The following is a 48,703-nucleotide window of genomic DNA, read 5'->3' on the forward strand; positions in this document are numbered from 1 at the left end:
GTGGTCACCACCCGCCGTCGGGACCCCTGCTACACCTCTTCTACGGAGCTGGGCTCTGCACGAGACAGATCGATGCCCAGTTCTTCCGCAGCCGTGAAGACTGCGTCATCAGAGTCACGCATTTCAATCGTGGTTCCGTCGGTGGAAAGCACTTCCACGTTCAGGCACAGCGACTGCATTTCCTTGATCAACACCTTGAAGGATTCGGGAACACCCGGCTCAGGGATGTTCTCGCCCTTGACGATCGCCTCGTAGACCTTCACACGGCCGTGAATGTCATCGGACTTGATCGTGAGCAGTTCCTGGAGCGTGTAGGCGGCGCCGTAGGCTTCGAGCGCCCACACTTCCATTTCACCGAAGCGCTGGCCACCGAACTGCGCCTTACCACCCAGCGGCTGCTGCGTGATCATGGAGTACGGGCCGGTGGAGCGGGCGTGGATCTTGTCGTCCACCAGGTGGTGGAGCTTCAGGATGTACATGTAGCCGACCGAGATCGGATCCGGGAACGGCTCGCCGGAGCGGCCGTCGAACAGGCGCGTCTTGCCCGAGGAGTTGATCAGGCGTTCGCCGTCACGGGTCGGGTTGGTGGAGTCCAGCAGCCCGGTGATTTCCTCTTCGCGGGCGCCGTCGAAGACCGGCGTTGCAACAGTGGTCTGGCCACTCTCGCGCGGCAGGTTCGGCAGCTGCTTGGCCCACTCCGGCTCGCCTTCGATCTTCCAGCCCGTCTTGGCAACCCAGCCGAGGTGCGTTTCCAGCACCTGGCCGACGTTCATACGGCCCGGAACACCCAGCGGGTTCAGGACGATGTCAACGGGGGTACCGTCGGCAAGGAAGGGCATGTCCTCGATCGGGAGGATCTTGGAGATAACACCCTTGTTGCCGTGGCGGCCGGCGAGCTTGTCGCCGTCGGTGATCTTGCGCTTGGCAGCCACGTAGACGCGGACCAGCTGGTTGACGCCCGGGGGCAGCTCGTCGTCGTTGTCGCGGTCGAAGACGCGCACGCCGATGACGGTGCCGGACTCGCCGTGCGGCACCTTCAGGGAGGTGTCGCGGACTTCGCGGGACTTCTCGCCGAAGATGGCGCGCAGCAGGCGCTCTTCCGGAGTCAGTTCGGTTTCACCCTTCGGGGTGACCTTTCCGACCAGGATATCGCCGGCTTCGACCTCGGCACCGATGTGGATGATGCCGCGCTCGTCCAGGCCTGCGAGGACTTCCTCGGACACGTTGGGGATGTCACGGGTGATTTCCTCGGCACCAAGCTTGGTGTCGCGGGCATCGATCTCGTGCTCCTCGATGTGGATGGAGGAAAGGACGTCCTCTGCCACGATGCGCTGGGACAGGATGATGGCATCCTCGAAGTTGTGGCCTTCCCATGACATGAATGCCACGAGCAGGTTCTTACCGAGGGCGAGCTCGCCCTGGTCCGTTGCCGGGCCGTCGGCGATGATGCCGCCAACTTCCAGGCGCTGGCCTTCGTTCACCAGAACGCGGTTGTTGTAGCAGTTGCCCTGGTTGGAGCGGGCGAACTTGTTGATGCGGTAGTTGGTTTCCGTACCGTCATCGTTGAGCATGATGACGAGCTCAGCGGAAACCTCGGTGACCACACCGGCCTTCTTGGCGATGGTGACGTCGCCGGCGTCGACGGCGGCAGCACGTTCCATGCCGGTGCCCACGAACGGGGCCTCGGAACGGACCAGCGGCACAGCCTGGCGCTGCATGTTGGCACCCATGAGTGCGCGGTTGGCGTCGTCGTGCTCGAGGAACGGGATCAGGGCGGTTGCCACGGACACCATCTGGCGCGGGGAAACGTCCATGAACTGAACCTCAGCGGCGGGAACGAGCACGGGCTCGCCTCCACCACCGCGGGCACGGACCAGGACGGTCTCTTCGGCGAAGCTCTTGTTCTCGTCGAGCGGAGCGTTGGCCTGTGCGATCAGGACCTCGGCCTCGTCGTCGGCCGTCAGGTACTGGACGTCGTCGGAGACGACGCCGTCCTTGACCAGACGGTACGGCGTCTCGATGAAACCGAACGGGTTGATGCGGCCGTAGGACGCCAGCGAACCGATCAGACCAATGTTCGGGCCTTCAGGGGTTTCGATGGGGCACATACGTCCGTAGTGGGACGGGTGGACGTCTCGGACTTCCATGCCTGCACGGTCACGGGACAGACCGCCCGGGCCCAGCGCGGAGAGACGGCGCTTGTGGGTTAGACCCGAGAGCGGGTTGTTCTGGTCCATGAACTGCGACAGCTGGGAGGTTCCGAAGAACTCCTTGATGGCTGCCACCACGGGACGGATGTTGATCAGGGTCTGCGGCGTGATGGCCTCGACGTCCTGCGTGGTCATGCGTTCGCGGACGACGCGCTCCATGCGGGACAGGCCGGTGCGGACCTGGTTCTCGATGAGCTCGCCGACGGCGCGGATGCGGCGGTTGCCGAAGTGGTCGATGTCGTCGATCTCGACGCGCAGCTCGTGGTCTTCGCCGTCGCGCTTGCCCATGAGGGTCTTCTCACCGGCGTGCAGCGCGACGAGGAACTTGATCATGGCCACGATGTCTTCAACGTGCAGGACCGAGGCTTCCTTGTCGCCAAGGGAGCGGTCGATGCCAAGCTTGCGGTTGATCTTGTAGCGGCCAACCTTGGCCAGATCGTAGCGCTTGGAGTTGAAGTACAGGTTGTCCAGCAGGGACTGGGCAGCCTCGACTGTGGGCGGCTCGCCCGGACGCAGCTTGCGGTAGATGTCCAGCAGGGCGTCTTCGCGGGTTTCGGTGGCGTCCTTCTCCAGCGTTGCACGCATGGAGTCGTACTGGCCGAACTCCTCGAGGATCTGGCCTTCGGTCCAGCCGAGGGCCTTCAGCAGCACCGTGACCGACTGCTTGCGCTTGCGGTCGAGGCGCACGCCGACCTGGTCGCGCTTGTCGATCTCGAGCTCGAACCAGGCGCCGCGGGACGGGATGATCTTTGCGGTAAAGATGTCCTTGTCGCTGGTCTTGTCAGCGGCGCGCTCAAAGTAGGCGCCCGGGGAACGGACCAGCTGGGAAACGACGACACGCTCGGTGCCGTTGACGACGAAGGTGCCCTTCTCGGTCATCAGCGGGAAGTCACCCATGAACACGGTCTGCTGCTTGATTTCGCCCGTGTTGTTGTTCATGAATTCGGCCTTGACGTACAGCGGTGCCGAGTACGTAGCGTCCCGGTCCTTGCATTCAGCCATGGTGTACTTCGGGTCAGCGAACTCCGGATCGGAGAAGCTCAGGGACATGGTGCCCTGGAAGTCCTCAATCGGGGAGATCTCTTCGAAGATGTCGGAAAGACCGGAGGTGGTGGCGACGCTCAGGTCGCCTTCTTCGACGGCCTTCGCAACGCGGGCCTGCCAGCGTTCATTTCCGACCAGCCAGTCGAAGCTGTCCGTCTGCAGGGCAAGCAGATTCGGAACGTCAAGAGGTTCGTGAATCTTTGCGAATGAGAGCCGGCGAGTCGCACCATCGGTGCTTGCCGTGTTAGCGGTTTCGTTATTAGAGGTGCTCGAGGCGACCAAGAGGGATCCTTCCACAGACCTTCAGGCGTTTTCAGATCTCCCCCGCTTTTCACCCTGCGGAGTGACTCCGCAGTGCTACCATCCGGTTCCGCTATATGACCCGGGACCTGGTTCTGCCCATGCTGGTGACGTTGTTCACGGCACATTGATGGAACAGCTAACAGGCTAAGCCCACCGCTATATGAAGGCTGAAGGTAAACAGGGAAGACGCAAATATCTATGATACGGCAAAACCCCACGCGTGTCTACCCCACTTGCCAGCAGAATGCAAGCACCGTTGCCGCGGGCACCTAACCGGAATGCACCCCGCCTTCCCAGCGTTTGAATGGATAGGTGACCGGGCTCACGATACCCTTAGGCCAATCATCGACCAAAAGATCGGAAGCGAACATCCATGAGCAATTCCGCGGACAACAGCGACGTTGTCATCCTGTCCGGCGCGCGTACCCCGCAGGGCCGGCTGAACGGGCAACTGGCGAGCTTCACTGCCGTCGAGCTCGGGGCGCACGCCATCAAGGCGGCCATCGCGGCGAGCGGACTGGAAGCCGACCGGGTGGACGCCGTCATCATGGGCCAGGTCCTGCAGGCCGGGGCCGGCCAGAACCCGGCCCGCCAAAGCGCCATCGGCGCGGGCATTGGCTGGAACGTCCCCACGGTGACCATTAATAAGGTCTGCCTGTCCGGGCTCACCGCCGTGATCGACGCGGCGCGGATGATCCGTGCCGGCGACGCCACCGTCGTCGTCGCCGGCGGCCAGGAGTCGATGACCCGGGCGCCGCACGTTCTCCCCGGTTCCCGCCAGGGCTGGAACTACGGCACCGTACAGGCGCTGGATGTCGCGGCGCACGACGGCCTGACCGATGCGTTCGACGGCCAGTCGATGGGCCTGTCCACCGAATCCAAGAACCTGACGCTGGGCATTGACCGGACCGCGCAGGACAACGTCGCCGCCAACTCGCACCAGCGCGCCGCCATCGCGTCGAAGAACGGCGTTTTCGACGACGAGATCTCGCCGATCAGCGTCAAGCAGCGCAGGGGCGAACCCGTGGTGGTTTCCACTGACGAGGGCGTCCGGCCGGACACCACGGTGGAGTCCCTGGCCGGCCTGCGTGCAGCCTTCGTCACCGACGGCACCATCACTGCAGGCAACTCCTCTCCCCTGTCCGACGGCGCCTCCGCCCTGGTCCTGACCTCCCGCAGGTTCGCGGAGGACAACGGGCTGGAGTACCTGGCTGTTGTGGGCAAGCCGGGCCAGGTGGCCGGGCCGGACAACTCCCTGCACTCGCAGCCCTCCAACGCCATCCGGCACGCGCTGGACCGGGCCGGCTGGAGCACCGCGGACCTGGACTTCATCGAGATCAACGAGGCGTTCGGTTCTGTGGCCGTGCAGTCCCTCAAGGATCTGGACTACCCGCTGGAGCAGTGCAACATCCACGGCGGCGCCATCGCGCTGGGCCACCCGATCGGCGCCTCCGGAGCACGGCTGGCACTCCACGCGGCGCATGAGCTGAAGCGGCGCGGCCAGGGCAAGGCGGCAGTTTCACTCTGCGGAGGCGGCGGCCAGGGCGAGGCCCTCCTGCTGTTCCGCGACTGATGAGCGGCGGGAACTGATGAGCGACGGGGACGGATGAGCGGCGTTCCGGCGTCGGGCACTGACGGGACCGGCGGCAACGGCAGGGAGCGTTTCCTCGCCGACGCGGCTGCGCGCGGCCTGGACGTCCAGATCGTCGAGCGGCTGGCGGCCCACAGCCTCGAGGAGGCAGCTGAGATCCTCGGCATCAGCGCGGCGGACATCGTGAAGTCCCTCGTGGTGAAGCACAAGGACGGCAGTTTCCTCTTTGCCCTTATCCCGGGCGACCGGCAGATCTCGTGGCCGAAGCTGCGCAGCCTGGTGGGCGTCAACAAGCTCTCGCTCCCTGCGGCCCACGTGGCGCTGGAGGCAACAGGCTACGAGCGCGGCACCATCACGCCGCTCGGCAGCACCACGGCCTGGCCCGTCTATGCGGACCGGACCATCGCCGGCAAGCGGATTTCCATGGGGGCTGGCCAGCACGGCTACAGCGCCTTCGTGGATGCCGACGCCCTGGTCTCCGCCCTCGGCGCGGTGCTCGCGGACATCAGCGAACCCAACTAGGTCGCACTTGAGGGCGTTCCCAGCGCTGGGAACGCCCTCAGCTGCGACCTACTTGGGTTAAACGCAGGAATCCCCGACCACCGGAGTGGACGGGGATTCCTGGACAAGCAGTGTTACTTGAGGGTAACGGTGGCGCCAGCTTCTTCGAGCTGAGCCTTAGCCTTCTCGGCAGCTTCCTTGGTGGCGCCTTCGAGAACAGCCTTGGGAGCGCTGTCAACCAGGTCCTTGGCTTCCTTGAGGCCGAGGGAGGTGATGGCGCGAACTTCCTTGATCACTGCGATCTTCTTGTCGCCAGCAGCTTCGAGGATGACGTCGAAGTCAGTCTTCTCTTCAGCTTCTTCAGCGGCAGCGCCACCGGCGGGGCCGGCAACAGCAACAGCAGCTGCGGTAACTTCGAAGGTCTCTTCGAAGAGCTTGACGAACTCGGAGAGCTCGATGATGGTCAGTTCCTTGAAAGCTTCAATGAGCTCTTCGTTGCTGAGCTTCGCCATGGTTGGCGTCCTTCCTATAAAGGTGGCCGGGGGCTGAATGCCTACCGTTCCACCGGAGTCTTTTTGGGAGAGAGTTAGTTCTCTTCGGCAGCGGCTTCGGCCGGAGCCTCAGCTGCGTCAGCTTCTGCGGGAGCTTCGGCTTCAGCCGGAGCACCGTTCTCTTCTTCAAGCTTGAGGCGCAGTGCGTCGATGATGCGTGCAGCAGCGGCAGCAGGGGCCTTGAGGATGCCTGCAACCTTGGCGAGCTGCAGCTCGCGGGACTCGAGTGCTGCCAGGGCAGCAACTTCGCTGGCGTTCAGTGCCTTGCCCTCGAAGTAACCGGTCTTGATGACCAGCTGCTTGTTGGCCTTGGCAAAATCCGTCAGGCTCTTGGCAGCTGCAACAGCGTCACCCTTGATGAACGCGATTGCAGTGGGGCCGGCGAGCTGGCCGTCGAATGCTTCGACACCAGCTTCCTTGGCTGCAATGGCGGTCAGGGTGTTCTTGACGACCGCGAACTTGGTGTCCTGGCCGAGAGAAACACGCAGCTGCTTGAGCTGTGCAACGGTGAGCCCACGGTATTCGGTCAGGACAGCGGCGTTCGATTCCTTGAAATCGTTAGTGATCTCAGCTACTGCTGAAACCTTGGTAGGCGTTGCCATAACCCTCCTTCCGGGGATAGTGCCGGTATTCCGGGTCCCCGCTCAGGTGAGCTAAAACTAAAAACGCCCCGCGCAGATGCACGGGGCTTGGCTCAACGCTGTTCAAACAGCGGAACTTTGCTTCGTTCACCTGCGCCGGCCGCCCTATGTTCAGGGTCCTTCGTCCGGAAACCCACTGGTTCTTCCGCACACAACTGCAGAGTTGAGCTGAGCTCGAAAGAGTGGGATTCCAACAACCGACGGTCTTTGGTAGTCCAAGCTTACGGGACGCCCCGCCCGAGCTCCAAATCGGGGCGGCTAGCTCCGGCTGGGCCCCAGGTCCGGCAGTTCCTTCTGCCAGATCCCCGTGACTCCCGCCGTCGTAAACCCGAGCTGGAGGTTGACCGTGAGGAGATACCGGTTTTCGGGTGCGTTCCAGGTGTAGATCACCCGTGCGGCGGGGAACTGCTCGGTGAGGCGCTCCATGTTGGCCACCTTGATGAGCAGCCCGAGCTTGTTGCCGCGGTGAGCCTGCAGCACCACGGTATCGTCCTGGAAGACGACGTCCTGCCGCTGCGCCAGGACACTGATGGTGGTCAGCCCGACGAGCGTCTCCGTGGCGATATGCTCGACGGCGGTCACCACCGTCCGCCGCCCCTGCGAGATAGTGACTTCCTCCGCTTCCCGCAGGATCCGCGCGTCGAACACGATGTCATCGGTCCCCTCAACCGGTCCGGCGTCACCGCCGGCCTGGTTTTCGAGGGCGGCCACGGACTCCAGCCAGCGCTCCGGGCAACGGTCGGTCCAGTGGTGCAGGCGGTAGCGGCCGTTGTTGGCTTCCTGGGCCTCCGCCTCGAGCTCGGCCACAAGCTTGCTGTCCAGCGGCAGCGCGCACGAGCTGAACTGCTCAATGTGCTGGAGCGTGTAGCCGGTGCGCTGGGCGAATTCCACCTCGCGGCTGCCCAGCGGCACGTAGCCCTGCCCCGATCCGGGCACCAGCTGCTCGGGCGCGAACTCGTGCAATGAGGCCCCGGGATGGTTGGTGTCCACCAGGATCATGGTGCGGCCCTCGTCCCGGGCGAAGTGCTCGGCGGCCTCCAGCAGCTGCCTGCCCACGCCCTGGCGCTGGTACTCGGGGAGGATGTCCAGGGTGAATTCGGCAAGGTCCAGGTTGTCGGCGAGGGGAAGGGCGATGTCCACCGTGCCCACGATGTCGTCGTCGACCTTTGCCACGAGGATCACCTGGCGCTCGTACGGGTCGTCCAGCTCGAGGAGCTTTTCCAGCGGAGTGTAGGCGAGGTCGTCGCTGCCCCAGGTATCCATCCGGACCTTGCGCCCCACCTCCACCGCGGCGAGGAAGTCCGCCGCATCGGCAGCATCCACGGAGTCCGGAATCCACAGCCGCTCGATCCGCACCTCTATTGCCATTATCCCCAGCCGTTTCCGCCGCTTGCCAAGTAGGCTGCGGGCTTGAGTCCACGCGGTGTATCCGTCGCCAGCATATGCCGGTTAGCGCCGGCGCTGCCACTCTCCGTCGTACCCTGCCGGGCGGAATCCCAGGGCCACGTTGATGGCCAGCATGTGGTCATTCTCGGCGGCATTGAATGTCAGGACCCGTTCCACTTCGGGATGGTCCTGCTGCAGGCGCCGCAGGTTGAGCACCTTCACCAGCATCCCCAGCCGGTGCCCGCGGTGCGCCGTGGCCACGAGGGTGTCGTCCTGTTCAGCCAGCCACGGTTTCTCGTCCGAGTGCTGCAGCACCGAGTAGGCGGCCAGCTCGCCGCTCGCCTTATGCCGGGCCACGGCCACCAGCGATTCCAGGCCCGTCCGCTTCCATTCGTCCTCGACGTGCCGGACACGCCGGGCGTCCCACACCTCGGCGTCATAGTGCAGCGCGCCTGCCGGAGTATCGGTGCTCATCCGTGACATGAGCACGGCTATCTGGTCGACGTACTCATCCGGGCAGCGGTCCGTCCAGCCGAGGATCGAGTACTTGTCGCCGGCGATGCCGGCTGCCTGCCCTTCCAGTGCGTCCAGGACACCGTCCGACGGCGGCAGGTCCAATGCGCTGAATCGCGTCACCTGCTCGAGGGTATAGCCGGCCGCCACGGCGAACCGTACGCCGCGTGCCGCGGCCGGGACGCCGCCCGTGCCCGTTCCGGGCTTCAGGATCCCCGCACCATCCGGGTCGAACCCGGGTGCGTGCTCGGTGAAGCTCTGCAGGGTGCTGCGGCCGTCCTCCGCCGCCAGCGCCTCGGCATGCCGCAGGAGAGCCTGGCCAATGCCGCGGCCGCTGAACCCCTTAAGGACGTCAACCCTGAGGAACGCGTCCTCGAGGTTTTCCTTTTGCGTAAACCTGACCCAGGACCTCGCCACCATGCGGCCGTCCTGCCGCACGAAGAAGAGCCGCAGCTTCGCGTAGTCGTCGTCGCGCCACGCCTCAAGCCTGGCCTTGCGAGGCGCGGCCCGGTCCAGGTTGCCCCAGGTCTCCAGCACCACGGCATTGCTGAGGTCGCTGAACTCGAGGAAGTCTGCGGCGTCCGGCGCGTCAAGCGACGAAGGAAGGAACAGCGGTTCGATCCGGTACGAGGGCGTCGTCACCGGATCAGCCTAGCCGCAACACCCTGGGTCCGACAGAGCCCCCTTCCAGAGCGAGCCGATGCGCTTACCGGAGTCCCGCCGTCGTACTTCCGGGCACCGAGAAGGGCCACGTCAATGCAAAAGGACCGCCCGGCAAAATGCCGGACGGTCCTTTGATGCTGGCCGGGGATCCGGCCGCAGGTTCGCGAGGGTTACGCCTCGATGAGAACCTTGGTGACGTTGGGGTCAACGGAGATGCCGGGACCGAACGTGGTGGCAACCGTTGCCTTCTGGATGTAGCGGCCCTTGGAAGCGGACGGCTTCAGGCGGAGCACCTCTTCGAGGGCAGCGGCGTAGTTCTCGGCCAGCTTGACGGCGTCAAACGAAACCTTGCCGATGATGAAGTGCAGGTTGGAGTGCTTGTCGACGCGGAAGTCGATCTTGCCGCCCTTGATGTCGTTGACAGCCTTGGTGACATCGGGGGTGACGGTGCCGGTCTTCGGGTTCGGCATCAGGTTACGCGGACCCAGGACCTTACCGAGGCGGCCAACCTTGCCCATGAGGTCAGGGGTGGCAACGGCTGCGTCGAAGTCGGTCCAGCCGCCGGCGATCTTTTCGATCAGGTCGTCGGAACCAACGAAGTCGGCGCCGGCAGCGATTGCTGCTTCGGCCTTCTCGCCCGTGGCGAACACGAGGACGCGGGCGGTCTTACCGGTGCCGTGGGGCAGGTTGACAGTGCCGCGGACCATCTGGTCGGCCTTGCGGGGGTCAACGCCCAGACGGAACGCGACCTCGACGGTGGCGTCGAACTTGGACGGGTTGGTGTCCTTGGCGAGCGTCACTGCCTCGAACGGCGCGTAGAACTTCTCCGCGTCGATCTTGGCGGCGGCTGCCTCATATGCTTTGCTGCGCTTTGCCATGCTGCTTATTCTCCTTGTGCAGTTGTGGTCTGCGGACCGCGCTGGGCCCTGCCACAGTTGGCTGATCCGTCTGTTTTATCCGGACCAGATTTCCAACATTTCAATGTTTCAGTGGTGCCGGTTTCCCGGCGGTGCTGCCCGGCGTCGTCGTCGGTTTCCCGAACCCGGCGCCGCGTCAGCGGTAAGGGAATTAACCCTCGACGGTGATGCCCATGGAGCGGGCGGTGCCGGCGATGATCTTCGCTGCGCCTTCGAGGCTGGTGGCGTTGAGGTCTTCCATCTTGGTGGTGGCGATCTCGTTAACCTGGGCCTGGGTCAGCTTGGCAACCTTGACGGTGTGCGGGGTAGCCGAACCCTTGGCGACGCCTGCAGCCTTCTTGATGAGCTCTGCAGCCGGCGGGGTCTTGGTGATGAACGTGAACGAACGGTCTTCGTAGACCGTGATTTCAACAGGAATAACGTTGCCGCGCTGGGCTTCCGTCGCAGCGTTGTACGCCTTGCAGAATTCCATGATGTTGACACCGTGCTGGCCAAGCGCAGGACCGATCGGCGGGGCCGGGTTAGCGGCACCTGCCTGGATCTGCAGCTTGATGAGGCCGGTGACCTTCTTCTTGGGAGCCAATGTAGGGTCCTTCTCTCAAATGCGTCCTGGGACACAGGAGCGTGCCTCAGGTGGTTGACCGCCATGGCGAGGCGGTCGGCCGTTCCGGAATTGCTAAGCGGGCCGTTCCGGAACGAAATCTATGGTGATCAGCTAGATCTTGGTGACCTGGTTGAAGGCCAGCGTGACCGGGGTCTCGCGTTCGAAGATGGAGACCAGCACCACGAGGGTCTGGGAGTCCACCTTGATTTCGGAGATCGTGGCGGGAAGGGTCTCGAACGGGCCCTCCTTGACGATGACCGACTCGCCAACCTCGAAGTCGACGTCGATCTGGGCGGCAGCCTGCTTGGTGGGCTTGCCCTTCTCCGCCTGCTCCTCTTCGAAGACCGGGGCGAGCATGGAGAAGACCTCGTCGAGGCGCAGCGGCACGGGGTTGTGGGCGTTGCCAACGAAGCCGGTGACACCCGGGGTGTGGCGGACGGCGCCCCACGAGGCGTCGGTGAGGTCCATGCGGACCAGCACGTAGCCGGGGATGCGGACGCGGTTGATCACCTTGCGCTGAGCGTTCTTGATCTCGACGACTTCTTCCATCGGAACCTGGATCTCGAAGATGTAATCTTCCATGTCCAGGGTCTGGATGCGGGTCTCAAGGTTGGCCTTGACGCGGTTTTCGTAGCCGGCGTAGGAGTGGATGACGTACCAGTCACCCTCCTGGCGGCGCAGCTTGGACTTGAACTCTTCGGCGGGATCGGTGGCCTGGGCGGCAGCAGCGGCCAGGACGTCGGCGCCTTCCTCGGCGTCCTCTCCGGTCACGTCGTCGGCGTCGTCCTCATCGGCGTCGGTAGCGTCGCCTTCGGAGGCGTCAGCGTCGTCTTCAAAATCGGCGTCGTCCTCAAAATCGGCGTCGCCTTCGGAATCGGGCGCAGCAGACTCAACCTCGGAGCCCTCAGCGGACTCAGCCGCGGGGTTCTGGGTTTCATCCAGCTCAGTCTCAGTTACCTCGAGCTCCTGCTCAGACACTTGGTCTCCTGCTTCCTCATTGCCTAATTGCCTATTTAAATGGCTCAATTCCGCAAACCCCGCAGCTCCTCGCCGATTCCGGCCGGGAGTCCACGCAGTCTGCGGACCGATCGCCTTAGCGGTCCGCGGCGCCCGTACCGCTGAAGACCCAGCCCACCGCGGTGCCGAACGCCAGGTCCAGCAGGGTGACGACCACCATCATGATGACGACGAATACGAGCACCACCAGCGTGTAGTTGATCAGTTCCTTGCGGGTGGGGGCGACGACCTTCTTCAGTTCGCCAATGACCTGGCGGATGAAGAGTGCGATGCGAGCGAAGAGGCCAGCCTTGGCGGCCTTCTTTGCGGGGCGGCCCTTGGAGCTGCTGGCAGCTGTTTCGGTCACCTGTTCCTCACTCATCCTCGCAAGTCGGATTTACCCGGCTCTGAACTGAACCTTTGGTTGCTGCGCTTGCTCCGGCTTTTCGCCGGAACAGCCTGCGCAGGGCAGACAGGACTCGAACCTGCAACCTGCGGTTTTGGAGACCGCTGCGCTACCAATTGCGCCACTACCCTATGGATCGAAAACCGATGGAGGCCGCACTTCCCCAGGGAAATCTGGGGCGCACGTCATCATCCGTGTTTTCAACACCGGAGAACCAGTCTACGCAAGAACTGCGCTTACGTCGAACCAGCCTCGTTTCGGACCGTTTTTAGCTTCTGGATCCGTGCCGCACCGCAGTCACAAATCCGTGTTCCACCTCGAACGATCCGGTGAACAGCATAGAGTAGATTCCGTCGAAATCCACCATTCAGCTCACCAGCTGCAAGCGAAGAACGGACCCGCCATGTCTTCCGCCCGCGTTTCCCAACGCATTTCCGCCATTGCCGAATCCGCCACCCTGGCTGTCGACGCCAAGGCCAAGGCGCTGAAGGCGGCCGGCCGGCCGGTGATTGGCTTCGGTGCAGGCGAGCCCGACTTCCCCACTCCGGACTACATTGTCCAGGCCGCCATCGACGCCGCCAGCCAGCCGAAGTACCACCGCTACTCCCCCGCCGGCGGGCTGCCGGAGCTGAAGAAAGCCATCGCCGAAAAGACGTTCCGGGACTCCGGCTACAAGACCGATCCGTCCCAGGTGCTGGTCACCAACGGCGGCAAGCAGGCCGTCTACAACACGTTCGCCACCCTCCTGGATCCGGGCGACGAAGTGATCGTGCCCACGCCCTTCTGGACCACCTACCCTGAGGCCATCCGCCTCGCCGGCGGTGTTCCGGTGGAGGTCTTTGCCGGCCCGGAGCAGGACTACCTGGTGACTGTGGACCAGCTCGAAGCAGCCGTCACGGACCGCACGAAGATCCTGCTGTTCGTGTCGCCGTCGAACCCCACCGGCTCTGTCTACTCGCCCGAACAGGTGACCGAAATCGGCAAGTGGGCCGCGGCCAAGGGCCTGTGGGTGGTCACCGACGAGATCTACGAGCACCTGACGTACGACGGCGTCCCCTTTACCTCCATCGCCACGGCCGCCCCCGAACTGGGCGACAAGGTAGTGATCCTCAACGGCGTTGCCAAGACTTACGCGATGACCGGCTGGCGCGTGGGTTGGATGATCGGACCCGCCGACGTCATCAAGGCCGCCACCAACCTGCAGTCGCACGCCACCTCCAACGTGTCCAACATCCCGCAGATCGCCGCCCTGGCAGCTGTCTCCGGACCGCTCACCGCGGTGGACGAGATGAAGGTCGCCTTCGACCGCCGCCGGAAGGCCATCGTGGCCGGGCTCAACGCGATCGAGGGCGTTGAATGCCCGACGCCGAAGGGCGCCTTTTACGTGTACGCGGACGTCCGTGCGCTGCTGGGCAAGGAATTCCCGACGGCGAACGGCACGGTCCGCCCGGAGACCTCCGCCGCGCTGGCCGCACTGATCCTGGATGAGGTGGAGGTCGCCGTGGTTCCCGGTGAGGCCTTCGGCCCGTCCGGCTTCCTGCGCCTCTCCTACGCGCTGGGCGACGAGGACCTCGCCACCGGCGTCGGCCGCCTGCAGGACTTCCTGGGCAAGGCGCAGTAACCCAGCGCTCTCTCACGTCCTGCAGGAAAACCACGGACCCTTCCTCACCTCCTGCAGGAAAACCACGGACCCTTCCTCACCTCCTGCAGGAAAAACTCAAACGCTTCCGCACCTCCTGCAGGAAAAACTCAAACGCTTCCGCACCTCCTGCAGGAAAAACTCAAACGCTTCCGCACCAAAATTTGGTGCGGAAGCGTTTCCGTTTGGGCGGCGAAAGGTGAGGACGCGTCGTCGAAAAGGCGGCAGGACGTGAGGCAGGATCGGGGGAAAGGCGGCAGGAGATGAGGAGGGGTTTGGGGTGGGGGTTAGAGGAGGCGGCGCTCGGCGGCCCACTTGGTGAGTTCGTGCCGGCTCGATAGCTGCAGCTTGCGGAGCACGGCCGAGACGTGGGTTTCCACGGTCTTGATGGAGATGAAGAGCTCCTTGGCCACCTCCTTGTAGCTGTAGCCGCGGGCAATCAGGCGCATCACCTCGAGTTCGCGGGCGGACAGCTTGTCCAACTCGTCGTCGGCGATGTCGGCCGGGGCAGTGCCGAAGGCGTCCAGGACGAAGCCCGCCAGTCGCGGGGAAAACACGGCGTCGCCGCCGGCAACCCGGAACACGGCGTCGGTGATCTCCGCACCGGAAATGGTCTTCGTAACATACCCGCGGGCACCGGCGCGGATGACAGCCACCACGTCCTCGGCCGCGTCGGAGACGCTCAGGGCCAGGAACCGGGTTGTTCCCAGGAGGGCCGCGGAACCCGTGATGACTTCCCGCCCTCCCCCGCCCCGGCCGCCGGGAAGGTGCACGTCCAGCAGCACGACGTCGGGCCGTGCCGCGGCAATAACCTCGACGGCCTGTTCCACGGTGCCGGCTTCTCCGACCACCACCACGCTCGGGTCCAGGTCAGCCTTCAGGCCGGACCGGAAAATCGCGTGGTCGTCCACGATCACCACCCGCACGGTTCTTCCCGCGGTGCCTGGCCCTGCCGGTGTACTCATGATTTTCCTTCCCCGTTGTCCGCGACGTCCGCAGGCAGCCTGAGGCGCACCTCCGTGCCGTCGGGTCCGCTGTTGATGGCGGCGTTGCCGCCGTGCCGTTTCATCCGGCCAATGATTGATTCACGCACGCCCAGCCTGTCGTGCGGGACGGTGTTCAGTTCGAATCCCGGGCCGCGGTCCTTGACGAAAACTTCCGCGCCGCCGTCGGACACCTCGAGGTACACCGAGACGGAACCGCCGCCGTGGCGGGCTGCGTTCAGCATGGCCTCACGGCTGGCCTGGACCAGCGCTTCGTGGCGCTCGGTCATCTCTGTGTCGCCCACGGTCACGACGTCGACAGCGTTTCCGAGCCCGTCTTCCACCTCGGCGGCGGCGGCCTTGATCCGGTCCGAGAGCTGGCCGGCGTCGCGGGCGGGATCCTTGAAGAGCCAGCCCCGCAGCTCGCGTTCCTGCGCCCTGGCCAGGCGGACGACGTCGTGCTCGTTGCCGGCGCGGCGCTGGATCAGGGCAAGGGTCTGGAGCACGGAGTCGTGCAGGTGGGCGGCGATCTCGGCCCGCTCGGTCTCCCGCACCCGTCCGGCGCGCTCGGTTTCCAGGTCGCGCCAGAACTTCAGGCCCCAGGGCAGCAGCACCAGCGCCACGCCGCCCAGGACGGCCACGGAGGCGAGGAGCGCCAGCCAGGTCTGTTGCCATGAGCCAGACCCGGACACCATGACCAGCACGCCTGCCACCACCAGCGCGAGGCCCGCAGCCAGACGCGCCCAGCCACCGGCCTGGTCCGCCTTGGTCTTATCCACCAGCCCGGCCCGGCGCGTTTCATCCAGCTGCATCCAGGCAATCGCCGCGCCGCCGAGTATCGCCGCCGCCGGGATCAGCGTGCCGAGGGGCACCTCCGCGCCCAGCAGCCTGGCGATCAGGATCGCGGCCACGAGCAGGAGCCCGGCGCCCAACAGGATCTCCTTGCCATAACGCATACTCCGGATCCGGAACCATGTGCCGGGCCCGGGAGCAGCGGCAGACCCCGGGGGCTGGGAGGGGGTGCCGGCGTCGTACTCCCCCGCAGACGGGGGGACTGGGGGGATTGAAGGAACCGTGCCCGGTGAAGGGCCGGGGGCCGGGCCGGACTGCAAGCCCACGGGCGGCAGGCTCACGGCGGGGGCAATGGGCGACGCCGGCCGGCGGGCATTGCGCCTGGCGTTCTCGTCCGCGGTGGGAACCATGATCCACAGCCACGCATAGAACGTGAGCCCCGCGCCTCCGGCGAAGGCGGCCACCACCATGCCGATCCGGACCATGCGCACCGGCCAGCCAAGATGGACCGCCAGGCCGGAGCAGACGCCGGCGATCACGCGGTCGCTGCGGCGGACCAGAGGTGGGCGGACAGGGGCTGTGGTCATGCATCAATCCAAACACGGATCAGGGTTCCCCAGGCCCGTTGTGGGGGTGAACCCGGGGTAAGTCAGGGACGGCTCAGGGTGTTCCCCAATAGAGGACTGACCAGCGCAAACGGCAAGATCGAGGTATGAACTCGCAGAACCCCAACCCCAATGAAGGCCAGCAGCCGGGCACCCCGTCCGAGGGCAGCACCGGCCGGGAACCGGAGCACCCCGCAGGGCGGGAACACACGGAACCGGAAAACACGGAATCCACTGCGTCGGAAAATCCCACGGAGCCGCTGATGCCGCCTCCCGCCGCGGACGAACCGGCGAACCCTTCCGCTGGAGCCACCCCGCCTTCCGGAACGCACGCCGGAGCCCACCCCGGAGCCGGATACGGCTCTCCCGCCTATGGCGCTCCGGGCTACGGCCGCACCGCCCAGCCGCTGAACTTCTTCGACTGGATCCGCAGCCACGGCATACACCGGGGACGCGACCGCTGGATCGGCGGTGTCTCCAGCGGCATCGCGGAGAGGATGGGCATCGATCCGCTGATCGTGCGCGGCATCTTCATCGTGCTGACGCTGTTCGCAGGCATCGGCGTCCTCCTGTACGGCCTCGGCTGGGCTCTGCTGCCCGAGCCCGACGGCCGGATCCACACCCAGGAGGCGGGCGCCGGGCGTTGGAGCACCGGCATGACTGGCGCCCTCATCACCTCGATCGTCGGCCTCACCGGCATGGGCGGCGGCTTCTGGGGATGGGGCCACGACGGCTTCGGTTTCTTCTGGGCGCTGTTCTGGATCGGCGGCATCATCTACCTCATCTACTTCCTGACCCAGCGCAACAGGAACCGCCGGGGAGCGCCGATGAGCAGCGCCACCGGAGGCCGGGCGGCCTACGGCTACGCAACCCCCGGCAACCCGCCGGCGGCCGCCGCGGCGGGATCCACACAGCCGCCGTTCCCGGCGTCCTCCTTCGCCGCCGGCAGCCACACACCTGCCCAGCCCTACACGGTACCGCCGACCCCGGACGCCATCCCGTCGTACGGCGCCGCAACCCCGTACGGTTCCGCGGCGCCCACAGCCCCCTACGGCGGCGGACTTCCGCCGCGCCGGCCGGCTCCGGTTCCGGTCCCAGCGCCGGCACCCAAGTCGCGGCCCAGCGGCCCCGGCGCGCCGGCCGTAGCCATCACCGCCGGACTGGCGCTGCTGGCCGGCGGAACGCTTAAAGCGCTCGACGCCGGCAACCTCGTTGATCTCGGCGATTCAGCCAACGCCGTGGTCTGGGCAGCCGGTGCAGCGGTCCTTGGCCTTGGCATCCTGCTGGCCGGAATGCGCGGCAGAACGTCGGGCGTCCTCGGGTTCTTCGCCGTGGTGGCGCTCATCGTCGGCGGCATCTTCAGCGCCGTACCCAACGGTGACCGGTTCCGCTTCCAGAACGCGGACTGGAACCCCGCCACCATCGAACAGGCCCGCCAGGGCTTCCAGATCACCGGAGGCCGCGGAACTGTGGACCTGACCGGCCTGAACCTGAACCCGCCCCTGGGCTCCGACGTCGTAATCCCCCTCGACGCCACGGCAAGCAACGTGACGGTCATCATTCCGCGCACCGTGCCGGTGGATGTCCGGGCCGACATGACCCTGGGCAACCTGAATGAGGGCACGGACAGCCGGGGCGGCATCACCTCCCGGCAAAGCAGCTACAACTCGGACAAGCCCGGCGCCCGCCTGATCCTCCAGATCGACGGCACCGTGAGCAACATCGCCATCCAGGAAGGAAACTGACATGAGCAGTTTTGATCCCGCACCGGAAACAACTCCCGTACCCAAACCGTCCGCTGGCGGCCAGGACGAACCCGCCGAGGCGCCGGCCCGCGTAGGCACCATCGTCTGGGGGCTGGTGGTCCTCGCCCTGGCCGTCCTGATCGTCATCTCCCAACTGGGGATTGTGGTCCTGAACGGGACCTATGTGCTGATCGGCCTGATGATCGGAGCCGGGGCCGCATTGGTGGCTGGCGGGCTGCTCTCCGCACGAAAACGTGACAACGGCACAACAAACGGGAAGTCTTGAACCATGGAAAAGTTCTTCAGCATTGTCAGGGGCCTTGGCCTGAAGCGCGGACCGCAGCGGTGGCTGGGCGGCGTATGTGGCGGAATCGCCGGGAAGCTGAACGTGGACGTGGCATTCGTCCGCATCGCATTTCTCCTCTTTTGCCTGCTGCCGGGCCCGGCCGTCGTGTTCTACCTGGCGGCATGGCTGATCCTGCCGGACCAGAACAACTCGATCGCGCTTGAGTCCTTCCTCGAGAAGCGCGGCACGGGCCGCCAGTGACCGCCGGCGGGCAGCCGCCGTCGTCCGCTTGTCCTTTTTATACAGTGCCCCCGTTCCCCCCGGACCGGGGGCACTGTGGTGTTCAGTACCATTCCGGCCCCGGCGTCCGGAGCCCCTCGGGGGTGTAATCGTTTGTGTCCTACCCCACACTCCGCACTAGAATCTCTTATTGAGCTCAGCGTGGCGCTCTGCCCGTAAACCCTTCGAACCAGGATTTGAGCCAAGAAAATGAAAATCGGAATCCTCACCAGCGGCGGCGACTGCCCCGGACTGAACGCCGTTATCCGCGGCGCCGTCCTCAAAGGCATTGCCATCCACGGCCACGAATTCGTGGGATTCCTCGACGGTTGGCGCGGCGTGGTGGAGGGTGACATCATCCCCATCCCCCGTACTCTCGTCCGCGGTATTGCCAAGCAGGGCGGCACCATCCTCGGCACATCGCGCACCAACCCGTTCGAGAACGGCGGCGGACCGGATGTCATCAAAGCCCACATGGAACGGCTGGGCATCGACGCCATCATCGCCATCGGCGGCGAAGGAACCCTCGCGGCCGCCAAGCGCCTCACCGACGCCGGCCTGAAGATCGTCGGCGTCCCCAAGACCGTCGACAACGACCTCGATGCAACGGACTACACCTTCGGCTTCGACACCGCCGTGCAGATCGCCACCGAGGCCATCGACCGGCTGCGGACCACAGGCGAGTCCCACCACCGCTGCATGATCGCCGAAGTCATGGGCCGCCATGTTGGCTGGATCGCCCTGCACGCCGGCATGGCCTCCGGTGCCCACGCCATCCTGATTCCGGAGCAGAAGATCAGCATCGAGCAGATCACCAAATGGGTGACCGAGGCGCATGACCGTGGCCGCGCGCCGCTGGTAGTGGTTGCCGAAGGGTTTGTTCCGGAGCACATGGAAAGCCCTCACTCCGAGCGCGGCCTCGACACCTTCGGCCGTCCCCGGCTGGGCGGCATCGCGGACCAGCTGGCGCCGGAAATCGAGGCCCGGACCGGCATCGAGACCCGCGCCACCATCCTGGGCCACATCCAGCGCGGCGGCGTCCCCTCCGCCTTCGACCGCGTCCTGGCCACCCGCCTTGGCATGGCCGCCATCGACTCCGTGGTCGAGGGCCGCTGGGGCACCATGGTGTCGCTGAACGGCACCGACATTGACCACGTGGGCTTCGAAGCCGCCCTGGGCAAGCTCAAGACCGTTCCGCAGCACCGCTACGACGAGGCCGCGGTCCTCTTCGGCTGAGCCTGCTCCCACTTTCTCCTGCCTCGCACCCGCGCGAACTGGCAGATAATGCCCTGTTTTTGCTTTTTTGAGGGCATTATCTGCCAGTTCGCGCTTTTCTGGTTCACGCTTTCTGGAGGGGCCACAACTGTACGTTCGGGCTCGGACCCGTCACGGGCCGACGGCACAGACATGGGGCTGAGGCTCGCGGGCGGCAGGGATCGGTAGGCTGGGATCATGAGTCTTGACCCCGGATCCGCCGCCATCATCCAGCTTGCCTGGTCGCGCCGCCTGGGGCTCGACGACGGCGCTTTTGCCCGCGCGCTGGAAACCGGCGAGCGGATCACCAGGGTTGACGACGCCGCGCACTCGGTCGAGTTCGTGCGGCTGTTCGGCAGCTCGGCCCTGGTGGGTCCGCAGTGGGCGCTGGACGCCGCGGCCGGCATTTCCGATGAGGAGATGGCCCAGCACGTCACCCTGCTGACCATCACCCGCCGGCACGGCGGCCACGGCCAGGGCTCGGCCGCGCTCTTCTTCGCAGACGACCTGCCGCTGCTGCAGCCGGCCGAAGAGCTGACGGTGTCGCACGGCAACCCGGAGGCCATCGAGCTCGAGGGCCTCTGCCCGCCCGACGACGTGAACGAAGTGGGCCTGTCCGACCTCGAGAACCGCTACACCATCATTCACGACGACGAGGGGCAGCGGGTGCCCGTGGCCTGCGGCGCCTACTCCGAGTGGGAAGGCATCCTCGCCCACATGGGCGTACTGGTGGCCCCGGAGTGGCGCCGCCGCGGCCTGGGATCGCTCGCAGCCTCGGTAGCCGCCCACGAAGCACTGGCCTCGGGGCTGACGCTGCAGTGGCGCACCGACGTCAGCAACAAGGGCTCGCTGGCCACCGCACGCAGCCTGGGCTTTTCCACCGGCGGCATCCAGACGAGCGTGCTGCTCGGCCAGGCACGCTAGCGCGTCGTCGCCTCCGCGTCCTGGCCAGCGGCGGGCCGCTGGCCGCCCCAGCCCTGGACCGCCTTGGGGCGGGCGAAGAACAGAGCCACGGCGGCGCCGAGCACGATCACAGCCGCCGGCAGCATGATCGACTGGCCCATCGCCGTCGCGAAGCCGTCGTGGAGAGCCGGAGGCAACTGGCCGCCGAAGCCGCCGGCCTCACCGCCGCTCCCGGGCGCCGCCGGAAGTTCCGCGGCGAGCCGGGCCTGCATGAGGACGGCGATGGCAGCACTGCCGAGCACAGCACCGATTTGCCGGGTGGTGTTGTAGACGCCCGCCCCGGCCCCGGCCTGCCGCATGGGCAGGTTGCGGGTCGCGGTAGAGCTCAGCGGCGCCCAGATGCCGGCATTCGCGAAGCCGAGAACGGCACTCGGCAGCAGGAACAGCCACACCGGGGTGTCCGGATGCATCAGTGCTGAATTCCAGAACAGCGCCACCGCCATGAGCAGCAGGCCGGTGGACGTGATGTATTTGGGGTTCACCCGGTCGATGATCTTGCCCACCAGGGGCGCCAGCCCGCCGGAGATCAGCGCCATGGGCGCCATCATCAGGGCAGACTGTGTGGGGGTCATGTCCCGGACGATCTGGTAGTAGAAGATGAGCGGCAACACAAAAGCTGTGACTGCGAACCCCACGGTGGTGATCCCAATGTTCGCCAGCGAGAAGTTGCGGTCCCGGAAGAGGGCCAGCGGAAGCAGCGGCTCACCCTTGTTGGCCGCCTGCCAGCCGACAAAGAGCGCCAGCACCACGAGGCCGCTGATGATCAGTCCCCACACCGTGACCGGCCCGGTGATGGTGCCCCAGTCGTACGTCTCGCCTTCCTGAATGCCGAAAACCAGGAGGAAAAGCCCGACGGCGCTGAGCACCACGCCGGGGATGTCGAACCTGTGCGGGTGGGTGGTGAGGGATGGAACGAAGTGCCAGGCAAGGATGAAGCCCACTATTCCGATGGGGACGTTGATGAAGAAGATCCACTCCCAGCCAAGGCCGTCCACGAGCACGCCGCCCAGGATCGGACCGACCAGCGTGGCCACGCCGGCGGTGGCACCCCACAGGCCCATGGCGGCGCCGCGCCCGTCCGGCGGGAAGATCCTGGTGATCACGGCCATGGTCTGCGGGGCCATCAGCGCTGCACCGAGGCCCTGCAGGACACGGGCGGCGATAAGCATCGCGACCGTTCCGGACAGGCCGCACCACAATGACGCGAGGGTGAAGACCACGAGGCCGGACAGGTAGAGCCGCTTGGGACCGAACCTGTCGCCGAGCCTGCCGGTGATCAGCAGCGGCACGGCATACGCCAGCAGATAGGCGCTGGTGACCCAGATGACGGCGTTGATGTCCGTATCCAGCCCCTCCATGATGCGCGGGTTGGCCACCGAAACGATCGTGGTGTCGATCAGGATCATGAAGAACCCGATGACGAGGGACCAGAGTGCAGGCCAGGGCCTGTTGACGTTTTCCAAAGGCTCAGCCCAGCAGTTCCAGGATGTCGGCCCGGGCGAACATCTGGGCGGCGGCACGCGCAGAGGGGGTGCCGGCGTCGGGATCCGCTCCCGCGTCAAGCAGCACCCGGGCCACATCCGAATAGCCCTTGAAGACGGCTCCGGCCAGCGGGGTCTGTCCGCGGTCGTTGGCAGCGTTGGCGTCGCCGCCGTGGTGCAGGATGAGCTGCACCGTCTCGGCGTGGCCGTGGTAGGCGGCGAGCATGAGCAGCGAGTCGCCGGCGGAGTTGGTCAGCGTGGCCGGGGCGCCGGCGTTGAGGTAGCTGCGCAGCAGTTCGGTTTCGCCGTTCCGGGCGGCTTCGAAGAGGGTATGCGCCAGGGCGAGGGTTTCCTCGTCCGGCCCCTGGGAAGCGGGCCCCTGGGAAGCGGGCTGCTGCGAAGCGGCGGCTCCGGGCGCGGTGGAGTCTGTCATCTGTGGGTCCCCCTCAGGAATCCTGTCTGCCTTCCGACGACCTGTCCGGCGTCGGGCGCCACGATCACTTCCTGCGCGGCTGTGTACGGTTCGTCCCCGTCCATAACCGTCAGTATTTCATCCGGGGCGACCGAACGCTTGATGACTGCCAGCGCGATGGGGCCCATCTCGTAGTGCTGCGCCACGGACGTCACGGAGCCCACCTTGCGCTCCCCCAGCCGGACCTCGCTGCCGGGGGCCGGCATGGTGTGCTGGGAACCGTCGAGCTGCAGGAACACGAGGCGCCGCGGCGGGTGGCCCAGGTTGTGGACGCGGGCGATGGTCTCCTGGCCCTTGTAGCAGCCCTTGGCCAGGTGTACGGCAGTCCGGAGCAGGTCCAGTTCGTGCGGGATGGTCTTGTCGTCCGTTTCAGCGCCGAGCCGCGGACGCCAGGCGGCCACGCGCAGGGCTTCGGCGGAGAGGACGCCTGCGAGCGTGCGGTCCCCCACCGTCTGCTCCAGCTCGGCGGCCGGCACAAGGTATTCGAACCACGGGCGTTCGGCGCCGGGGTGGGTGTCCTCGGTGACCACGGCGTACGAGTAGCCGCCGGCACCGACGTGGGGCCAGGGGTCCTGCCACACCTGCAGTCCGGACCATTCGGGCACGGCCTTGGTTGATCCCACCACGGCCCAGTCGGCCGACACGTCCGCCACCTCGACGCGGAGCATGAACTTCATCCTTGTCAGCCACTCTGCCAGGGGACCCGCTTCGGCCGCCTCGACGATCAGCCAGGTGGTCCCGCCGTCGTCCACTACGCGCGCGTCGAACTCAATGCGTCCCTGCACACTAAGGAGCAGCAGCTCGCTGGATTCACCGGGCTGGAGGTTGGTGACCTGCTGGGAAGACAGCGTGTTGAGCCAGCTCAGGCGGTCCGGGCCGGTGACCGTCACCACGCCGCGGTGGGAAAGATCGACGACGGCGGTTCCGGCCGCCAGCGCGCGCTGCTCCCGGAGGGGTTCGCCGTAGTGGGATGCGACGCCGGCGTCGGCGCCGCCCGCTTCAACGGCGCCAGGGCGCGACAACAGAGGGCTCTTGGTAGTCATATGAAGGGGAACGTCCTTGGCTGGGAGGGTATTCCGGCCACCTAGCGGTATTCCGGGTTTTCGAAACCAAATTTGGTTCCGGCCTTCCATTCTTCCGGAAGGTTGCCATAGGCGGGAATTCCGCCGGCGTCCTTGAGCGTCCGGGCCAGGTGCAGGAGGTTCCATGTCATGAACGTGGTGTTCCGGTTCGTGAAGTCGCTCTCCGGGCCACCCGACCCCTCATCCAGGTAGCTGGGTCCCGGCCCGACGGGTCCGATCCAGCCGGCGTCGGCCTGCGGCGGGATGCTGAAGCCGATGTGCTGCAGGCTGTAGAGGACGTTCATGGAACAGTGCTTGATGCCGTCCTCGTTTCCGGTGATCAGGCAGCCGCCCACCTTCGGATAAAACGCCCACTGGCCCTTCTCGTTGAGCTGGCCGGAATGGGCGTAGAGCCGCTCGATGAGTTTTTTGGTCTGCGAGGAATTGTCCCCCAGCCAGATGGGCCCGGCCACCACGACGATGTCCGCCTCCTTGACGGCCGGATACAGCTCCGGCCATTCATCGGTTGCCCAGCCGTGCTCACGCATGTCCGGGTACACACCGCTGGCGATATCGTGGTCAACGGTACGGATGACCCGGGTGGCCACGCCCTGCTTCTCCATGATCAGCCGGCTCACCGTGATCAGGCCCTCGGTGTTGCTCTTCTCCGGCGAACGCTTGAGCGTGCCGTTGAAGTACACCGCCTTGAGGTCGCTGTAGTCGGCCGGGGGCTGGGACTCATCCATGGGACACTCCATCGGGTTGCTGCGGACTCAGGATTGAAGACCTGAGGCCAAAGTAGCCGAAGGGAGCGCTGGCGAACAGTGCCGGCGAACAGGGGCGTGGAGCGGCAGGTGTTGTTGCGTTGCGGAACAGCCTGGCGGCTGGGGTCAGGTGACCTTTTTAAGGAACGCCGAGGCGTGCGCCTCGAGGCCGTTGCCAGCCTCGGCAGCCGGTTGGGTTGCCGCGCCGGTTGCCGCACTTGTTGCCGACGGCGTGCCGGCGGCGACGTCCCAGCGCCAGAGCAGGTTGCCGTCCACCAGCCCGAAGATCCGGGTGGCGGCAGTGTATTCCTTGGAGTGGCTCCCTCGCATCACCATGTCGGTGCTGAGCTGGATCTGCGGCCCCTTGATCTGGCCGTAGTACAGCTCCGAAATGCCGCCCGGGTGGCTGATGGAGACCGAGATGTCGAAGCCGCCATCCTTGTTGCGGAGGGCTTCCACCTCGTCGGCGCTTTTCAGCACGGGGACGATGTCCCCGGGAACCAGGCCGGGACCGCTGTCGGCCTCCAGCTGCTTGCGCTCCAGGGCCCAAAAACCGGTCTCAACAGTGAGCGGCCGGAGCCTGGTGCCGTCCTCGTCGGTCAGCCAGCTTTCCGCACGGTACTGCAGGTACGGCAAACCGTTGTGGGTGAAGGAAACATGCTGCAGGAAGTGCTCTGAACCTTCGTCACCGGCCCCGAGCCGGCCATGGCCCTCCCACTCACCGATGAGCCAGGAGAGGGGAACCAGTTCGGGGGTCAGGTCTGTAGGAATTTCAATAGGCACAGCCGCTACCTCTCGAAACCGCTAAGCAGGGGTTTTACCGCTGTCCTTTGAACAGCCGGTAGACAACAAAACCGGCAAACCAGGCCATGGACAGGCTGGCAACGCCGAGCAGGACAAGGAAGAAGATTTCAAATGCAAGTACGGACATGTTGCCATCCTAACCCGTCAGGAGATGAGTAGTTTGTCTATGAAGTAGGCGAGCGAACCGACCGCCGCAATCGGTGCCAGACCCATGCCCAGGGCAGCCGGAAAGTTCAGCGGAGCGCCCCGGAGGGTCACCAGCCTGCGGAAGCTGACCAGGACCGCCCCGACCACCACACCGAACACAGCGGCGGGCAGGACTGCGATGTCGGAGAACACCAGCCCGGCCAGCGGGCCGGCCAGTCCGGCCAGGGTGATGCCCAGGGGCGCAATGATCCGGTCGGGCCAGCGGATGAGGCCGGCGAGCAGTGCGACGGCGGCGCTGATCCCCGCCACGAGCACCATTTCCTTAACCCCGTTGAACCTGGCACCGGCGATCCATCCGGAACCCAGGCAGGACAGCAAGACGCCCACGCTGCAGCCGAGCGTCGACTCGAGGCGCTGCGCCTGGCCGGTGCCGCGCACCAGCTGGACAAGGAACACGGCGGTGACACCCAGGGCAATGAAGCCGGGCGTCCAGTTGAGGTAGCCGGGTGCAGCCGCGAAAGTGGCCGCAATGGCCGCGCCGGCACCTGACAGCCCGATCACCGCGGCGAGGGTTTTCTTGGCGGGGATATCCAGGTAGTGCGGCCAGCCGAGGCCGATGCCCAGGGCGAAAAGCACGGCCACCGCGAGGAGGACATCCGGAGTCCGGAAGACACTGGCCACCAGCGTGGCGAGGCCCGCCAGGCCAACGACTCCGATGCTCCATGACTGGAGCGGCCGGCCGGCAGCAGCCGGAGGGCTCACCCCGGGGGCAGGCCGTGGTGTACTCATCTCGGACTCTGCACTCAAATCTGCTGCGACCTCATCCTGGCTGTGCCGTTGACGGGCAGGGCTCGGCCCCCTGACGGTTTCAATCCTGCCCTATGTGAACGCCATATGTCGTAAACAAGGCACGCGGGTGCGGCCCATCAGTGTCCGTCCGGGGGCCGTTGGGTATACTCAGACATCAGCTCAGTCGCCCGACGATGCGCGGACAGCCCCTTGGAGGAATAATGTCGCACATCCTGTTACTGACCAACAGCACCGGGTCATCGGTGGACATTTTGCCTGCCTTGGAACTCCTGAACCACCGGGTGCACATCCTGCCCGCGGAACCCACCGCGTTGCTGGAGACGGACCCCTGCGACATCGTCCTCCTGGACGCGCGCAAAGACCTCGTGGGCGCCCGCTCCCTGACCCAGCTCCTGAAGGCCACGGGCCTCAGCGCACCGCTGGTGCTGATCCTCACCGAAGGCGGCATGGCGGCCGTTTCCTCCGCCTGGGCTGTCGATGACATCGTGCTTGATTCGGCGGGCCCCGCCGAAGTGGAGGCGCGGATCCGTCTCTGTGTCGCCCGTGCTGTACCGGAGCAGGAGGAGGCTCCCTCCGAAATCCGGGCCGCCGGCGTCGTTATTGACGAGGCGAGCTACACGGCGCGCGTCAACGGCGCGGCACTGAACCTGACCTTCAAGGAGTTCGAGCTCCTGAAGTATCTCGCGCAGCACCCGGGCCGGGTATTCACCCGGCAGCAGCTCCTGACCGAGGTGTGGGGCTACGACTACTACGGCGGCACCCGGACCGTGGACGTCCACGTCCGGCGGCTGCGCGCCAAACTGGGCGCCGACCACGAGAACCTCATCAGCACGGTGCGCAACGTGGGCTACCGGCTCACGCTGATACGCCAGCAGGAGGACGAACTCACCGAGGCGTAGGCCTCAGGCCCCCCGCCTTGGGGCCGTCCCGGGGTGGCGGCCGGCCCGGCACCACCCACAGCAAATGCAGAACGGCCCGGCTCACCAGAGCCGGGCCGTTCTGCATTTCGGAACTACGAGTGGAGGACATACGGGTCGAACGTATCGAGGCCACCCCAGTGGTGGATCCCCCTCACAACCTGCATGATTGCCGGCTGAGCTAACGACTATACGGGGCGCCACGGCCCGTTCCAAATCGGCCCGGCGCGGGCGGCGTCCGTATAGCCTTGCAGCATGAGTCCTGCGCACCCGGAGAAATGGCCCGTCCTTGTCATCAAGGGCGGGGTGGATGACGAACTGCTGCGGGATGTCCGTGCCCTGCTGGCTGCCGCCGAGGAATCGGACGGCAATCCCCCCATATCCGAACAGACCCTCGTGACCATGCGCGCGGCAGACACCGGCCCGCACACGCTGCTGACCTTGGCCCTGTACGCCCCCGACGAGCAGTCGGATCCCGCCACAGCACAGGACCTGGCAGGCTTCGCCGTGGTCGTCGAGGAGCCGGACGGGACAGGCGTGGTCGAAATCGCGGTGCACCCCAGCTACCGCAACCAGGGCGTGGCGGACCGGCTCGTCGGCACGCTCAAGTCCTCGCGCGGCCTGGACGGCCTCAAGGCCTGGTCGCACGGCAACCATGAGGCAGCAGCGGACCTGGCAGCCCGGTACGGCTACGGGCCCGTTCGGGAGCTGTGGAAGATGCGGCTCACCACCGCCGCCGCTGACCTGCCCGACGCCGGCCTTCCGGACGGGGTATCGATCCGCGCCTTTGTGCCGGGCCAGGATGAGGAGGCCTGGCTCGTGGCCAACCGTCAGGCTTTCGCGCACCACCCGGAGCAGGGCTCCCTCACCAGGGCGGACCTGCAGGCCCGGATGGACGAAGCCTGGTTCGACCCCGCGGGCTTCCTGCTGGCCGAGGACAGGGACGGGCGGCTCCTCGGCTACCACTGGACCAAGGTGCATCCGCAGCACGGAACGCACCCGGCCATCGGCGAGGTCTACGTGGTGGGCGTGACGCCGGCCGCCCAGGGCATGGGCCTGGGCAAGGCGCTGACCATCGCCGGGATACGGCACCTCCAGCAGCAGGGCCTGCACGCCGTGATGCTGTACACGGATGCCGACAACACTCCGGCTGTCTCGCTGTACCGGCGGCTGGGCTTCACACGTTGGGATATGGACGTCATGTACGGGCCGCTTGAGGGACCCTGATCACACCCTCTTGCCCGCATGCCGCCAGCCTCGAAATCTTCGGGTCCCGGACGGATGAATGCTTGTAAGGTTGAAACTAAACCCGCCAGTACTCAAGGAGAGCGCATGCAACCGGAATCCGCCGGAACAGCCACCACCGAAATCAAGGCGGCCCCTGTGCGCGCCCGCTTCGGCTCCTCCGAAGTACCGGCCTCCCGCGCCACGCAGGACCGGATCGACATCCCCGAGTTCGCAGCCATCCTGGAACCTGAGGGTGAGATCAGCCCCGACCGGTTCCTGGACCGCGAACTGAGCTGGCTCGCGTTCAACGCCCGGGTCCTCGAGCTTGCCGAAGACCCGGACCTGTACCTGCTGGAACGCGTTAACTTCCTGTCGATCTTCGCCTCCAACCTCGACGAGTTCTTCATGGTCCGCGTGGCCGGCCTGAAGCGCCGCATCGCCACCGGACTCGCGGTCCCCTCCCCCGCCGGGCTGAGCCCGGTCCAGGTCCTGGAACAGATCGGCGAGGCGGCCCACCGCCTGCAGCAGCGGCACGCCCAGGTCTACGCCGAACAGATCCGGCCGGCCCTGGCGTACGAGCACATCCACCTCATGCACTGGGACGAGCTCGACGACGAAGCCCGGCAGCGGCTCAGCGCGATGTTCGCGGAGAAGGTCTTCCCCATCCTCACCCCGCTGGCCGTGGACCCCGCCCACCCCTTCCCCTACATCTCGGGCCTTTCGCTGAACCTGGCCGTGGTGGTGCGGAACCCGGTCAGCGACAAGGAGCTTTTCGCCCGCGTCAAGGTGCCGGACCAGCTGCCCCGCCTGATTTCCATCGACGGCCCGCGCGCAGGTTCAGTGCCCGGCCGCGTGGCACGGTTCATAGCCCTCGAGGAAGTCATCGCCGTCCACCTGGACCAGCTCTTCGCCGGCATGGAGGTCCTGGAGCACCACACCTTCCGGGTCACCCGCAACGAGGACGTCGAGGTGGAAGAGGACGACGCCGAGAACCTCCTGCAGGCGCTCGAGAAGGAACTGCTGCGCCGTCGGTTCGGCCCGCCCGTCCGGCTGGAGGTCACCAACGACATCAACCCGAACATCCGCGCGCTGCTGATCCGCGAGCTCGGCGTGGACGAGTCGGAGGTCTACTCCGTCCCGGCCCCCCTGGACCTGCGCGGCCTGTCCGTGATCGGCGGCATCGACCGCGCGGACCTGCACTACCCCAAGCACGTGCCACACACGTCCCGGTACCTGAACGAGTCCGAGACGTCCAAGGCCGCGAACGTCTTCGCCGCCATGCGCCGCCGGGACATCCTGCTGCACCACCCCTATGATTCGTTCTCCACCTCCGTCCAGGCGTTCCTGGAACAGGCGGCCGCCGACCCCAAGGTGCAGGCCATCAAGCAGACCCTGTACCGCACCTCCGGCGACTCCCCCATCGTCGACGCCCTCATCGACGCCGCCGAGGCTGGCAAGCAGGTGCTGGCCCTCGTGGAGATCAAGGCCCGCTTCGACGAGCAGGCCAACATCTCCTGGGCACGCAAGCTGGAGCAGGCCGGCGTCCACGTGGTCTACGGCATCGTGGGCCTGAAGACGCACTGCAAGCTCTCCCTGGTGGTCCGCCAGGAGGTGGACGGGCTCCGCCGCTACTGCCACATCGGCACCGGCAACTACCACCCGCGGACCGCACGCTACTACGAGGACCTCGGACTGCTGACCGCCAACGAGCAGGTGGGCGAGGACCTCACCAAGCTGTTCAACCAGCTGTCCGGGTACGCCCCCAAGTCCACCTTCAAGCGGCTCCTGGTGGCGCCCCGTTCAGTGCGTTCGGGACTGATCGACAGGATCGAGGCCGAAATCCGCAACGCACGCGCAGGGATTCCCGCGCGCGTGCAGATCAAGGTCAACTCCATGGTGGACGAGTCCATCATCGATTCCCTGTACCGCGCCTCGCAGGCCGGCGTGCAGGTGGACGTCATTGTCCGCGGCATCTGCTCGCTGCGCCCCGGCATCCCCGGGCTGAGCGAGAACATCACAGTCCGCTCCATCCTGGGCCGCTTCCTTGAGCACTCGCGCGTGTTCGCCTTCGACAACGGCGGCGACCCCGTGGTGTACATCGGCTCCGCGGACATGATGCACCGCAACCTGGACCGCCGGGTGGAGGCGCTGGTGCAGCTGTCCGGCGGCGAGGACACCGCCTACGTCCTGGACCTGCTGCGCCGGTACATGGACCCCGAGACGTCCAGCTGGCACCTGGACAACGACGGCGAGTGGACCCGCCACCACATCGGCGAGGACGGCAGCAAGCTTGACGACGTCCAGTCCTGGCTCCTGGCATCACGCTCCCGGCAGCGCGCCGTCGTCCGGCGGTAGGAACCCGGCCTTTGAAGAGCAGCGACTCACCCATAGCGGATCAGACCGATCACCCGGGCGAGCCGGTCGCCGTCACGGCCGCCGGCGCCCTGCCTTGGCGCGTCAAGAAGGACCAGCTGGAGGTCCTCCTGATCCACCGGCCGCGGTACGACGACTGGTCCTGGCCCAAGGGCAAGCTTGACCCCGGCGAAACGGTGCCCGAGTGCGCCGTCCGCGAGGTGGAAGAGGAGATCGGCCTCGTGGCGCCCCTGGGTATCCCGCTCCCGCCCATCCACTACCACGTCTCCGCCGGACTGAAGGTTGTGCACTACTGGGCGGTTGAGGTGACCGGCAATTCCCTGCGCCCCGACGGCAAAGAGGTGGACAGCGTCATGTGGTGCGCCCCGGAGCGTGCCGCCGAGCTGCTGTCCAACCCCTCGGACCGGGCGCCGCTGGAGTACCTGGCAGCAGCCCATGCCCGCAAAGAGCTGCGGACCTGGCCGCTCGTCGTCGTGCGCCACGCCAAGGCCAAGCCGCGCTCGTCATGGACCAAGGCGGAGGGCGAACGGCCCCTGGCCGCCACCGGTATCCGCCAGGCGCAAGCGGTGCACCGGCTGCTGAAGTCGTGGCAGCCGCTGCGGGTGGTCACCAGCCCGTGGCTGCGCTGTGTGGCGACGATCGCCCCCTACGCCAAGTCATCGGACGCCAAGGTAAAACTGGTGGATGCGCTGACGGAGCACCGGCATGCCCGCAACCCCAAAAAGACAGCGGCCGCCGTCCACGCCTTGTTCGACAAGCAGCGCGCGGTGGTGCTGTGCACCCACCGGCCGGCCCTCCCCACCGTGCTGGGCCAGCTTGCCGGCTACATGACCCCGCGGCTCAAGGGCCTGCTGCCGGTGGCCGACCCGTACCTCGCCCCGGGGGAAATGATCATCTGCCATGTGGCGCACGGCAGCTCAAGCAGGATCGTGTCCGTGGAGCAGTTCAAGCCCTTCGACGACTGAGTCCCTGGCGGCTGTCCGGACGCCCACCTTGACCACGCGCATCTTTGTATCAAATACTTGGTACAAAGATGGCGCCCGCGGCACGGGCGCTTCGGGGATCATTGGGGGATCTGATGCCACTACAGTTTGACCTGCCACCCATGGCGCTGCTGGGCCCGCTGCTGGCAGCAGTGGGCATTTACGGACTGTTGCGCTGGGTGGTCTGGGCGCCGGGCGGAGGCACGTCGCCGAAGTCAGTTTCGGACCACGCGCTTTGGGTCGGCGTCATCGGCTGGCTGGCCAGCACCCTGCAGGGAGCGGCTAACGCCGGCATCATCCCCTCGAGCCCGCAGACGCCGTCGCTGCAGCAGCCTGCCGACATCCTGCAGGCGCTGGCCTGGCCGGTGGTTGGCTGCCTCGGTGTCCACGCACTGGGGCAACTGAGCTACCCGGGTCCACGCCGTTCGCGGCGACTGGCAACACTGTCCGTCCGGCGCGTCCGGGACTTTCTTCCGCGAGGGCTCGCCTGGACCACGCTCGGCATCTTCGCCGCCTCCGCCGGGACCATTGTGTGGGCGGCAACGCAACCGGCGTACCGCCCAGTGCCGCCCGTTACCCCCGCGGACGGTGCAACCGGCCCCACCTTCTTCCAGGACGGACGGATTCCCGGCACGGAGCTGGCAGCCTGCCTTGGCGCCGCCCTGGTGCTGCTGGCGGCAGGGACCATACTGGTGCTGTGGCTAATTGCCCGCCGCCGTCAGCTGGAAGCACTGGATGCCGGCGACAACGCCCTTCTCCGCGCGATTGCCATGAACCGGCTGATGCGGACCGTGTCCACCGTTGCCGCTGGGCTGGCGGCCATCGCCGGCAACTTTGCCTCCCGTCCGGAGCCCGCAACTGCCACCTCATGGACCAACCTCACCGCTCTCGGCGCTGCCGCGGTGCTGTTCGTGATGTGGATGTGGAAGCCGCCGCAGCTGGACAGCCTTCTGGCCAGCAAGGTGCGCAACCGTCCGGCCCAGTCTTCCGGCCGGAAAAGCATCCGGGACCTCCGTACCGAAAAGCATCCTGCCTCGGTGCTCGCCGTGTCCCTCGGCGCCCTCCTCGGGCTGGCAGCGGTGGTGCCGGGAATTGCTGTCCTGCTCCTCTCAGGGCCTGCGAATCCGGTCCGCACCACCGTCATCTCAGCTGTGATGGCCGCGTGCGTATTGCTGGCCATTCTGGCGGGCGAACTGCTCCTCGCGCGGAACTACGGCTCATCCTCCGCAGCCGTGCGCGGCTGGCCCGTCCAGCCGGTGGCGCCTGCCCTCCTCACCGCTGCCGTAATCGCCTTGCTGCTCCTGGCAGCCGTGGTTGTAATGACCGTCTTGGGGGACGCGGCGCTTGGCGCTGAGGGGACACCGGGACCTTCCGGCTGGGTTCCGACGGCGGTGGCAACGGCCGCCGTCGCCGCCACGGCTGTGCCCGCCATCTTTGCCGTGCGCCGCCGCCGCGGCATCGACACGTCGGATGATGGGCTGGATGCGGCGCTCCGCACCGTCACGCTAAACAGGATCGTGCGGATTCTGGCCGCATTCCTGCTGGCGCAGGCGGGCGGTCTGCTGATATCGGCAAACCGGCCGGTGGCCGCGCTGATGGGGACGCAGACGGCTCCGGCAGAGATGTGGGCAGGGACGGCCGTCGCCGCCGGGTCGGTGCTGGTGGCGGCCGCCGTGGTGCTTTCCGTGATTCCCGTGAACGCTTTCGGCCCGAGGGGCAGGCCTGCTGCCCGGCGTGCGCCGGTGGAACCTGCGCGATGACTGCGGGCATTTCGGTGGACGTTGGATCGCCCACTCCCCCGTACGAGCAGATCCGGCTGCAGATCAGTGCGCTGATCGCCGCTGGCGGCCTCACGGCCGGGACCCTGCTGCCGGCAGTCCGCAGCCTCGCCGCAGACCTGGGCCTTGCCGCCGGAACGGTCGCCAGGGCGTACAAGGAACTTGAACAGTCCGGGCTGATCGAGACCCGGCGCCGCAACGGCACCGTCGTCGTCGGGCTTCCGGCGTACGTGGACACGGACTCCGGGCCGTCCGGCGCCGGTGAGGCGGCAGCGGAACTGGGGGCCGCCGTCGAACATGTCATCCAAGTGGCGGCCAAGGCGGGGCTTCCTGATGATGAGCTTCTGGCGTTGCTGCGTGTTAGTCTCCAGCGGCGGCACGGCGCTTCGAGCCCCTCATCCAGCTCCGACTAGACTGGACGGGTGAGCACCCCAACGCCCTATGAAGACCTTCTGCGCGACGTCATGGCCAACGGCACGCACAAATCAGACCGCACCGGCACCGGAACCAGCAGCGTTTTCGGCCGCCAAATCCGCTTTGATCTGGGCGACAGCTTCCCGCTGATCACCACCAAGCGGGTGCACTTCAAGTCCGTCGCCGTCGAGCTGCTCTGGTTCCTCCGCGGCGACTCCAACGTGAAGTGGATGCAGGACCAGGGCGTGACCATCTGGAATGAGTGGGCCGATGCCGAGGGCGAACTCGGGCCGGTCTACGGCGTCCAGTGGCGGAGCTGGCCCACCCCGGACGGCGGTCACATCGACCAGATCGCCGAGCTCGTGGAGAGCCTGAAGTCGAACCCGGACTCGCGCCGGCACATCGTCTCGGCCTGGAACGTGAGTGAACTCAAGGACATGGCGCTGCCGCCCTGCCACGCGTTCTTCCAGTTCTACGTTGCGGACGGCAAGCTTTCCTGCCAGCTGTACCAGCGTTCGGCGGACATGTTCCTGGGCGTGCCGTTCAACATCGCCTCCTACTCGCTGCTGACCTGCATGCTGGCACAGCAGACGGGCCTCGAGCCGGGTGAATTCGTCTGGACCGGCGGCGACGTGCACATCTACGACAACCACATGGACCAGGTCCTGAAGCAACTGGACCGCGAACCGTACGAGTACCCGCAGCTGAAGATCACCCGCAAGCCGGCGTCGATCTTCGACTACAGCCTTGACGACTTCGAAGTGGTGGGCTACCGGCACCACCCCACGATCAAGGCGCCGATCGCCGTATGAGCACGGAGGGCACAATGGACGGGCAGGCTTTCAGTGAGGACATCGCCGCGGGGATGTCCGGGATCGGACTCGTGTGGGCACAGACGCCTGCCGGTGTCATCGGCAAGGACGGCGACATGCCGTGGAACCTGCCCGAGGACCTGAAGCACTTCACCAGGGTCACCACCGGCCATCCCGTCATCATGGGCCGCAAGACCTGGCTCTCCTTCCCCGAAAAGTACCGTCCGCTGCCCAACCGGACCAACATCGTCATCACCCGGCAGGAAAACTGGGGCAGCACGCCCGAGGCGGAGGGCGCCGTCGTCGTCAAATCCCTCGATGATGCCTTGCTGGAATCCCAGTTCGCCCCGGGCTGCGAAGCAGTCTGGATCCTCGGCGGCGGCGAAATTTTCAAGCAGTCCACGGGCCTGGCCAACGTCGCGGTGGTCACCACCATCGATGTCGATGCCGACGGCGACACGTACGCCCCGGAGCTCGGCGACGGCTGGGTGGCCGGCACGTCCGCACCCGCCGACGGCTGGCTGACGGGGGCCAACGGCACCCGCTACCGGTTCACCAAGTGGAACCGCCCGGAAGGTTAGAACATGCTGCGTAAACCCGAAACCCTCTTTGTGCTCGGCTACATGCTGCTGCCGCTGCTGGCACTGCTGTCCGCGATTGTTGGCCTGACCATGATCCTGGGCGGCAACAAGATCGCCGGCATCATCGTCCTGGTGGTGGTGACGCAGGTTTTTGCCTTCGGCGCCTTCTTTGCCCTGCGCGCCCGCAAGAATGCCCTGCTGCAGGAGCCCGACCACCAGTAGCGTCCACATGGGGAGTGCTGCCCATCGCGGCGGCCCTGGGCCCGAACTAGAGTGATGGCTGGACATAGCAGCAACCGTCTCCGTTCGGGGCGGCCAGAATTTGGGGGATGATGCCGCAGTGACAGGTAATTTGTGGGGCGCCGACGTCGCGCAGCTTCGCACACTTGCGCAGCAGTTCGGAAAGGTCTCCGACACCCTGCTGCAGACGTCATCGCAGCTGACCAACCAGATCAACAACAACCCTTCGTGGAGGGGCAACGACGCCACCGAGTTCCGCTCGGACTGGAACGGCAACCACCGGGCCCTCATCCAGCGGACGGCACGCGCCCTCAAGGATGAATCCCGGAAGCTGCTGGACAACGCCAACGAGCAGGAGAAGGCCAGCGACGCCGCCCCGGGCTCCGGCGGCGGTCCCGTCACTCTTGGCGATCCCGGCGGCTCGCTGGCAGGAACGTTGGGCGGCGTGCTGCTCGGGGGCGTCGGGGCGCTCAAGGCGGGCCTGACCCTGCAAAAGTTCATCAAGGCCCCGCTCACCCTGGCCAAGCACCTCGGGCAGTACGGCTGGGTACTGAAAAACCAGCGGGCAGACTTCATCAAGTCGTTCCTGCAGGGAAGCCACCGTGTTGGCGGTCCCGGGTTTGCTGCACACCGACTCCTCGGCAACTCGGCCCTGGACGACCTGCTGAAGGGGTCCGCGTCCGCCCACCGCGGGCTCGGGCTGATCGACAAGGCGACCGATATTGCCTCGCTGAAGAACCTGAACAAGCACCTCGGCGTGCTGTCCAAGTTCGGCCCGGTCCTCGAGGAGAAGCCCTGGCTTGGTGCCGGGACCAAGATGGAATGGCTCGGCAAGTCGGGCCTGGCCCGGGGACTTGGCTGGGCCGGCGTCGGTTTCAGCGCCTACGACTCCGTCAAGAGCTTTTCCGACGGCGACATCAAGGGCGGGCTCATGGGTGCCGGCAAGGCGGCCCTCGGGGTGGGATGCTTCCTGCCGCCGCCGGCCGGGACGGTCTGCCAGGTCGCCAGCGTGGGCATCGCCGTTTATGAGAACTGGGACACCATCAGCAGCGTGGGAAAGAATATTGGCGAAGGCGTCGTCAACGCCGTGAAGGACCCCGGAAAGTTCGTCAGCGATACGAAAGATACGCTCGTTGACGCGGGCAAGTCTGTGGGCAAGTTCTTTGGATTCGGCGATTAGGAGACAAGCATGACTGTTCAGGACCCAACCCAACAGGAACCCCGCCTCGGCGTCGACGTCATCGGCTTCGGCGTGGGCGAGTTTGCCTATCTGCTCAATGTTTTCGAGGGCCCTGCCCGCGACCGTTCCGTCAGCGTCTTCCGTGCCGAAGAGATGATCGACGACGTCACCCTGTCCACTGCCGGCGCCTCGTCGCTGCTGGCGCGGGACCTGGCCGCTGTTGACGAAGACGGCGATCTGGGGGTGAAAGGGGTGGCGGCTGCCGTCGCCACCGCCCTGGGCAAGGCCACCCGGTGGACGGAAATCTCGCTCCTGACCGGCGAGGCGATGGACAACGTTGCACTGCTGGAAGCACCCGGGGTTTCCCTGATGCTCCAGCCCAGGCTGCTGGGCACCTGGTTCGTCTTTGCCCAGGATCCCGCCATCTCCTCTGCCGAGGCGACACTCCGGGTGGTCCGCCAGCATGTCGAGCAGAACCAGGGCGGATCCGCCTACCTCGTTTTCAAGACCTTGGGCTCCGAACAGCACCTGCTGATCCGCCGCGAGGAGTCTTCCTGGACCACCGGCGCCCCGGATTTCGACAAGGATGAGGTGGCGGAAACGGCAGGCCTGGACGACGCCGGGCTGCTGGCGGCGATCGAGGATGCCCGTGGCGAGGCGTAGTAGGGACGTTCCGCAGGACCCGGGCTATGTGCCTTCCCGGCCTTCTGAGGAGCGGCTGATGTACCGGCAGGCTGAGAACGGCGAGATGGTCGTCTACACGCCGGCCGAGTATGGGGTCCGCAAGGATGACGGCCACGGCCTGGTCAAGCCGGTCAACAGCTCCGGCGGGCTGCTCTTCCTTTCCATCCTCCTCACCGCTTGCCTTGGAGGCCTTGTTTACGGCGTGGTCCAGGTGGCGCTCACCGATCAGTGGCACATTCTTGGCGAAGTGTGGTGGGTTTTCCCGGCCTGCCTCTTTCCTTTCCTGGCCGCGTGGGCGGGCTACTTCAAGGAGCGCCGCGCCGAGAAACTGCGCAAAGCACGGAACCTCCCGCGGCCCGTCGACTGAACCCCCGCCTACCCACCGTCCTCCGGCAGTGACGTAACCGACTGCGGCCTGCCAAATCCAAAGATAAACTGTCTAAATGACTACAGCAGCTACCCCCTCCGTCGGCCTGGTCGGATGGCGCGGCATGGTCGGCTCCGTCCTGATGCAGCGCATGCAGGAAGAGGGCGACTTCGCCAGCATCAACCCGGTCTTCTTCTCCACCTCCAACGCGGGAGGTGCCGCGCCTTCCTTCGCCGAAGGCGCCGGCAAGCTCGAGGACGCGTTCGACGTCGAGACACTGGCGAAGCTGCCCATTATTGTCACCGCCCAGGGCGGCGACTACACCAAGCAGGTCCACGGCGAGCTGCGCAGCCGCGGCTGGGACGGCCTCTGGATCGACGCCGCGTCCACCCTGCGCATGAACGACGACTCCATCATCGTCCTTGACCCGATCAACCGCGACGTCATTGACAAGGGAATCGCCAACGGCGTCAAGGACTTCATTGGCGGCAACTGCACCGTCTCGTGCATGCTCATGGGCCTCGGCGGCCTCTTCAAGAACGGCCTCGTCGAGTGGGGCACGTCCATGACCTACCAGGCCGCTTCCGGCGGCGGTGCGCGGCACATGCGCGAGCTGCTCAGCCAGTTCGGTACCCTCAACGCCGAGGTCAGCACGGAACTGAACGACCCGGCGTCGGCCATTCTGGACATCGACCGCAAGGTGCTGGCCCACCAGCGCAACGGCGTCGACGCCACACAGTTCGGTGTGCCGCTGGCCGGCTCCCTCATCCCCTGGATCGATGCTGACCTCGGCAACGGCCAGTCCAAGGAAGAGTGGAAGGCCGGCGTCGAGACCAACAAGATCCTGGGTAACTCGGATGAAAACCACGTGATCATGGATGGCCTCTGCGTGCGGATCGGGGCCATGCGCTCCCACTCCCAGGCGCTCACGCTGAAGCTGCGCGAGGACCTATCAGTTGCCGAGATCGAGAAGCTGCTCGACGAGGACAACGAGTGGGCCAAGGTGGTGCCCAACTCCAAGGAAGCCTCGATGGCCGATCTGACCCCGGTGGCTGCCTCGGGCACGCTGACCATTCCGGTGGGACGCATCCGCAAGCTCGAGATGGGCCCGCAGTACATCAGCGCGTTCACGGTCGGCGACCAGCTGCTCTGGGGCGCTGCCGAGCCGCTGCGCCGCATGCTCAACATCGCCACCGGCACGCTGTAACCAGCCTTCGCCCTACTCAACCGGCCCTGCCCCGCACGACCGGCCCGCCCCGGGCCGCTCATGCGGAGCGGGGCCGGTTTTGCGTCTGCGCCCAGTCGGTTTGAGCCCAACGCGTCCTCACCTCCCGCCGGGTCTTTCCCAACGCGTCCCCACCTCCCGCCGGGTCTTTCCCAACGCGTCCTCACCTCCCGCCGGGTCTTTCCCAACGCGCCCTCACCTCCCGCCGGGTCTTTCCCAACGCGCCCTCACCTCCCGCCGGGTCTTTCCCAACGCGTCCTCACTTCCCGCCGGGTCTTTCCTGACGCGTCCTCACCTCCCGCCGGGTCTTTCCCAACGCGCCCTCACCTCCCGTCAGGTGCGACACTCGTTCACGCTCCCAAGAACGAGGAAGCGTGCCAAATCGGGCGACCAAACCTGAGGAAGCGTGCCAATAAAGGCGACAAGATCTGAGGAAGCGTGCCAAATCAGGCGAGCAAACCTGAGGAAGCGTAGCAATAAGGGCCACAAGATCTGAGGCAGGGTCGCAATTGTGCGGGGCGAGGCCACGCGTCGGCTTCCGAGGCGCTCGTCAGGACGCGAGGAACCGCTCGTACCGCTCGGCGGCGCGGCGAAAACCCGCCAAGGCCGCCGGGCCGAGGGGCCTGGTGTCGTCGAAGGGAACGGGCACGACGGCGGCTGCCCGCCCGTTCCCCTGCCTCGCCCAGGTGCCGGTCACCTTGCCGCCGGCAACGACGGCCTTCTTGAACACCCCGTTGCCGCCGGGGACGATCTTTTGCGCATGCTCGGGCGGCAGCACGATGCTCCGGTCCGTGTAGCCGAGGACGAACTCGTCGAACCCCGGCAGGGCAAGGACCGTGCGTTGCCCCGGCACGCCGTCGTCCAGCAGCGCGGCGACCTCGGGCGACAGCCAGTACCGGGTGCCGTCGTGATCAAGCTCCACCAATTCGCCGCTCACCGCTGGCACGGCACGCCGCACCTCGGTCAAAGGAATGCTGGACCACCAGGCGAAGTCACGCAGCGTGGCCGGCCCGTGGCCGCGCAGGTACCTCAGCAGCAGCTCTGCGATGCCCTCCTCACGGCCCAGGTCCCGTGAGGACGTGATCCACCGGTCGAAGGCAACGAACTTCTGCTGGTTTCCGTCCAGCGGCCCCTGCACCAGTGAGGCGCTCTGGCACAGCAACCACAGCAGGTGTATGCCGCGCTGTGCTTTGGTGGCCTGCCCGGCCGCTTCGAAAGCCCCAAACAGCTCCGCGCGGCTGGCGGCCCGGCCGCCGTCCACCAGACCCAAGGCCACCTCCCGGCACGATTCGACGTCAGTGCCGGTTATCTCCAGCTGCCGGTGCCGCCCCGCCGTGCCCTGGACGAGCCGGGCCGTGGTGATGTCCAGGATCCAGCGCAGATCCTCAGGCGCGAGCAGATGCAGGGTCCCGCGCATCGGCCAGGACCGGACCACAGACCCGTCATCCAGGGCCCGGCGGACGTCGCTCAGGCCCGCGCCGGGAACCCGCAGCCCCACGGCCCACAGCGCCGACTGGAGATCCTGGGCCTGCATCGCGGTCATGGCACGGACGGCCGCCGGCACGCCGTTGAAGCCGGATCCCAGCAGCCCCTGCGACGCCAGCCGCAGCCGGCCCATCACCTTGTTCGAAACCCGGGTCCTCACCGCAGCAGCCATGCGCCCATCCTAGGACGCCCGGCAACGGAGCGGGCGGCCGCAACGCTACAGCGTGAGGCCGATCAGGAGCGGTTCGGGGTGCAGTTCAATGCCAAAACGCCCGACGACGCCGGCGCGCACCTCGCGTGCGATCGCTACCATGTCGGCGGCGCTGGCCGAGCCGCGGTTGGTGATGGCCAGGGTGTGCTTCGTGGACAGCGAGGCCCGGCCGCCGGAGACGCTCCCGTCCTCCAGCCCGAAGCCCTTGCCGAAGCCTGCGTGTTCAATCAGCCAGGCCGCAGACAGCTTGACCTGGCCGTCAGCGCCGCCCGGGTACTGCGGCGCGGACTCCGGAAGCCCTGCCGCCGCCTCGGCCGGAACGATCGGGTTGGTGAAGAACGAACCCGTGGAGTAGGTGTCACGGTCCGCCGGGTCCAGCACCATGCCCTTGGAGGCACGCAGCCGCAGAACCTCGCGGCGGACGTCGTTCGAGTAGGCACGCTGACCCTGCTCGACGCCCAGGACCCGCGCCAGCTCGGCATAGCGGACGGGTGCGCTCATGCGGCCCAGCGGAAGCTGGAACTCGACAGTGAGCACAACGTAGCGCGGAGACCCGTTGACGGTGGTCTGTTTGAGGATCGAATCCCGGTACCCGAACTTCAGCTCCGAGCTGGTGAAGGTCTGCACCGCGTTGCGCTCCCGGTCCCAGGTGCGGACCGCGGCAATGGTCTGCGAGACGTCCGCGCCGTACGCGCCGACGTTCTGCACTGGAGTCGCGCCGGTGGCGCCGGGGATCCCGGACAGGGCTTCGAGCCCGGACCAGGCGTGGAGCACGGCGTGTTCCACGAGCGCATCCCAGTTGTGGCCGGCCTGAACCACCACGGATACGCCGCCGCAGGAGTCTTCCGCGCTGACGGTGAAGCCCTCCGAGGCGATCTTCAGGACGGTCCCGGGGAACCCGTCGTCGGAAATCAGCAGGTTGGAGCCGCCGCCGATGATCAGCAACTGCTCCCCGGCGGCGTCCGCGGCGCGCACCGCCTCGATGATCTCGGCCTCGGTGCGGGCCTCGACGTATGTGCCGGCAGGACCGCCGACGGCGGCCGTGGTCAGATCGGAAAGCATTGTGGGAGTCACCAGTCCAGCCTATGGGAAAGTAAGTAACTTCAAGTGACATCAAGTAACTTCAGGGAAGCTAACCGAAAACTAGGGAAGTTTGCGGGCCACCGGGGCGTGAGGCCAAGGCCGTCGCGGATCGCCGGCAGGCGCGAGACCCAGGACGCGTTGCGCCACAGGGTGACTCCCGCGCCTGGACGGCGGTGGAACTCAAGACAGCATCACGTCACGCCAACCGGACGAGGGCCTGGGCCTTCACGAGGACCTTCTGGCCGTCGTACACCACGGTGAGGTCCACGCGTGCGGTGCGCGCCTCGGCATCCAGCGCGCCGACGGCGCCGCTGACATCGATCACGGCACCGGCGTCACCGGTTCCCGTGGTGTCGGTGACCAGCACCGGCTTGGTGAAACGCGTCTGGTAATCGACGACGGCGGCCGGGTCACCGGCCCAGTCGCTGACCAGCTGCACGGCGGCACCCATGGTGAACATGCCGTGGGCGATGACGCCGGGAAGCTCCACGCCCGTGGCGAAGGCCTCGTTCCAGTGGATGGGGTTGAAGTCGCCGGAGGCGCCGGCGTACTTGACCAGGTCCTGCCGGGTCACCCCGATGCTGCGGCTGCCGATGTCCTGGCCGACGCTGAGTTCTTCGAATGTGGGGCTCATGGCTACTGTCCCTCTCCGCGGACCAGGATGGATGACTTGGTGGTGGATACCGGCTCGCGGCCGTCCCCGTCCGTCAGTGCGAAAATCTCGCTGCGGGTGGTGATCATGGCGCCGCCGCCCATGGCGCGCACGCCGTCGACGTGCAGCTCGGCGACGAGCCGGTCACCGGCAAAGATCGGACGGTGGTGGGTGAAACGCTGGTCGGCGTGGACGACGCGGGAGAAGTCGATGCCCGCCTCCGGGTCCTCGATCAGCTGGGCGTCGGCGCGCTGCGCGATAATGATCGCGAACGTGGGCGGTGCCACGAGGTCGGGGTGGCCCAGGCCCTGTGCGGCGTCGACGTCGAAGTGGGCGGGGTGGGTGGCCTTGACGGCGCGGGCGAACTCGCGGATTTTCTCGCGGCCGACGTCATACACCTCTGCGGCAGGGTAGCTTCGGCCCTGCAGGTCCGGATTGATAGTCATGGGTTCAAGCCTATCGGGGCCGGCGCGCGGGTTTCCTACTTGGGGATGTTCTTCCGCACACTCTGGCCGCGGACCACCAGGCCCACCATGTGCAGCACCAGGCCCGCACCGATCACCGGCAGGGACCCGATCATGAGCCCCCGGTTGGCGGTGACATTGCCGGCGATGTTGAGGATGAGGCCCACGGCGATGAGGCCCATCGCGGTGAAGACCAGGATTTTGTAGGACTTGGGCGCGGTGACCCAGAATTCGTGCAGCACCGTGCCAGTTTACCCAGTCAGGCTGCGCGCCCCCAGAAACGGCGTCCTCAGAACAGGGCTTCCTGCACCGCCGGCACCTCCGAGCTGTACTCCCCCGGTTCCACCAGCCGCCCTTTCAACAGCCCGAGGTTCACCACGAAGTCCAGCTCCGAGCCGTCCAGGCCGGCCAGACCGTGGGCTCCGCACAGGGCTTTGAGGGTGAAGCCGTGGCTTCCCCCGTGCATCCCGTGCGGATAGGCGTGCCGGGAAGCGGCCGCGCAGATGGCCACAGCCTGCGCCGGGCGGACCCACTGCTCATCCACAATGGTGAAACCCCCGACGGCGGTGCCCGCCAGCAGCGTCCGCACGTCTTCCGCGCGGCGCCGGTTGAGGCGGTCAAGCTCGACGCCGGGGAGCGGGGCCGTCAGGGCGGCGGCCTTCGCCGCGCCGCGCACCTGCTGGGCAAGACCGGCTTCGCTCGTGGCCAAATCCTCCAGGACGCGCACCACCCGCCCGTCCTCCGCCAGGGCGACGTAACGGGCAACCACCGCACCCTGCTCAGCCAGCCGGTTCCATTTACGCGGCTGCGAGGCCGTCCCGATCTTGCTGGCACCGTTGGCGAACGTGGCGACGTAGAGCCAGTGCGGCTGCATCAGATAGTCCCGCAGGCCGGCAGGAACCCGTCCGCCGCGGTGGAAGTCGTGGATCAGCCGGGTATCGTCAGCGAACTGGCAGGGCTCGCACTGGCTGCCCCGGACCGCGTGGGCACCGTCCGGGCACGTCACGTGCCGGCGCTCGGTTGCGGAGAAAACCCTGGTGTGGCCGAGGCAGTGCCTGGCGCCGTCCGCCACCCGGAACCCGAGCCGGGTGCCGGCGTCGAGCATCATCTCACTGAACCCGCCGCAGTGGTGCTGGAGGCGCAGAGCCGGACTGCCGCCGTCGGACGCTGCGGAAACGGCCGGCGGCCCATCCCAAAAGACCCCGTGCACCAGATAACGGGTATCTGTCACGGGGCCTCCTGGTGATGCTGATGGCGCTTAGAGCGCGGGCTGCACGCCAAACGCTACCGCGAGCTTCATGATCTTCTCTGCGCGGCCGAGGCGGGGCAGGTCGGAGCCGTCACGGATGACGCGGCCATTGGCCTCAAAGTCGGCCATGAAGTCGGTGGCCCAGGCGACGTCCGACGGCGTGGGGCTGATGACCTCGTTGATGACGCTGGTCTGGTCGATGGCCAGGCAGAGCTTTCCGGTCATGCCCATCATCACCGTGACGCCGGTCTGCTCGCGCAGGATCGGGTGGTTGGTACCCACGGTGGGTCCGTCGATGGGGCCGGGCAGGTTGCCCACCCGGCTGGCGACGACGAGCTTGGCACGCGGGTAGGCCATGGCCTCCTGGGTGTTCGCCATGCCGGTGTCGCGGCGGAAGTCGCCGGATCCGAAGGCCAGGCGGAATGCGCCCTGGGCCTTGGCGATGTGGTTGGCTTCCTCGATGCCGAGCGCGGATTCAACGAGCGGGATGACGGGAGTCTTGCCGTCCATGCGGTGGAAGGACTCGGTGACCTGGTCGGCCGACTCCGTCTTGGCCAGCATGACGCCGAGCAGCCCCGGCGTGCCGCGCAGGCCCGCGAGGTCGTCGGCCCAGAACTTGCTGGTGGCGTCGTTGATCCGCACCCACGCCTGGCCGCCGGCGGAGAGCCAGTTCACCACGTTCTCGCGGGCGACGTCCTTTTGCGAGGGGTCAACGGCGTCTTCGATGTCCAGGATGATCGAGTCCGCACGGGACACGGCGGACTGGTCGAAGAGTTCGGTCTTCATTGCGTTGACGAGCAGCCACGACCGGGCGATCTCGGCGGGGATGTTGCGTTCTTGCCGGGTGATCTCGGCGGTGGAAATAGACGTCATGGTTCTACCGTATCGGGCGGGCACCCGTATGCGCGACGCAGATCAGCTCCACAGGGCAGACCAATACGAACAAAAGGGGCAGTGTACCCCCGCCGGCGCGGCTCCCCGGCACCGCCCGTCACACCGATTCACCGTCCGCAACGGGGCGCCTCATGACCCGCTGTTGCGCCGTGTTTCCGCGGATTTCCAACGGTTTCCCGCCGTGACCCGGGCACTTTCCCGCGTCCTGTCGAGTGCGCTTACATCTATCCATCGGCCGTTGCAGCGGCCGCCAAGAACCTGGCCAACAAGCCAACCAACCCCCTGAAGGAACCCCCCAATGAAACGACACCTGACCATCCTGAGTGCTGCGGCCGCCGTCGTCATCGCCCTGACGGTGTCCGGCTGCGGCGGGAGCGCCGCCGGCGATAACACAGGCGGCACCGGAGCTCCCGGCGCCAATGAAGTCAAGGAGCTCCGCTACCAGGGCTGGGCCAACAACGTCACCCTTCCCGAACTGGCGCAGGACCTCGGCTACCTGGGCGACGTCAAGCTGAACTGGGTGGGCAACACCATCAGCGGCCCGCAGGATATCCAGTCCGCAGCGACGGGCCAGACGGACTTCGGCGGCGCCTTCGCTGGCGCCGTGGTGAAGCTCAAGGAAGCCGGCGCGCCGGTAAAGGCCGTCATCAACTACTACGGCGAGGACAGCAAGACCTTCAACGGCTACTACGTGAAGGGAGACAGCCCGATCAAGACCGCCCGGGACTTCATCGGCAAGAAGATCGCCGTGAACACCCTCGGCGCTCACTCCGAGGCCGTCATCAACACGTACCTCCGCAAGAACGGTCTCAGCGACGAGGAGATCAAGCAGGTCCAGCTGGTGGTGGTGCCGCCGAACGACACGGAGGAAGCCATCCGCCGCGGGCAGGTGGACGCCGGGGCCCTGGGCAGCATCCTGCAGGACAAGGCCGTCGCCGCCGGCGGGCTGCGGTCCGTCTTCAGCGACTTCGACCTGTTCGGCACCTTTGCCGGCGGACCCTACGTCTTCCGCGAAGACTTCATCGCCCAGAACCCCAACACGGTCCGGACCTTCACCACCGGCGTCGCCAAGGCCATCGAGTGGGAGCGCGCCACGCCACGCAAGGATGTCATTGCCCGGCTCACCAAGATCCTCAAGGACCGTGGCCGCAACGAGAACCCGGCCGCCCTGCAGTACTGGAAGAGCGTCGGCGTCCCCGCCAAGGGCGAGATCAAGGACGAGGACTTCACCCGCTGGGAGGAGTACCTGAAGTCCGTGGGCATCATCAAGTCCGACCTCGACGCCAAGAGCCTGTACACCAACGAGTTCAACGGTCTCCTGACCGGTTCAAAGTAAACCGCCCGATCCAAGAGTTCAAACTAACCGCAGCACGAAGTGAGGAAAGAACGATGACTGTCATTACCGAAACGAAGCTCGAATTCTCCAAGCTGGGCTCCCGCATCGGCGCCGAAATCCGCGGCCTGGACCTTAGCGGCGATCTGTCCGCAGAGACCGTTGCAGAGATCCGCGCGGCCCTCAACGAGCACAAGGCCCTCGTGTTCCGCGAAGCCAACATCCTCTCCGACGAGGCGCAGGTGAAGTTCGCCAGCCACTTCGGCCCGCTCACCAAGGCGCACCCCACCGTGGCGTCCGTGGAGGGCGAGGAGAACGTCCTGCCGGTGGACAGCGAGAACGGTTCGGCCAACAACTGGCACACCGATGTCACGTTCGTGGTCAACCCGCCGCAGGCGTCCACCCTGCGCAGCATTGACCTGCCGGCCTACGGCGGCGAGACCCTGATTGCCTCCTCCGCCGGCGCCTACAGCGACCTGCCGGACGAGCTGCGGAACTTCGCCGACACCCTGTGGGCAATCCACACCAACGACTACGACTACTCGGTGCCCAAGAACCTGGAGCACGCCAACGCCGAAGAGCGCCGCAAGGAGTTCACCCGGCTCAAGTTCGAGACGGCCCACCCCGTGGTCCGCGTCCACCCGCTGACCGGCGAGCGCGGACTGTTCATCGGGGGCTTCGCGCAGCGCCTGCGGATCGTGGGTCTGTCCAACACCGAGTCCAAGGACATCATCCGGCTGCTCCAGGCCTACGTGACCCGTCCCGAGAACGTGGTCCGCGTAAACTGGGAGCCCAACCAGCTGGTGCTCTTCGACAACCGGATCACCCAGCACTACGCACCGGACAACTACGACGGCCAGCCGCGCAAGCTCAACCGCGTCACCATCGCCGGCGACATCCCGGTGAGCGTGGACGGCAAGCAGAGCCAGGCGCTGAAGGGTGATGCCTCCACGTACTCGGAGATCGCCCCGCTCTAGGATGGTTCAGCCCTAAGGTTGTTCGGCCCAAGTAGGTCGCAGCACAGGGCGTTCCCAGCACTGGGAACGCCCTCAGCTGCGACCTACATGGGTTTAAGGGATGTTGCTGCCCCGGGCCGTGACCCACAGCCGGTACCACTCGGCCCGGGTCATGGCCTCGGCGGCGCGGGCGGCCCCGGCACAGGCACGGATCCGGTCCGGGTTGGCGGAGCCGATGACCGGCGCGATCCCGGCCGGGTGCTTCATCAGCCACCCCAGCAGCACCGCCTCCACGGTGGTGTCCTTCTCCCGGGCCATCTCCGCCAGCAGCGCCGCCGTGGCGTTCTCGGCAGGAGTGGGCCTCTCGGGCGGGTTGCCGGTGTAGTGGCCGCGGGCCAGCGCACCGTAGGCCTGCAGCGTGATCCCCTGCCGGGCGCAGTACTCCAGCGTCCCGTGCGGAAAGCTGTAGCTGTGGGCATCGGGATGGTTGACCAGCACGGTGCTCTCCAGCCAGTCGCGCTTGAGCAGGCTGAGTTCGAGCTGGTTGGCCACCACCGGGGTCTCGAGGCTGTCCTGGAGGAACCCGATCTGGGCGGCGGACATGTTGGACACACCCAGCGCCCGCACCTTGCCCTCCGCCATCAGCTTCCCGACGGCGGCCGCCACCTCCGCGGGGTCCATCAACGGATCCGGGCGGTGCAGCAGGAGGATGTCCACGTAGTCGGTGCGCAGCCGTTCGAGGCTGCCGTTGACGCGCTCGATGATGGCGTCCGCGCTCAGGTCGTAGTGGGTCTCCAGCCCCCGCTCGTTCAGCCGGATCCCGCATTTGGTCTGCAGCTGGATGCGCTCCCGCAGCCCGCTGGTGCCGGCAAGGACCTCGCCGAACACCGCCTCGGATTTTCCGTGCCGGTAGATGTCGGCGTGGTCGAACAGCGTGACGCCGATGTCCAGCGCCGCATCGATCGCCTCGGCCGCGGCCTCGACGTCGGTGATTTCGTGGGGCTCGGTCGACCAGTCCCCGCCGAGGCCCATGCAGCCGTATAGCATCCGGCCGTAGGGGGCCGCAGTTTGTTCAGTCATGGCATCACTCTTTCACTTGTTGCGCGCCCCCGCACAGAGGCTGCCCGGGGTACCCAGGAAGGCGGTTAAGCGGGCGCGCTGGCGGACCCCGGTCCGTCAAGACC

General features: G+C 66.5%; 48 protein-coding genes and 1 tRNA gene. 23 read left to right on the top strand and 26 right to left on the bottom strand.

The window, feature by feature from the left end; translation table 11 throughout:
• Positions 1–29 precede the first annotated feature (29 nt).
• Positions 30–3,536 carry a DNA-directed RNA polymerase subunit beta gene (rpoB, locus tag ACFQ50_RS15860; RefSeq protein WP_377996609.1) on the bottom strand — a complete coding sequence of 1,169 codons (3,507 nt, stop codon included), beginning with the start codon at positions 3,534–3,536 and terminating at the stop codon, positions 30–32.
• 394 nt (positions 3,537–3,930) lie between these two features.
• On the opposite strand from rpoB, the gene ACFQ50_RS15865 reads away from it, so the two are divergent.
• Positions 3,931–5,130, top strand: coding sequence for an acetyl-CoA C-acetyltransferase (locus ACFQ50_RS15865; RefSeq protein WP_377996610.1), 1,200 nt, complete (start codon positions 3,931–3,933; stop codon positions 5,128–5,130).
• A 33-nt stretch (positions 5,131–5,163) separates the two neighbouring features.
• A complete protein-coding gene (locus ACFQ50_RS15870) occupies positions 5,164–5,670 on the top strand; it encodes an aminoacyl-tRNA deacylase (protein WP_377996611.1) in 507 nt (168 codons plus the stop codon).
• Between the two features lie 113 nt (positions 5,671–5,783).
• On the opposite strand, the gene rplL is transcribed toward ACFQ50_RS15870, so the two are convergent.
• The 9 genes from rplL to ACFQ50_RS15915 all read right to left on the bottom strand — a co-directional run bounded on the left by rplL (position 5,784) and on the right by ACFQ50_RS15915 (position 12,457).
• A complete protein-coding gene (gene rplL / locus ACFQ50_RS15875; protein WP_003803837.1) occupies positions 5,784–6,161 on the bottom strand; it encodes a 50S ribosomal protein L7/L12 in 378 nt (125 codons plus the stop codon).
• A 74-nt stretch (positions 6,162–6,235) separates the two neighbouring features.
• Positions 6,236–6,802: a 50S ribosomal protein L10 gene (gene rplJ / locus ACFQ50_RS15880; RefSeq protein ID WP_377996612.1), complete on the bottom strand. Its 567-nt coding sequence runs from the start codon at positions 6,800–6,802 to the stop codon at positions 6,236–6,238.
• Positions 6,803–7,099: 297 nt separating this feature from the next.
• Positions 7,100–8,209: a GNAT family N-acetyltransferase gene (locus tag ACFQ50_RS15885; protein WP_377996613.1), complete on the bottom strand. Its 1,110-nt coding sequence runs from the start codon at positions 8,207–8,209 to the stop codon at positions 7,100–7,102.
• 81 nt (positions 8,210–8,290) lie between these two features.
• A complete protein-coding gene (locus ACFQ50_RS15890) occupies positions 8,291–9,382 on the bottom strand; it encodes a GNAT family N-acetyltransferase (RefSeq protein WP_377996614.1) in 1,092 nt (363 codons plus the stop codon).
• Between the two features lie 191 nt (positions 9,383–9,573).
• Positions 9,574–10,281 carry a 50S ribosomal protein L1 gene (gene rplA, locus ACFQ50_RS15895; protein WP_331572376.1) on the bottom strand — a complete coding sequence of 236 codons (708 nt, stop codon included), beginning with the start codon at positions 10,279–10,281 and terminating at the stop codon, positions 9,574–9,576.
• Positions 10,282–10,471: 190 nt separating this feature from the next.
• A complete protein-coding gene (rplK, locus tag ACFQ50_RS15900; RefSeq protein WP_018773647.1) occupies positions 10,472–10,903 on the bottom strand; it encodes a 50S ribosomal protein L11 in 432 nt (143 codons plus the stop codon).
• A gap of 132 nt (positions 10,904–11,035) precedes the next feature.
• On the bottom strand, positions 11,036–11,902 hold the full coding sequence (nusG, locus tag ACFQ50_RS15905; RefSeq protein WP_377996615.1) for a transcription termination/antitermination protein NusG: 867 nt from the start codon (positions 11,900–11,902) through the stop codon (positions 11,036–11,038).
• Positions 11,903–12,017: 115 nt separating this feature from the next.
• Positions 12,018–12,302 (bottom strand): preprotein translocase subunit SecE, encoded by a 285-nt coding sequence (gene secE, locus ACFQ50_RS15910; protein ID WP_377996616.1) that lies wholly within the window; start codon positions 12,300–12,302, stop codon positions 12,018–12,020.
• Between the two features lie 82 nt (positions 12,303–12,384).
• Positions 12,385–12,457 (bottom strand) — tRNA-Trp (locus ACFQ50_RS15915).
• Positions 12,458–12,729: 272 nt separating this feature from the next.
• Here ACFQ50_RS15915 and ACFQ50_RS15920 point away from each other — a divergent pair.
• On the top strand, positions 12,730–13,947 hold the full coding sequence (locus ACFQ50_RS15920) for a pyridoxal phosphate-dependent aminotransferase (RefSeq protein WP_377996617.1): 1,218 nt from the start codon (positions 12,730–12,732) through the stop codon (positions 13,945–13,947).
• A gap of 305 nt (positions 13,948–14,252) precedes the next feature.
• On the opposite strand, the gene ACFQ50_RS15925 is transcribed toward ACFQ50_RS15920, so the two are convergent.
• On the bottom strand, positions 14,253–14,930 hold the full coding sequence (locus ACFQ50_RS15925) for a LuxR C-terminal-related transcriptional regulator (RefSeq protein ID WP_377996618.1): 678 nt from the start codon (positions 14,928–14,930) through the stop codon (positions 14,253–14,255).
• Positions 14,927–16,327: a PspC domain-containing protein gene (locus ACFQ50_RS15930; protein WP_377996619.1), complete on the bottom strand. Its 1,401-nt coding sequence runs from the start codon at positions 16,325–16,327 to the stop codon at positions 14,927–14,929. Before ACFQ50_RS15930 ends, ACFQ50_RS15925 begins: the two co-directional genes overlap by 4 nt.
• A gap of 125 nt (positions 16,328–16,452) precedes the next feature.
• On the opposite strand from ACFQ50_RS15930, the gene ACFQ50_RS15935 reads away from it, so the two are divergent.
• The 5 genes from ACFQ50_RS15935 (at position 16,453) to ACFQ50_RS15955 (ending at position 20,833) form a co-directional block, all read left to right on the top strand.
• Positions 16,453–18,090, top strand: coding sequence for a PspC domain-containing protein (locus ACFQ50_RS15935; protein ID WP_377996620.1), 1,638 nt, complete (start codon positions 16,453–16,455; stop codon positions 18,088–18,090).
• A gap of 1 nt (position 18,091) precedes the next feature.
• Positions 18,092–18,376: a hypothetical protein gene (locus tag ACFQ50_RS15940; protein WP_377996621.1), complete on the top strand. Its 285-nt coding sequence runs from the start codon at positions 18,092–18,094 to the stop codon at positions 18,374–18,376.
• Positions 18,377–18,379: 3 nt separating this feature from the next.
• Positions 18,380–18,637, top strand: a complete 258-nt coding sequence (locus ACFQ50_RS15945; protein WP_377996622.1) for a PspC domain-containing protein — start codon at positions 18,380–18,382, stop codon at positions 18,635–18,637.
• Positions 18,638–18,865: 228 nt separating this feature from the next.
• Positions 18,866–19,891 carry a 6-phosphofructokinase gene (locus ACFQ50_RS15950; RefSeq protein ID WP_377996623.1) on the top strand — a complete coding sequence of 342 codons (1,026 nt, stop codon included), beginning with the start codon at positions 18,866–18,868 and terminating at the stop codon, positions 19,889–19,891.
• Positions 19,892–20,107: 216 nt separating this feature from the next.
• Positions 20,108–20,833, top strand: a complete 726-nt coding sequence (locus ACFQ50_RS15955) for a GNAT family N-acetyltransferase (RefSeq protein WP_377996624.1) — start codon at positions 20,108–20,110, stop codon at positions 20,831–20,833.
• On the opposite strand, the gene ACFQ50_RS15960 is transcribed toward ACFQ50_RS15955, so the two are convergent.
• The 6 genes from ACFQ50_RS15960 to ACFQ50_RS15985 all read right to left on the bottom strand — a co-directional run bounded on the left by ACFQ50_RS15960 (position 20,830) and on the right by ACFQ50_RS15985 (position 26,390).
• Positions 20,830–22,335, bottom strand: coding sequence for a DHA2 family efflux MFS transporter permease subunit (locus tag ACFQ50_RS15960; RefSeq protein WP_377996625.1), 1,506 nt, complete (start codon positions 22,333–22,335; stop codon positions 20,830–20,832). The two genes, ACFQ50_RS15955 and ACFQ50_RS15960, sit on opposite strands and share 4 nt — an antisense overlap.
• A 4-nt stretch (positions 22,336–22,339) precedes the next feature.
• The gene (locus tag ACFQ50_RS15965) at positions 22,340–22,786 is read right to left on the bottom strand and encodes an ankyrin repeat domain-containing protein (RefSeq protein WP_377996626.1); all 447 of its coding nucleotides are present in this window, start codon (positions 22,784–22,786) and stop codon (positions 22,340–22,342) included.
• A complete protein-coding gene (locus ACFQ50_RS15970; RefSeq protein WP_377996627.1) occupies positions 22,783–23,868 on the bottom strand; it encodes a YgfZ/GcvT domain-containing protein in 1,086 nt (361 codons plus the stop codon). Before ACFQ50_RS15970 ends, ACFQ50_RS15965 begins: the two co-directional genes overlap by 4 nt.
• Before the next feature lie 41 nt (positions 23,869–23,909).
• The gene (locus tag ACFQ50_RS15975) at positions 23,910–24,632 is read right to left on the bottom strand and encodes a flavodoxin family protein (RefSeq protein WP_377991543.1); all 723 of its coding nucleotides are present in this window, start codon (positions 24,630–24,632) and stop codon (positions 23,910–23,912) included.
• A gap of 144 nt (positions 24,633–24,776) precedes the next feature.
• Entirely contained in the window at positions 24,777–25,433 is a 657-nt protein-coding gene (locus ACFQ50_RS15980; protein WP_377996628.1) for an FABP family protein, read from the bottom strand.
• 165 nt (positions 25,434–25,598) lie between these two features.
• A complete protein-coding gene (locus ACFQ50_RS15985; protein ID WP_377996629.1) occupies positions 25,599–26,390 on the bottom strand; it encodes a permease in 792 nt (263 codons plus the stop codon).
• 221 nt (positions 26,391–26,611) lie between these two features.
• Here ACFQ50_RS15985 and ACFQ50_RS15990 point away from each other — a divergent pair, with 221 nt between their 5' ends.
• The 13 genes from ACFQ50_RS15990 (at position 26,612) to asd (ending at position 39,174) form a co-directional block, all read left to right on the top strand.
• Complete coding sequence (locus ACFQ50_RS15990; RefSeq protein ID WP_377949382.1) at positions 26,612–27,310, top strand: winged-helix domain-containing protein; 699 nt, start codon at positions 26,612–26,614, stop codon at positions 27,308–27,310.
• 273 nt (positions 27,311–27,583) lie between these two features.
• Positions 27,584–28,555, top strand: coding sequence for a mycothiol synthase (gene mshD / locus ACFQ50_RS15995; RefSeq protein WP_377996630.1), 972 nt, complete (start codon positions 27,584–27,586; stop codon positions 28,553–28,555).
• Positions 28,556–28,660: 105 nt separating this feature from the next.
• Positions 28,661–30,910, top strand: coding sequence for an RNA degradosome polyphosphate kinase (locus tag ACFQ50_RS16000; protein WP_377996631.1), 2,250 nt, complete (start codon positions 28,661–28,663; stop codon positions 30,908–30,910).
• Positions 30,911–30,921: 11 nt separating this feature from the next.
• Positions 30,922–31,893, top strand: coding sequence for an NUDIX domain-containing protein (locus ACFQ50_RS16005; protein WP_377996632.1), 972 nt, complete (start codon positions 30,922–30,924; stop codon positions 31,891–31,893).
• A 113-nt stretch (positions 31,894–32,006) separates the two neighbouring features.
• Positions 32,007–33,671 (top strand): hypothetical protein, encoded by a 1,665-nt coding sequence (locus ACFQ50_RS16010; RefSeq protein WP_377996633.1) that lies wholly within the window; start codon positions 32,007–32,009, stop codon positions 33,669–33,671.
• Positions 33,668–34,102: a GntR family transcriptional regulator gene (locus tag ACFQ50_RS16015; RefSeq protein ID WP_377996634.1), complete on the top strand. Its 435-nt coding sequence runs from the start codon at positions 33,668–33,670 to the stop codon at positions 34,100–34,102. Before ACFQ50_RS16010 ends, ACFQ50_RS16015 begins: the two co-directional genes overlap by 4 nt.
• Before the next feature lie 9 nt (positions 34,103–34,111).
• Complete coding sequence (locus ACFQ50_RS16020; RefSeq protein WP_377996635.1) at positions 34,112–34,915, top strand: thymidylate synthase; 804 nt, start codon at positions 34,112–34,114, stop codon at positions 34,913–34,915.
• The gene (locus tag ACFQ50_RS16025; RefSeq protein WP_377996636.1) at positions 34,912–35,496 is read left to right on the top strand and encodes a dihydrofolate reductase; all 585 of its coding nucleotides are present in this window, start codon (positions 34,912–34,914) and stop codon (positions 35,494–35,496) included. The genes ACFQ50_RS16020 and ACFQ50_RS16025 overlap by 4 nt, the downstream gene beginning before the upstream one ends.
• Before the next feature lie 3 nt (positions 35,497–35,499).
• Positions 35,500–35,718, top strand: coding sequence for an NF038396 family protein (locus ACFQ50_RS16030; protein ID WP_377996637.1), 219 nt, complete (start codon positions 35,500–35,502; stop codon positions 35,716–35,718).
• Between the two features lie 118 nt (positions 35,719–35,836).
• On the top strand, positions 35,837–36,916 hold the full coding sequence (locus tag ACFQ50_RS16035; RefSeq protein WP_377996638.1) for a hypothetical protein: 1,080 nt from the start codon (positions 35,837–35,839) through the stop codon (positions 36,914–36,916).
• Between the two features lie 9 nt (positions 36,917–36,925).
• The gene (locus ACFQ50_RS16040; protein WP_377996639.1) at positions 36,926–37,579 is read left to right on the top strand and encodes a hypothetical protein; all 654 of its coding nucleotides are present in this window, start codon (positions 36,926–36,928) and stop codon (positions 37,577–37,579) included.
• 58 nt (positions 37,580–37,637) lie between these two features.
• On the top strand, positions 37,638–37,967 hold the full coding sequence (locus ACFQ50_RS16045) for a hypothetical protein (RefSeq protein ID WP_377996640.1): 330 nt from the start codon (positions 37,638–37,640) through the stop codon (positions 37,965–37,967).
• Positions 37,968–38,043: 76 nt separating this feature from the next.
• On the top strand, positions 38,044–39,174 hold the full coding sequence (gene asd, locus ACFQ50_RS16050; RefSeq protein ID WP_377996641.1) for an aspartate-semialdehyde dehydrogenase: 1,131 nt from the start codon (positions 38,044–38,046) through the stop codon (positions 39,172–39,174).
• 568 nt (positions 39,175–39,742) lie between these two features.
• On the opposite strand, the gene ACFQ50_RS16055 is transcribed toward asd, so the two are convergent.
• The 7 genes from ACFQ50_RS16055 to ACFQ50_RS16085 all read right to left on the bottom strand — a co-directional run bounded on the left by ACFQ50_RS16055 (position 39,743) and on the right by ACFQ50_RS16085 (position 45,209).
• On the bottom strand, positions 39,743–40,849 hold the full coding sequence (locus ACFQ50_RS16055; RefSeq protein ID WP_377996642.1) for a winged helix DNA-binding domain-containing protein: 1,107 nt from the start codon (positions 40,847–40,849) through the stop codon (positions 39,743–39,745).
• Positions 40,850–40,894: 45 nt separating this feature from the next.
• Complete coding sequence (locus ACFQ50_RS16060) at positions 40,895–41,962, bottom strand: UDP-N-acetylmuramate dehydrogenase (protein ID WP_377996643.1); 1,068 nt, start codon at positions 41,960–41,962, stop codon at positions 40,895–40,897.
• Between the two features lie 205 nt (positions 41,963–42,167).
• Positions 42,168–42,605: a MaoC family dehydratase gene (locus ACFQ50_RS16065; protein WP_377996644.1), complete on the bottom strand. Its 438-nt coding sequence runs from the start codon at positions 42,603–42,605 to the stop codon at positions 42,168–42,170.
• Positions 42,606–42,607: 2 nt separating this feature from the next.
• Complete coding sequence (locus ACFQ50_RS16070) at positions 42,608–43,069, bottom strand: MaoC family dehydratase N-terminal domain-containing protein (protein ID WP_003803911.1); 462 nt, start codon at positions 43,067–43,069, stop codon at positions 42,608–42,610.
• Between the two features lie 35 nt (positions 43,070–43,104).
• Entirely contained in the window at positions 43,105–43,329 is a 225-nt protein-coding gene (locus ACFQ50_RS16075; protein WP_377996645.1) for a DUF3188 domain-containing protein, read from the bottom strand.
• 47 nt (positions 43,330–43,376) lie between these two features.
• The gene (locus tag ACFQ50_RS16080) at positions 43,377–44,318 is read right to left on the bottom strand and encodes a DUF2797 domain-containing protein (protein WP_377996646.1); all 942 of its coding nucleotides are present in this window, start codon (positions 44,316–44,318) and stop codon (positions 43,377–43,379) included.
• Between the two features lie 27 nt (positions 44,319–44,345).
• A complete protein-coding gene (locus tag ACFQ50_RS16085) occupies positions 44,346–45,209 on the bottom strand; it encodes an HpcH/HpaI aldolase/citrate lyase family protein (protein ID WP_377996647.1) in 864 nt (287 codons plus the stop codon).
• Between the two features lie 319 nt (positions 45,210–45,528).
• Between ACFQ50_RS16085 and ACFQ50_RS16090 the strand changes: the two genes are divergently transcribed.
• Both ACFQ50_RS16090 and ACFQ50_RS16095 read left to right on the top strand, forming a co-directional pair.
• Positions 45,529–46,566: an ABC transporter substrate-binding protein gene (locus ACFQ50_RS16090; protein ID WP_377996648.1), complete on the top strand. Its 1,038-nt coding sequence runs from the start codon at positions 45,529–45,531 to the stop codon at positions 46,564–46,566.
• A 53-nt stretch (positions 46,567–46,619) separates the two neighbouring features.
• A complete protein-coding gene (locus ACFQ50_RS16095; protein WP_377996649.1) occupies positions 46,620–47,540 on the top strand; it encodes a TauD/TfdA dioxygenase family protein in 921 nt (306 codons plus the stop codon).
• Between the two features lie 93 nt (positions 47,541–47,633).
• Here the strand turns inward: ACFQ50_RS16095 and ACFQ50_RS16100 are convergent, their stop codons facing one another.
• Positions 47,634–48,599, bottom strand: a complete 966-nt coding sequence (locus ACFQ50_RS16100) for an aldo/keto reductase family oxidoreductase (protein ID WP_377996650.1) — start codon at positions 48,597–48,599, stop codon at positions 47,634–47,636.
• Positions 48,600–48,703: the final 104 nt, after the last annotated feature.

The organism is Arthrobacter sp. NPDC056493 (assembly GCF_042795115.1).
Lineage (GTDB): Bacteria > Actinomycetota > Actinomycetes > Actinomycetales > Micrococcaceae > Arthrobacter.

Bases quoted from the DNA above. Each gene is read 5' to 3' on its own strand.
- ACFQ50_RS16055 (WP_377996642.1), bottom strand. From the start codon at position 40,849: ATGGCTGCTGCGGTGAGGACCCGGGTTTCGAACAAGGTGATGGGCCGG.
- ACFQ50_RS15920 (WP_377996617.1), top strand. From the start codon at position 12,730: ATGTCTTCCGCCCGCGTTTCCCAACGCATTTCCGCCATTGCCGAATCC.
- ACFQ50_RS15990 (WP_377949382.1), top strand. From the start codon at position 26,612: ATGTCGCACATCCTGTTACTGACCAACAGCACCGGGTCATCGGTGGAC.
- rplL (WP_003803837.1), bottom strand. From the start codon at position 6,161: ATGGCGAAGCTCAGCAACGAAGAGCTCATTGAAGCTTTCAAGGAACTG.
- ACFQ50_RS15945 (WP_377996622.1), top strand. From the start codon at position 18,380: ATGGAAAAGTTCTTCAGCATTGTCAGGGGCCTTGGCCTGAAGCGCGGA.
- ACFQ50_RS16045 (WP_377996640.1), top strand. From the start codon at position 37,638: ATGTACCGGCAGGCTGAGAACGGCGAGATGGTCGTCTACACGCCGGCC.
- ACFQ50_RS16000 (WP_377996631.1), top strand. From the start codon at position 28,661: ATGCAACCGGAATCCGCCGGAACAGCCACCACCGAAATCAAGGCGGCC.
- ACFQ50_RS16095 (WP_377996649.1), top strand. From the start codon at position 46,620: ATGACTGTCATTACCGAAACGAAGCTCGAATTCTCCAAGCTGGGCTCC.
- ACFQ50_RS15975 (WP_377991543.1), bottom strand. From the start codon at position 24,632: ATGGATGAGTCCCAGCCCCCGGCCGACTACAGCGACCTCAAGGCGGTG.
- ACFQ50_RS16100 (WP_377996650.1), bottom strand. From the start codon at position 48,599: ATGACTGAACAAACTGCGGCCCCCTACGGCCGGATGCTATACGGCTGC.
- ACFQ50_RS15985 (WP_377996629.1), bottom strand. From the start codon at position 26,390: ATGAGTACACCACGGCCTGCCCCCGGGGTGAGCCCTCCGGCTGCTGCC.
- ACFQ50_RS16015 (WP_377996634.1), top strand. From the start codon at position 33,668: ATGACTGCGGGCATTTCGGTGGACGTTGGATCGCCCACTCCCCCGTAC.
- ACFQ50_RS15865 (WP_377996610.1), top strand. From the start codon at position 3,931: ATGAGCAATTCCGCGGACAACAGCGACGTTGTCATCCTGTCCGGCGCG.
- ACFQ50_RS15925 (WP_377996618.1), bottom strand. From the start codon at position 14,930: ATGAGTACACCGGCAGGGCCAGGCACCGCGGGAAGAACCGTGCGGGTG.
- ACFQ50_RS15870 (WP_377996611.1), top strand. From the start codon at position 5,164: ATGAGCGGCGTTCCGGCGTCGGGCACTGACGGGACCGGCGGCAACGGC.
- ACFQ50_RS15950 (WP_377996623.1), top strand. From the start codon at position 18,866: ATGAAAATCGGAATCCTCACCAGCGGCGGCGACTGCCCCGGACTGAAC.
- ACFQ50_RS15955 (WP_377996624.1), top strand. From the start codon at position 20,108: ATGAGTCTTGACCCCGGATCCGCCGCCATCATCCAGCTTGCCTGGTCG.
- ACFQ50_RS16090 (WP_377996648.1), top strand. From the start codon at position 45,529: ATGAAACGACACCTGACCATCCTGAGTGCTGCGGCCGCCGTCGTCATC.
- ACFQ50_RS15935 (WP_377996620.1), top strand. From the start codon at position 16,453: ATGAACTCGCAGAACCCCAACCCCAATGAAGGCCAGCAGCCGGGCACC.
- ACFQ50_RS15965 (WP_377996626.1), bottom strand. From the start codon at position 22,786: ATGACAGACTCCACCGCGCCCGGAGCCGCCGCTTCGCAGCAGCCCGCT.
- ACFQ50_RS16065 (WP_377996644.1), bottom strand. From the start codon at position 42,605: ATGAGCCCCACATTCGAAGAACTCAGCGTCGGCCAGGACATCGGCAGC.
- rplJ (WP_377996612.1), bottom strand. From the start codon at position 6,802: ATGGCAACGCCTACCAAGGTTTCAGCAGTAGCTGAGATCACTAACGAT.
- rplA (WP_331572376.1), bottom strand. From the start codon at position 10,281: ATGGCAAAGCGCAGCAAAGCATATGAGGCAGCCGCCGCCAAGATCGAC.
- ACFQ50_RS15940 (WP_377996621.1), top strand. From the start codon at position 18,092: ATGAGCAGTTTTGATCCCGCACCGGAAACAACTCCCGTACCCAAACCG.
- ACFQ50_RS16030 (WP_377996637.1), top strand. From the start codon at position 35,500: ATGCTGCGTAAACCCGAAACCCTCTTTGTGCTCGGCTACATGCTGCTG.
- ACFQ50_RS15970 (WP_377996627.1), bottom strand. From the start codon at position 23,868: ATGACTACCAAGAGCCCTCTGTTGTCGCGCCCTGGCGCCGTTGAAGCG.
- ACFQ50_RS16085 (WP_377996647.1), bottom strand. From the start codon at position 45,209: ATGACGTCTATTTCCACCGCCGAGATCACCCGGCAAGAACGCAACATC.
- mshD (WP_377996630.1), top strand. From the start codon at position 27,584: ATGAGTCCTGCGCACCCGGAGAAATGGCCCGTCCTTGTCATCAAGGGC.
- ACFQ50_RS15930 (WP_377996619.1), bottom strand. From the start codon at position 16,327: ATGACCACAGCCCCTGTCCGCCCACCTCTGGTCCGCCGCAGCGACCGC.
- ACFQ50_RS16040 (WP_377996639.1), top strand. From the start codon at position 36,926: ATGACTGTTCAGGACCCAACCCAACAGGAACCCCGCCTCGGCGTCGAC.
- ACFQ50_RS15885 (WP_377996613.1), bottom strand. From the start codon at position 8,209: ATGGCAATAGAGGTGCGGATCGAGCGGCTGTGGATTCCGGACTCCGTG.
- ACFQ50_RS16070 (WP_003803911.1), bottom strand. From the start codon at position 43,069: ATGACTATCAATCCGGACCTGCAGGGCCGAAGCTACCCTGCCGCAGAG.
- ACFQ50_RS16025 (WP_377996636.1), top strand. From the start codon at position 34,912: ATGAGCACGGAGGGCACAATGGACGGGCAGGCTTTCAGTGAGGACATC.
- asd (WP_377996641.1), top strand. From the start codon at position 38,044: ATGACTACAGCAGCTACCCCCTCCGTCGGCCTGGTCGGATGGCGCGGC.
- secE (WP_377996616.1), bottom strand. From the start codon at position 12,302: ATGAGTGAGGAACAGGTGACCGAAACAGCTGCCAGCAGCTCCAAGGGC.
- ACFQ50_RS16010 (WP_377996633.1), top strand. From the start codon at position 32,007: ATGCCACTACAGTTTGACCTGCCACCCATGGCGCTGCTGGGCCCGCTG.